Source organism: Gordonia sp. B8661-1, from assembly GCF_059427765.1.
The window spans coordinates 1-57,671 of record NZ_JCAHRL010000012.1; the positions used below are offsets into that span (position 1 = coordinate 1).

Annotated in this window: 52 protein-coding genes (1 of these 52 running past the window's edge); 38 read left to right on the forward strand and 14 right to left on the reverse strand. The window is 67.4% G+C overall.

Annotation, left to right across the window (positions count from 1 at the left end; genetic code table 11):
• Positions 1-238 precede the first annotated feature (238 nt).
• Together AC4JJG_RS19435 and AC4JJG_RS19440 are read right to left on the reverse strand one after the other, a co-directional pair.
• Positions 239-1,099 (reverse strand): thioesterase family protein, encoded by an 861-nt coding sequence (locus tag AC4JJG_RS19435; protein ID WP_495400615.1) that lies wholly within the window; start codon positions 1,097-1,099, stop codon positions 239-241.
• Between the two features lie 68 nt (positions 1,100-1,167).
• A complete protein-coding gene (locus AC4JJG_RS19440) occupies positions 1,168-2,055 on the reverse strand; it encodes a RecB family exonuclease (protein WP_495400614.1) in 888 nt (295 codons plus the stop codon).
• 73 nt (positions 2,056-2,128) lie between these two features.
• On the opposite strand from AC4JJG_RS19440, the gene AC4JJG_RS19445 reads away from it, so the two are divergent.
• Positions 2,129-2,962, forward strand: coding sequence for a tRNA (adenine-N1)-methyltransferase (locus tag AC4JJG_RS19445; RefSeq protein ID WP_495400613.1), 834 nt, complete (start codon positions 2,129-2,131; stop codon positions 2,960-2,962).
• A gap of 208 nt (positions 2,963-3,170) precedes the next feature.
• The gene (arc, locus tag AC4JJG_RS19450) at positions 3,171-4,922 is read left to right on the forward strand and encodes a proteasome ATPase (RefSeq protein WP_495400612.1); all 1,752 of its coding nucleotides are present in this window, start codon (positions 3,171-3,173) and stop codon (positions 4,920-4,922) included.
• Between the two features lie 183 nt (positions 4,923-5,105).
• Here the strand turns inward: arc and glgP are convergent, their stop codons facing one another.
• Entirely contained in the window at positions 5,106-7,739 is a 2,634-nt protein-coding gene (gene glgP / locus AC4JJG_RS19455; RefSeq protein ID WP_495400611.1) for an alpha-glucan family phosphorylase, read from the reverse strand.
• A gap of 113 nt (positions 7,740-7,852) precedes the next feature.
• Here glgP and dop point away from each other — a divergent pair, with 113 nt between their 5' ends.
• The 11 genes from dop to AC4JJG_RS19510 all read left to right on the forward strand — a co-directional run bounded on the left by dop (position 7,853) and on the right by AC4JJG_RS19510 (position 20,033).
• The gene (gene dop / locus AC4JJG_RS19460; RefSeq protein ID WP_495400610.1) at positions 7,853-9,352 is read left to right on the forward strand and encodes a depupylase/deamidase Dop; all 1,500 of its coding nucleotides are present in this window, start codon (positions 7,853-7,855) and stop codon (positions 9,350-9,352) included.
• A gap of 160 nt (positions 9,353-9,512) precedes the next feature.
• Positions 9,513-9,704: a ubiquitin-like protein Pup gene (locus AC4JJG_RS19465; protein WP_495400609.1), complete on the forward strand. Its 192-nt coding sequence runs from the start codon at positions 9,513-9,515 to the stop codon at positions 9,702-9,704.
• Positions 9,701-10,576 (forward strand): proteasome subunit beta, encoded by an 876-nt coding sequence (gene prcB / locus AC4JJG_RS19470; protein WP_495400608.1) that lies wholly within the window; start codon positions 9,701-9,703, stop codon positions 10,574-10,576. The genes AC4JJG_RS19465 and prcB overlap by 4 nt, the downstream gene beginning before the upstream one ends.
• A complete protein-coding gene (prcA, locus tag AC4JJG_RS19475; protein WP_495400607.1) occupies positions 10,573-11,439 on the forward strand; it encodes a proteasome subunit alpha in 867 nt (288 codons plus the stop codon). The genes prcB and prcA overlap by 4 nt, the downstream gene beginning before the upstream one ends.
• A 10-nt stretch (positions 11,440-11,449) precedes the next feature.
• On the forward strand, positions 11,450-12,808 hold the full coding sequence (pafA, locus tag AC4JJG_RS19480) for a Pup--protein ligase (RefSeq protein WP_495400606.1): 1,359 nt from the start codon (positions 11,450-11,452) through the stop codon (positions 12,806-12,808).
• A gap of 17 nt (positions 12,809-12,825) precedes the next feature.
• On the forward strand, positions 12,826-13,824 hold the full coding sequence (locus AC4JJG_RS19485; RefSeq protein WP_495400605.1) for a helix-turn-helix transcriptional regulator: 999 nt from the start codon (positions 12,826-12,828) through the stop codon (positions 13,822-13,824).
• Positions 13,821-14,792, forward strand: coding sequence for a helix-turn-helix transcriptional regulator (locus AC4JJG_RS19490; protein ID WP_495400604.1), 972 nt, complete (start codon positions 13,821-13,823; stop codon positions 14,790-14,792). The genes AC4JJG_RS19485 and AC4JJG_RS19490 overlap by 4 nt, the downstream gene beginning before the upstream one ends.
• 65 nt (positions 14,793-14,857) lie before the next feature.
• Positions 14,858-15,121 (forward strand): Sec-independent protein translocase subunit TatA, encoded by a 264-nt coding sequence (gene tatA, locus AC4JJG_RS19495; protein WP_495400603.1) that lies wholly within the window; start codon positions 14,858-14,860, stop codon positions 15,119-15,121.
• 116 nt (positions 15,122-15,237) lie between these two features.
• On the forward strand, positions 15,238-16,149 hold the full coding sequence (gene tatC, locus AC4JJG_RS19500; RefSeq protein WP_495401012.1) for a twin-arginine translocase subunit TatC: 912 nt from the start codon (positions 15,238-15,240) through the stop codon (positions 16,147-16,149).
• 42 nt (positions 16,150-16,191) lie between these two features.
• The gene (locus AC4JJG_RS19505) at positions 16,192-18,972 is read left to right on the forward strand and encodes a DEAD/DEAH box helicase (protein WP_495400602.1); all 2,781 of its coding nucleotides are present in this window, start codon (positions 16,192-16,194) and stop codon (positions 18,970-18,972) included.
• A 191-nt stretch (positions 18,973-19,163) separates the two neighbouring features.
• The gene (locus AC4JJG_RS19510) at positions 19,164-20,033 is read left to right on the forward strand and encodes a DUF4333 domain-containing protein (RefSeq protein ID WP_495400601.1); all 870 of its coding nucleotides are present in this window, start codon (positions 19,164-19,166) and stop codon (positions 20,031-20,033) included.
• A gap of 51 nt (positions 20,034-20,084) precedes the next feature.
• Here AC4JJG_RS19510 and AC4JJG_RS19515 read toward each other — a convergent pair whose 3' ends face one another.
• Positions 20,085-21,038: a 5'-3' exonuclease gene (locus AC4JJG_RS19515; protein ID WP_495401011.1), complete on the reverse strand. Its 954-nt coding sequence runs from the start codon at positions 21,036-21,038 to the stop codon at positions 20,085-20,087.
• 85 nt (positions 21,039-21,123) lie between these two features.
• Here AC4JJG_RS19515 and AC4JJG_RS19520 point away from each other — a divergent pair, with 85 nt between their 5' ends.
• A complete protein-coding gene (locus AC4JJG_RS19520) occupies positions 21,124-22,275 on the forward strand; it encodes a M24 family metallopeptidase (protein WP_495400600.1) in 1,152 nt (383 codons plus the stop codon).
• A 13-nt stretch (positions 22,276-22,288) separates the two neighbouring features.
• Here AC4JJG_RS19520 and AC4JJG_RS19525 read toward each other — a convergent pair whose 3' ends face one another.
• A complete protein-coding gene (locus tag AC4JJG_RS19525) occupies positions 22,289-22,702 on the reverse strand; it encodes a pyridoxamine 5'-phosphate oxidase family protein (protein ID WP_495400599.1) in 414 nt (137 codons plus the stop codon).
• Positions 22,703-22,739: 37 nt separating this feature from the next.
• On the opposite strand from AC4JJG_RS19525, the gene dprE2 reads away from it, so the two are divergent.
• From dprE2 to AC4JJG_RS19545, 4 genes are read left to right on the forward strand one after another with little or no spacing between them, the layout of a single operon-like run.
• Positions 22,740-23,519 (forward strand): decaprenylphospho-beta-D-erythro-pentofuranosid-2-ulose 2-reductase, encoded by a 780-nt coding sequence (dprE2, locus tag AC4JJG_RS19530; RefSeq protein WP_495400598.1) that lies wholly within the window; start codon positions 22,740-22,742, stop codon positions 23,517-23,519.
• Positions 23,516-24,727, forward strand: coding sequence for a precorrin-6y C5,15-methyltransferase (decarboxylating) subunit CbiE (cbiE, locus tag AC4JJG_RS19535; protein ID WP_495400597.1), 1,212 nt, complete (start codon positions 23,516-23,518; stop codon positions 24,725-24,727). The genes dprE2 and cbiE overlap by 4 nt, the downstream gene beginning before the upstream one ends.
• Positions 24,724-25,491 (forward strand): precorrin-4 C(11)-methyltransferase, encoded by a 768-nt coding sequence (gene cobM / locus AC4JJG_RS19540; protein WP_495400596.1) that lies wholly within the window; start codon positions 24,724-24,726, stop codon positions 25,489-25,491. The genes cbiE and cobM overlap by 4 nt, the downstream gene beginning before the upstream one ends.
• Positions 25,484-26,230 carry a cobalt-precorrin-6A reductase gene (locus tag AC4JJG_RS19545; RefSeq protein WP_495400595.1) on the forward strand — a complete coding sequence of 249 codons (747 nt, stop codon included), beginning with the start codon at positions 25,484-25,486 and terminating at the stop codon, positions 26,228-26,230. The genes cobM and AC4JJG_RS19545 overlap by 8 nt, the downstream gene beginning before the upstream one ends.
• 255 nt (positions 26,231-26,485) lie before the next feature.
• On the opposite strand, the gene AC4JJG_RS19550 is transcribed toward AC4JJG_RS19545, so the two are convergent.
• From AC4JJG_RS19550 to cobG, 3 genes are read right to left on the reverse strand one after another with little or no spacing between them, the layout of a single operon-like run.
• Complete coding sequence (locus AC4JJG_RS19550; protein WP_495400594.1) at positions 26,486-27,976, reverse strand: precorrin-2 C(20)-methyltransferase; 1,491 nt, start codon at positions 27,974-27,976, stop codon at positions 26,486-26,488.
• Positions 27,973-28,596 carry a precorrin-8X methylmutase gene (locus tag AC4JJG_RS19555; RefSeq protein WP_495400593.1) on the reverse strand — a complete coding sequence of 208 codons (624 nt, stop codon included), beginning with the start codon at positions 28,594-28,596 and terminating at the stop codon, positions 27,973-27,975. The genes AC4JJG_RS19550 and AC4JJG_RS19555 overlap by 4 nt, the downstream gene beginning before the upstream one ends.
• 38 nt (positions 28,597-28,634) lie before the next feature.
• Positions 28,635-29,822, reverse strand: a complete 1,188-nt coding sequence (gene cobG / locus AC4JJG_RS19560; RefSeq protein ID WP_495400592.1) for a precorrin-3B synthase — start codon at positions 29,820-29,822, stop codon at positions 28,635-28,637.
• A 233-nt stretch (positions 29,823-30,055) separates the two neighbouring features.
• Here cobG and cobN point away from each other — a divergent pair, with 233 nt between their 5' ends.
• From cobN to AC4JJG_RS19585, 5 genes are all read left to right on the forward strand, one after another.
• Positions 30,056-33,694 (forward strand): cobaltochelatase subunit CobN, encoded by a 3,639-nt coding sequence (gene cobN, locus AC4JJG_RS19565; RefSeq protein WP_495400591.1) that lies wholly within the window; start codon positions 30,056-30,058, stop codon positions 33,692-33,694.
• Positions 33,695-33,786: 92 nt separating this feature from the next.
• Complete coding sequence (locus AC4JJG_RS19570) at positions 33,787-34,320, forward strand: FxsA family protein (protein WP_495400590.1); 534 nt, start codon at positions 33,787-33,789, stop codon at positions 34,318-34,320.
• 35 nt (positions 34,321-34,355) lie between these two features.
• Positions 34,356-35,990: an amidohydrolase gene (locus AC4JJG_RS19575; RefSeq protein ID WP_495400589.1), complete on the forward strand. Its 1,635-nt coding sequence runs from the start codon at positions 34,356-34,358 to the stop codon at positions 35,988-35,990.
• A 62-nt stretch (positions 35,991-36,052) separates the two neighbouring features.
• Positions 36,053-37,588, forward strand: coding sequence for an apolipoprotein N-acyltransferase (lnt, locus tag AC4JJG_RS19580; RefSeq protein WP_495401010.1), 1,536 nt, complete (start codon positions 36,053-36,055; stop codon positions 37,586-37,588).
• Complete coding sequence (locus AC4JJG_RS19585; RefSeq protein WP_495400588.1) at positions 37,581-38,387, forward strand: polyprenol monophosphomannose synthase; 807 nt, start codon at positions 37,581-37,583, stop codon at positions 38,385-38,387. The genes lnt and AC4JJG_RS19585 overlap by 8 nt, the downstream gene beginning before the upstream one ends.
• A 282-nt stretch (positions 38,388-38,669) precedes the next feature.
• On the opposite strand, the gene AC4JJG_RS19590 is transcribed toward AC4JJG_RS19585, so the two are convergent.
• On the reverse strand, positions 38,670-39,014 hold the full coding sequence (locus AC4JJG_RS19590; protein WP_495400587.1) for an RNA polymerase-binding protein RbpA: 345 nt from the start codon (positions 39,012-39,014) through the stop codon (positions 38,670-38,672).
• A 151-nt stretch (positions 39,015-39,165) separates the two neighbouring features.
• Here AC4JJG_RS19590 and AC4JJG_RS19595 point away from each other — a divergent pair, with 151 nt between their 5' ends.
• Both AC4JJG_RS19595 and AC4JJG_RS19600 read left to right on the forward strand, forming a co-directional pair.
• Positions 39,166-39,447: a hypothetical protein gene (locus AC4JJG_RS19595; protein ID WP_495401009.1), complete on the forward strand. Its 282-nt coding sequence runs from the start codon at positions 39,166-39,168 to the stop codon at positions 39,445-39,447.
• Entirely contained in the window at positions 39,444-40,541 is a 1,098-nt protein-coding gene (locus tag AC4JJG_RS19600) for a DUF475 domain-containing protein (protein ID WP_495400586.1), read from the forward strand. The genes AC4JJG_RS19595 and AC4JJG_RS19600 overlap by 4 nt, the downstream gene beginning before the upstream one ends.
• Positions 40,542-40,546: 5 nt before the next feature.
• On the opposite strand, the gene AC4JJG_RS19605 is transcribed toward AC4JJG_RS19600, so the two are convergent.
• Positions 40,547-41,206, reverse strand: a complete 660-nt coding sequence (locus tag AC4JJG_RS19605; RefSeq protein WP_495400585.1) for a hypothetical protein — start codon at positions 41,204-41,206, stop codon at positions 40,547-40,549.
• Positions 41,207-41,530: 324 nt separating this feature from the next.
• Between AC4JJG_RS19605 and AC4JJG_RS19610 the strand changes: the two genes are divergently transcribed.
• The 4 genes from AC4JJG_RS19610 (at position 41,531) to AC4JJG_RS19625 (ending at position 44,532) form a co-directional block, all read left to right on the forward strand.
• A complete protein-coding gene (locus tag AC4JJG_RS19610) occupies positions 41,531-41,752 on the forward strand; it encodes a DUF3263 domain-containing protein (protein WP_495400584.1) in 222 nt (73 codons plus the stop codon).
• Positions 41,753-41,815: 63 nt separating this feature from the next.
• Positions 41,816-42,100: a hypothetical protein gene (locus tag AC4JJG_RS19615; RefSeq protein WP_495400583.1), complete on the forward strand. Its 285-nt coding sequence runs from the start codon at positions 41,816-41,818 to the stop codon at positions 42,098-42,100.
• The gene (locus AC4JJG_RS19620; protein WP_495400582.1) at positions 42,097-42,792 is read left to right on the forward strand and encodes a VOC family protein; all 696 of its coding nucleotides are present in this window, start codon (positions 42,097-42,099) and stop codon (positions 42,790-42,792) included. The genes AC4JJG_RS19615 and AC4JJG_RS19620 overlap by 4 nt, the downstream gene beginning before the upstream one ends.
• Before the next feature lie 78 nt (positions 42,793-42,870).
• On the forward strand, positions 42,871-44,532 hold the full coding sequence (locus AC4JJG_RS19625) for an NAD(P)/FAD-dependent oxidoreductase (RefSeq protein ID WP_495400581.1): 1,662 nt from the start codon (positions 42,871-42,873) through the stop codon (positions 44,530-44,532).
• Between the two features lie 6 nt (positions 44,533-44,538).
• On the opposite strand, the gene AC4JJG_RS19630 is transcribed toward AC4JJG_RS19625, so the two are convergent.
• Together AC4JJG_RS19630 and AC4JJG_RS19635 are read right to left on the reverse strand one after the other, a co-directional pair.
• A complete protein-coding gene (locus AC4JJG_RS19630; RefSeq protein ID WP_495400580.1) occupies positions 44,539-45,570 on the reverse strand; it encodes an LLM class F420-dependent oxidoreductase in 1,032 nt (343 codons plus the stop codon).
• Between the two features lie 92 nt (positions 45,571-45,662).
• Positions 45,663-46,778: an NAD(P)/FAD-dependent oxidoreductase gene (locus AC4JJG_RS19635; RefSeq protein ID WP_495401008.1), complete on the reverse strand. Its 1,116-nt coding sequence runs from the start codon at positions 46,776-46,778 to the stop codon at positions 45,663-45,665.
• An 87-nt stretch (positions 46,779-46,865) separates the two neighbouring features.
• Between AC4JJG_RS19635 and AC4JJG_RS19640 the strand changes: the two genes are divergently transcribed.
• The 7 genes from AC4JJG_RS19640 to AC4JJG_RS19670 all read left to right on the forward strand — a co-directional run bounded on the left by AC4JJG_RS19640 (position 46,866) and on the right by AC4JJG_RS19670 (position 54,112).
• On the forward strand, positions 46,866-47,207 hold the full coding sequence (locus AC4JJG_RS19640) for a nitroreductase/quinone reductase family protein (protein WP_495400579.1): 342 nt from the start codon (positions 46,866-46,868) through the stop codon (positions 47,205-47,207).
• Between the two features lie 7 nt (positions 47,208-47,214).
• A complete protein-coding gene (locus AC4JJG_RS19645) occupies positions 47,215-47,634 on the forward strand; it encodes a helix-turn-helix transcriptional regulator (protein ID WP_495401007.1) in 420 nt (139 codons plus the stop codon).
• Between the two features lie 28 nt (positions 47,635-47,662).
• Positions 47,663-48,073 carry a VOC family protein gene (locus AC4JJG_RS19650; RefSeq protein ID WP_495400578.1) on the forward strand — a complete coding sequence of 137 codons (411 nt, stop codon included), beginning with the start codon at positions 47,663-47,665 and terminating at the stop codon, positions 48,071-48,073.
• A 69-nt stretch (positions 48,074-48,142) separates the two neighbouring features.
• A complete protein-coding gene (locus tag AC4JJG_RS19655) occupies positions 48,143-50,521 on the forward strand; it encodes an ATP-binding cassette domain-containing protein (RefSeq protein ID WP_495400577.1) in 2,379 nt (792 codons plus the stop codon).
• A 134-nt stretch (positions 50,522-50,655) separates the two neighbouring features.
• Positions 50,656-52,104 carry a cytochrome P450 gene (locus AC4JJG_RS19660; RefSeq protein ID WP_495400576.1) on the forward strand — a complete coding sequence of 483 codons (1,449 nt, stop codon included), beginning with the start codon at positions 50,656-50,658 and terminating at the stop codon, positions 52,102-52,104.
• Positions 52,105-52,310: 206 nt separating this feature from the next.
• Complete coding sequence (locus AC4JJG_RS19665) at positions 52,311-53,504, forward strand: SfnB family sulfur acquisition oxidoreductase (RefSeq protein ID WP_495400575.1); 1,194 nt, start codon at positions 52,311-52,313, stop codon at positions 53,502-53,504.
• A gap of 116 nt (positions 53,505-53,620) precedes the next feature.
• Positions 53,621-54,112: a nuclear transport factor 2 family protein gene (locus AC4JJG_RS19670; protein WP_495400574.1), complete on the forward strand. Its 492-nt coding sequence runs from the start codon at positions 53,621-53,623 to the stop codon at positions 54,110-54,112.
• Between the two features lie 14 nt (positions 54,113-54,126).
• Here AC4JJG_RS19670 and AC4JJG_RS19675 read toward each other — a convergent pair whose 3' ends face one another.
• On the reverse strand, positions 54,127-55,197 hold the full coding sequence (locus AC4JJG_RS19675; protein WP_495400573.1) for a DUF6670 family protein: 1,071 nt from the start codon (positions 55,195-55,197) through the stop codon (positions 54,127-54,129).
• An 8-nt stretch (positions 55,198-55,205) separates the two neighbouring features.
• A complete protein-coding gene (locus AC4JJG_RS19680) occupies positions 55,206-55,670 on the reverse strand; it encodes a carboxymuconolactone decarboxylase family protein (RefSeq protein ID WP_495400572.1) in 465 nt (154 codons plus the stop codon).
• A gap of 96 nt (positions 55,671-55,766) precedes the next feature.
• On the opposite strand from AC4JJG_RS19680, the gene AC4JJG_RS19685 reads away from it, so the two are divergent.
• Both AC4JJG_RS19685 and AC4JJG_RS19690 read left to right on the forward strand, forming a co-directional pair.
• Positions 55,767-57,458, forward strand: a complete 1,692-nt coding sequence (locus AC4JJG_RS19685) for an AMP-binding protein (RefSeq protein ID WP_495400571.1) — start codon at positions 55,767-55,769, stop codon at positions 57,456-57,458.
• 55 nt (positions 57,459-57,513) lie between these two features.
• Positions 57,514-57,671, forward strand: partial view of a hypothetical protein gene (locus AC4JJG_RS19690; RefSeq protein ID WP_495400570.1) — the start only. The gene runs 376 nt beyond the window's last position; the window shows 158 of its 534 coding nt (coding positions 1-158); the start codon lies at positions 57,514-57,516; its stop codon lies off the right edge, out of view.

Sequence of the window (57,671 nt, forward strand, 5' to 3'; positions counted from 1 at the left end):
GGTTCGTGCGTCTGTCGTCCGTTGGTGGAGTGGCCGCGCAATTGGTTCCACGGGTTCGGGTGTCTGTTGTTCGTTGGTGGAGTGGCCGCGCAATTGGTTCCACGGGTTCGGGTGTCTGTCGTCCGTTGGTCGGGTGGCGGCGCAATTGGTTTCACGGTTTCGCGCGTCTGTTGTTCGTTGGTCGAGTAGCGGCGCGCGAGCGCAGCGAGCCCGTCGCGTATCGAGACCAGGCAGGCAATCAGCGGGCCACGAGCATCACGGTCTGTGCGGAGCGGCCGACGAACCCGGTCAGGTCGTACAGGTCGGCGAAGGTCGCGCCGTAGCCGTCGGGTCCGACGCTCATCGTGGAGTCGATACCCGTCCATCCGCCGACGGGGTTGCGGGTCAGGTGGACAGTCGTGTCGGTGTTCATCCAGGACCATTCCTCGGGATGCAACCGGGTGCCGAGTCCGTTCGCCACGTCGACGACGGTGAAGAATGCCTCGAGATCGGTGGTGGGCTCACCCTCGACCAGGGGGATGGCCGGCCGTATCCACATCGCGCTCGTGTCGCCGGTTCGGCCGGGTACCGACGCGGTCTCCGTGGTGCCGATGAATCCCACTGTGCCCCAATCGACCCCGGAGTCATCGAGACCTGCGATCCCGATCTTCGGAGTGAGCTCGGCAGGAGTCGGCACGAGCGGGTCACGGACCGGCGCCTCGATCGTGCGCGTATCCCCGGTGTGCAGGCGCCAGGCGACCGACCGCAGTGCGGCGCGGAAGGAACCGTCCGGCTGCTGCACCTCCAATTCGGCTGCGACAAGGCTGATCTGGCGACCGGGCCGGATGACGCGGGCGGAGAGCCGGTTCACGCCGAGCCCGACCGCACCGAGGATCTCAGTGGTCACCCGGGTGAAGCGCATCGACGGCTGCGGGTCGCACCGCTGCAGCGATCGCACCGACAGTCCGGTGGGCGGCCCACCGTGCTGCATGGTCGCCGCCCACACGCTCAGAGTCGCATCGGTCGGCTGGAAGTACTCGTAGGGAGTGCCGTCAGAAGCGGCCGCGGGCCGGCCGGCGGCGTCGTCGGCGCTGACGGGAACGTAGTAGCAGCTCTCCATACCGTCACCCTATGCGCACCGTCATAGTGCACACGGCCGGGGTGTTCACATGCCCGGCGGGTCCGTCGTCAGGCGATGAAACCTTCGGGCGGACCCGGATACGGCGGAATCTCACCGCCGAATTCCGGGCAGCGCGAACGGTGTTCGCACATCGAGCACAGTCGTGAACGCCTCGGACGGAAATCGCCACTCGCCACCGCGGCCCGGATGGCCGTCCAGATGGCCTTCAGAGTGCGTGCGAAGCGTTCGAGTTCGTCCCGGTCGGGTGCGTAAGTGAGTTGTTGCCCATCCGACAGGTACATCAGTTGCAGCCGACTCGGCACCACGCCCCGGATACGCAGGATCGCGAGGGCATAGAACTTCATCTGGAACAGCGCCTTGGACTCGAATCCCTCGCCCGGTGCGCGCCCGGTCTTGTAATCCACCACCCGCACCTCGCCGGTCGGTGCGATGTCGATGCGGTCGATGAAGCCACGCATCAGAACGTCGTCCACATCGATCTCGACGCGCTCCTCGCAGGCCGCCGCCTCGAAGGCGGTCGGGTTCTCCATCGTGTAGTAGGTGGCGATCAGCTTGTGAGCCTCGGCCACGAAGCGGTCCGTCTGTGCCTCGCCGATCACGTCGTCGAGACGCGGATCGGCCTCGCGGAGTGCCGCCCACGCGCCTTCGACGAGGAGTTCCGCCGACTCGCGCGTGCGGAGCTCGGCCGGCATGTCGAACAGGTTCTCAAGGGCGGCGTGCACCACGGTGCCGCGCGTCTGTGCCGGGGTCGGGGTCTCGGGGAAGCGGTCGATAGCGCGATACCGGTAGAGGAGCGGGCACTGTTTGAAGTCGGCCGCACGTGACGGTGACAGGGCCAGCGGACGTCGCACGAGTCCGCCGTCCGCCTCGCCGGAGGCGTCGGTCCCGGCGTGTGGCCGGGCTTGCGGTGCCCCGGCGTCGATCGTCGTACTCATGTTTGGCAGGGTAGGTCGCGACCATGACAGGTTCGGGTTTCGACACCCGGACCAGCGGAAGGACCTCTGCCAGATGCCGACGACCGGCCCCTTTGTCCCGGGCGACCGAGTGCAACTCACCGACGCCAAGGGGCGCAAGTTCACGGTGCTCCTGGAGGAGGGGAAACTCTTCCACACACACCGCGGCGCCATCGCCCACGACGATCTGATCGGTGCGCCCGAGGGCAGTGTCGTCTCCGCGACGAGCGGCACCCAGTATCTGGCGTTGCGTCCGCTGCTCGTCGACTACGTTCTGTCGATGCCGCGCGGGGCGCAGGTCATCTACCCGAAGGACGCCGCGCAGATCGTCACCGAGGGTGACGTCTTCCCGGGTGCCCGTGTCCTGGAGGCCGGTGCCGGTTCGGGCGCACTGACCTGCTCGCTGCTGCGTGCGGTCGGCCCTCAGGGCAGCGTCACCTCCTACGAGATCCGCGACGACCATGCCGAACACGCGGTGCGCAACGTCGAGACCTTCTTCGGCGGCCGCCCGGACAATTGGCACCTCGTCGTCGACGACCTCGTCAATCTCGCCGACGACCAGGGCCCGTTCGATCGCGTGATCCTCGACATGCTGGCCCCCTGGGAGACCCTCGACGTCGTTCGTGCGGCACTCGCCCCCGGCGGTGTGCTGGTGATCTACGTCGCGACGGTGACGCAGCTGTCGCGGGTGATGGAAGCCCTCCGGGAGCAGGAATGCTGGACCGAGCCACGTGCCTGGGAATCGCTCGTGCGGGAGTGGAGCGCCGTCGGCCTCGCAGTCAGGCCGGAACACAAGATGCAAGGTCACACCGCCTTTCTGATCACCACGCGACGCCTCGCCGACGGCGTGACGACACTCCGGCCGCAGCGTCGGCCGACACGCGGCTGACCTGCTTCTCGGTCCGCGGTGACCGAATCACCCCGCGTTAATCGTTTCCCGGCGCCGAACCCGCCGAATACGCTGTGCGGACGCAGAATTAACAGGCCGTCAACACGGCGTGTGGTGGCGTACGGGGCGATCCGGTGTGCACACCGGTAGCGTGGAGACAGGGCGCGAGCACGTCGCACGGCGTGTCCGCCGGGGAGAGGAGTCAGAAATGACCGAACCTGACCACCGCGATAACGGAAACGGCACCGATCGGACATCGCCGGAGACTGCTTCGGCCGGGTCCGAGGAGCGGCGGCCGACCTACGGCCGGACCAGCAGTGCGGCCGAACTCCAGGAACGCGTGGAGAACCTCACCGCCCGCAACACCAAACTTCTCGACACCCTCAAGGAAGCGCGCCAGCAGCTGGTCGCCCTGCGCGAGGAGGTCGACCGTCTCGGACAGCCGCCCAGCGGCTACGGCGTGCTTCTCGAGATCTATCCCGACGCCACCGTCGACGTGTTCACCTCGGGCCGCAAGATGCGGCTCACCTGCTCGCCGAACATCGACACCGAAGCGCTGCGCAAGGGCCAGACGCTCCGGCTGAACGAGGCGCTCACCATCGTCGAGGCCTGCGATTTCGATTCCGTCGGCGAGATCTCCACCCTGCGCGAAATCCTCGGCGACGGACACCGGGCACTGGTCGTCGGTCACGCCGACGAGGAGCGCGTGGTGTGGCTGGCCGAGCCGCTGCTCGGAGAGGTCGAGGGCGAGGAGGGCAACCGCCGCAAACTGCGGCCGGGCGACTCGCTGCTCATCGACACCAAGGCGGGCTTCGCTTTCGAGCGGGTGCCCAAGGCCGAGGTCGAAGACCTTGTGCTGGAAGAGGTTCCCGATGTCGGGTACGAGGACATCGGTGGCCTCGGCCGGCAGATCGAGCAGATCCGCGACGCCGTCGAACTGCCCTTCCTGCACAAGGACCTGTTCCGCGACTACTCGCTGCGCCCGCCGAAGGGCGTGCTGCTCTACGGTCCGCCCGGGTGCGGTAAGACCCTCATCGCCAAGGCCGTCGCGAACTCCCTCGCGAAGAAGATCGCCGAGGTGCGTGGCGACGACGCCAAGGAGGCGAAGTCGTACTTCCTGAACATCAAGGGTCCGGAGCTGCTCAACAAGTTCGTCGGTGAGACCGAGCGGCATATCCGCCTGATCTTCCAGCGCGCGCGGGAAAAGGCCTCCGAGGGCACACCCGTCATCGTGTTCTTCGACGAGATGGATTCGATCTTCCGCACCCGCGGGTCCGGCGTCTCCTCCGATGTGGAGACGACGGTCGTGCCGCAGTTGCTCAGCGAGATCGACGGTGTCGAGGGGCTCGAGAACGTCATCGTGATCGGTGCATCCAACCGCGAGGACATGATTGATCCGGCGATCCTGCGTCCCGGCCGTCTCGACGTGAAGATCAAAATCGAGCGGCCCGACGCCGAATCCGCTCAGGACATCTTCTCCAAGTACCTCACCGAGGAGTTGCCGATCCACGCCGACGATCTCGCCGAATTCTCCGGCGACCGCGGGGCGTGCGTGAAGGCGATGATCGAACGGGTCGTGGACCGGATGTACGCGGAGTCCGAGGACAACCGCTTCCTGGAGGTCACCTACGCCAACGGCGACAAGGAGATCATGTACTTCAAGGACTTCAACTCGGGCGCGATGATCCAGAACGTCGTCGACCGGTCGAAGAAGTACGCGATCAAGTCGCAATTGGACACCGGACAGTCGGGACTGCGGGTGCAGCACCTCTTCGATTCCATCCTCGATGAGTTCTCCGAGAACGAAGATCTGCCCAACACCACGAATCCCGATGACTGGGCGCGGATCTCGGGCAAGAAGGGCGAGCGGATCGTGTACATCCGCACACTCGTCACCGGCAAGAACGCCGGCGCGAGCCGCGCGATCGACACCGAGACGAACACCGGCCAGTACCTCTGAGGACCCCTGGGGTCTCGATACGCCCTCGCCTGGCGGCTCGTGCTACTCGACCGGCGGGTTTCGTCGCCCGACGGCTCGTGCTACTCGATCGGCGAAGTCCGTCGCCTGGCGGCTCGTCCGTCGCTGGTTGAGTAGCGGCGAGCGAGCGCAGCGAGCCCGGCGCGTATCGAAACCCCGGAAATCTCAGGTGCTGGCGCCCGGGACCACCACGTTCTCCGCGGTGCCCGGCCCCGCATCCTCGGCGGTGGCAATCGGATAGCGGACCAGGCCGAGTTCGGCGTCGTCGGACAACTGGGGATGCCTCGGCAACACCCGCGCGGTGTATCCGTAGCGGCCGGATCGCGCGGGGGTCACGACAGCGGTGAACAACGTCCGACCGGACTGATCGAGATCCGTTGAGGGCGTCATGTCGGTGATCGCCGGCTCCGAGATATCGCCCCCGGGACCGACCGGGCCGATCAGCGCCTGGACGCGCACCTGATCCGGACTCAGTTCGCCGAGGGCGACATGTGCGGTCAATGTCAGGCCGACGACGTCGTGGGTTTCGGCCACGCCGGTCGGGGTGGCCTCGTCGATTCCCGCGACCTGCACCGACGACCAGCTCCGATCGAGGATGTGCCGGTACCCGGCGAGATCCCGGGCGGGTGCGAAGTCCTCGGTCACGATGGACGCGTACTGCGTCGCGGCCGGTCCGTAGAGCGCGGTCGTGTACTCGGTGACCATCCGCGACGCCTGGACCTTGGGTCCGAGGCCGGTCAGCGTGTGCCGCACCATCTCGACCCAGCGGTCGGGGGTGCCGGTGGCGGAGCGCTGATGGAAGAGCGGGATCACGGTCTCCTCGAGCAGCGTGTACAGCGCCTCCGCTTCCAGGTCGTCGCGGCGCTGTTCGTCGGTGATGCCCTCGGCCGAGGGGATGGCCCAGCCGTTCTCGCCGTCGGCCATCTCGTCCCACCAGCCGTCGAGGATCGACAGGTTGAGCCCGCCGTTCATCGCCGACTTCATGCCGGACGTTCCGCACGCCTCCATGGGGCGTACCGGATTGTTCAGCCACACATCGCATCCCGCGTAGATCGCCCGGGCCATCGAGATGTCGTAGTCGGGCAGGAAGACGATGTGCTTGCGCAATTCGGGATCGTCGGTGAATGCGACGACCTGCTGGATGAGTGCCTTGCCGCCGTCGTCGGCCGGATGCGCCTTGCCCGCGATGACCAGCTGTACGGGTCGGTCGGGGTCGGTGAGGATACGGCGCAGACGTTCCGGATCCCGCAGCATGAGGGTGAGCCGCTTGTAGGTCGCGGCCCGGCGCGCGAACCCGATCGTGAGTGCCTGCGGGTCGAAGATCTCTGCGGTCCAGGCCAATTCGGCATCGGCGAATCCGCGTTCGCGCCCGCTCGCATGAGCACGACGACGCACATCCTCCACGAGGCGGGCCCGCAGCGATGACCGGATCGCCCACAGATCGTCGGCGGCCAACCCGGCGACGGCCTCCGTCTCGTCCTCGGCGCCCGCCAGATCCTGCCAGCTCCGCGCGGTCCAGGTCGGACCGTGGACGCCGTTGGTGACGGCGCCGATCGGCACCTCGTCGGCATCGAACCCCGGCCAGAGGTCGGCGAACATCTCGCGACTCACCGCCCCGTGCAGCTGCGACACACCGTTGCTGCGCTGGCCGAGCCGAAAACCCATGTGCGCCATGTTGAAGACACCGGGGTCGGCCTCGTCGCCGAGATCGAGGACGGTGGACGCGGATAGTCCGGGCAGCAGCCGCGACGCCCCGTTCTCGTCGGCGTCGAGGTAGTAACGGACCAGGTCGAGGGGGAAGCGGTCGATGCCGGCGGGCACCGGCGTGTGGGTCGTGAAGATGGTCGACGCGCGCACCACGGCCTCGGCGGTGTCGAAATCGAGTCCGTCGTCGGCGACGAACTCCCGGATCCGTTCGGTGCCGAGGAATCCCGCGTGGCCCTCATTCATGTGGAATACGGTCGGCGCGGTGTGCCCGGTGAGCCGGACGTACTCACGGACGGCGCGGACACCGCCGATGCCCAGCAGGATCTCCTGCTTGATCCGGTGGTCCTGGTCGCCGCCGTAGAGTCGATCGGTGACACCGCGCAACTCCTCGTCGTTGGCCGGGACGTCGGTGTCGAGCAGCAGGAGCGGGATGCGGCCCACGGTCGCCACCCACACCTGTGCGGTCAGCGCCCGGCCGCCCGGCATCGAGATCGTGATCCGGACGGGGTTCTCGCCGTCGCACAGCAGACGCAGGGGCATCGACGTCGGGTCGTTGACGGGGTAGCGCTCGACCTGCCAGCCGTCATGGGTGAGGCTCTGTCGGAAGTAGCCGGACCGGTAGAACAGACCGACACCGATCAGCGGCAACCCGAGGTCGGATGCGGCCTTGAGATGGTCGCCCGCGAGAATCCCGAGACCGCCCGAGTAGATGGGCAACACCTCGGAGATGCCGAACTCCATGGAGAAGTACGCGATCGCGGGTGGCGCGACCTGCCCCGCGCCGAGCGACGGTGCGTAGGTGCTCTCGTACCATCGCGGATTCCCGATGTACCGATCCAGATCCGCCCGGGCGGCCGCGAGGCGATCCAGGAATCGCGGATCGTCGGCGAGACCGGTGATCCGGGCGGGATCCACCTCGGACAGCAGGCGGAGCGGATCGCCCGTCGCACGCCACAGCTCCGGGTCGATCGCCGCGAACACGTCCTGTGTCGGTTCGTGCCAGACCCAGTGCAGATTGTTCGCGAGCACGGTGAGATCGGACAGTTCGGCGGGCAGGGGCACGCGAACGGTGAACCGGCGGAAGGCTTTCACGGCGTAGACGCTACCGAGGCCGATCGCGGTGTGCGACCGTGGCAGGTGGCGATCGAGTTAATTCTCCCGGTGGCGGTGACCGGGCGGGGACAGGCGACATCTACCCTCGTCGTATGCAGCGAATCATCGGGACCGAGGTGGAGTACGGCATCTCCGCGCCGGGGGATCCGACCGCGAATCCGATCATGACGTCGACCCAGGCCGTGCTCGCGTACGCCGCGGCAGCCGGTGTTCCGCGTGCGAAGCGGACACGCTGGGACTACGAGGTCGAATCGCCGCTGCGTGATGCTCGCGGATTCGATCTGAGCCGCAGTTCGGGTCCGGCACCGATCATCGACGCCGACGAGATCGGCGCCGCCAACATGATCCTCACCAACGGTGCCCGCCTGTACGTCGATCACGCGCATCCGGAGTACTCGGCTCCCGAGGTCATCGACCCGATGGATGCGGTGATCTGGGACAAGGCGGGGGAGCGCGTGATGGAGCAGGCCGCCCGGTACGTGGCGAGCGTGCCCGGGGCCCCGAAGCTCCAGTTGTACAAGAACAACATCGACGGCAAGGGCGCCTCGTACGGTACCCACGAGAACTATCTGATGAACCGCGAGACGCCGTTCGCCGCGGTGATCGCCGGTCTGACCCCGTTCTTCGCGTCGCGGCAGGTGATCTGTGGTTCCGGCCGTGTCGGTATCGGTCAGTCGGGCGACGAGGCCGGCTATCAGCTCTCGCAGCGCGCCGACTACATCGAGGTCGAGGTCGGTCTCGAGACGACCCTGAAGCGCGGCATCATCAACACCCGCGACGAACCCCACGCCGACCCGGAGCGGTACCGGCGGCTGCACGTCATCATCGGTGACGCGAACCTGGCCGAGACGTCGACTTACCTGAAGGTCGGTACCACGGCGCTGGTCCTGGATCTGATCGAGGCAGGCGTCGACCTGTCGGACCTCGAACTGGCCCGCCCGGTGCATGCGGTCCACGCCATCAGCCACGATCCCACCCTGGCGACTGCCGTCGCGCTCGCCGACGGCCGGGAGATGACCGGTCTGGCGTTGCAGCGCGAATACCTTGACCGGTGCCGGAAATTCCACGACGCCCATCACTCCGATGACGAGCGTGCCGCACATGTTCTGGAGACTTGGGCCGACATCCTGGACAAGCTCGAGCGCGATCCCATGGAATGCGCCGACCTTCTCGACTGGCCGGCGAAACTCCGGCTGCTGGAAGGCTTCCGGCAGCGCGAGGGTCTCGGCTGGTCGGCGCCGCGCCTCCAGCTGATCGATCTCCAGTACTCCGATGTGCGACTCGACAAGGGGCTCTACAACCGTCTGGTCGCGCGCGGGTCGATGCGGCGTCTCACCGACGAGGCGACGGTCATGCGAGCCATCCACGAGCCGCCGGAGAACACACGCGCCTACTTCCGGGGCGAATGCCTGCGTCGGTTCGGCGCCGATGTGGCGGCGGCGAGCTGGGATTCGGTGATCTTCGATCTCGGCGGCGACTCCCTGGTCCGCATCCCGACGCTCGAACCGCTGCGGGGCAGCCGGGCCCACGTCGGAGAGCTCCTCGACTCCGTGGATTCGGCGGCTGAGCTCGTCGACCAGTTGACGACCTGACGCGCCGACGTCACCCATTGCGGTTCCACCCCGCCGCGCGCCCGCACCGGTAGTGTGGGAACACACGGTTCCCGGTCGAACCGGCCCCGGTCCGGGTCGGTCCACGGGAACGATCCCAGCGGCGTCGTGTCGGCGTCCGGGTATCCGAAGGAGGCAGCAGATGGCGCAGGAACAGAGCAAGCGCGGGGGCGGCGGCGACGAGGGCGACGTCGGTGCGGACGGTGCCGCGGGCCAGGAACGTCGCGAGAAGCTTGCCGAGGACACCGACGACCTGCTGGACGAGATCGACGACGTCCTGGAAGAGAACGCCGAGGACTTCGTGCGCGCCTATGTGCAGAAGGGCGGCCAGTGAGCGATCGACTCGATTCACTGCACCAGCTCATTCGTTCGGATCGTCGGGGTGCCTCCATGGGGGCCGATATCTCGTCGTTCACCGAGTTCCTGAGGAACCATGCGCCTGAGCAACTGCCGGCCTACCGGGCGGAGCGGCTGATGATGCCTGCCGGTGCCGCGGACGACATCCCGCACGGCACCACGATCGTCGCGGTGTCGTATCCGGGCGGCGTGGTGCTCGCCGGCGACCGGCGTGCCACCGCGGGCAATCTCATCGCGACGCGCGACGTGCAGAAGGTCTACATCACCGACGAGTACTCCGCCGCCGGCATCGCCGGTACCGCGGGCATCGCGATCGAGATGGTCCGCCTCTTCGCGGTCGAGCTCGAGCACTACGAGAAGATCGAGGGTGTCCCGCTGACGCTGGACGGCAAGGTGAGTCGCCTGGCCGCGATGGTCCGGGGGAACCTGGGCGCGGCGCTGCAGGGGCTGGCCGCCGTGCCGATCCTCGTCGGCTACGACATCGATCATGACGACCCGACCGAACGGGGACGCATCTTCTCCTTCGACGTGGCCGGCGACCGGCACGAGGAACTCGGTGGCTACCAGGCCATCGGATCGGGCTCGGTGTTCGCCAAGTCGTCGCTGAAGAAGCTGTTCCGCTACGACCTCGACGCCCCCTCCGCGTTGTCCGTCGCGGTGGAGGCGCTCTACGACGCGGCCGACGACGACTCCGCGACCGGCGGCCCGGATCTGGTGCGCAAGATCTTCCCGACCGCGGTCATCGTGTCCGCGGAGGGTGCGCGCGAGGTGGAGCCGTCCGAGATCGAGCAGGCGGCCCGCACCATCCTGGACCGCCGCGCGACCGAACATGAGGGAGGTCCGCGATGACGTTCCCGTATTACGCCAGTGCCGAACAGATCATGCGCGATCGTTCGGAGTTGGCGCGCAAGGGTATTGCCCGCGGACGCAGCGTGATCATCCTGACCTATGTCGACGGGGTGCTGTTCGTTGCGGAGAATCCGTCGAACACCCTGCACAAGGTGAGCGAGATCTACGATCGGATCGGCTTCGCCGCGGTCGGCAAGTACAACGAGTTCGAGAGCCTGCGCAAGGCGGGCATCCAGCTCTGCGACATGCGCGGCTACAGCTACGACCGCGCCGACGTCAACGGGTTGTCGCTGGCCAATGCCTACGCCAACACGCTGGGTGCGGTGTTCACCGAGCAGCCGAAACCCTACGAGGTCGAACTGTGTGTGGCGGAGGTGTCCAAGCCGGGCAAGCCGAAGCCGTCGCAGCTCTATCGCATCTCCTACGACGGCTCGATCGCCGACGAGACCCGGTTCGCCGTGATGGGTGGCGCCACCGACGCCATCACCGCGGCGATGCGGGAGAAGTACGAGCCCGACCTCGATCTGGAATCCGCGTTGGCCCTTGCGGTCTCGGCGTTGGCGACGCCGGCCGAGGGTGCATCCGGTTCGGGCGGTTCCGGTGCCGCGGGCGGTCCGGCGCAGGCCCGGGACCTGACCGCGTCGGACCTCGAGGTGGCCATCCTGGACCGCAACCGTCCGCGCCGGGCGTTCCGGCGGATTCGGGCGGCCACGGTCGACGAGCTGCTGACGGCCGCGAAGGCCGGTGAGACGGTGGAATTGCCGAAGGGCGACGACGACAAGGATTTCCCGGTCGCCGTCGAGGACGCAGGCAAGGACGAGGCCGGCGGTTCGGCGACCATCACCACCAACGATCCCGAGTAGGGTTATCCGCGTGCAGCGTCGAATCATGGGAATTGAGACCGAGTTCGGTGTCACGTGCACCTTTCACGGTCATCGTCGGCTGAGTCCCGACGAGGTCGCCCGGTACCTCTTCCGCCGGGTCGTGTCGTGGGGCCGGTCGTCGAATGTGTTCCTGCAGAACGGCGCACGCCTGTACCTCGATGTCGGGTCGCATCCCGAGTACGCGACGGCCGAATGCGACAGCCTGGTCCAGCTGATCAACCACGATCGTGCGGGGGAGCTGGTCCTCGAGGATCTGCTCGTCGACGCCGAACAACGGTTGGCCGACGAGGGCATCGGCGGTGACATCTACCTGTTCAAGAACAACACGGATTCGGCAGGCAACTCCTACGGTTGTCACGAGAATTATCTGGTCGTCCGAGCCGGCGAGTTCTCGCGGATCTCCGATGTCCTGCTGCCGTTCCTGGTGACCCGGCAGCTGATCTGCGGCGCGGGCAAGGTCCTGCAGACACCGAAGGCCGCGACGTTCTGCCTGTCCCAGCGTGCCGAACACATCTGGGAGGGTGTGTCGTCCGCGACGACCCGCTCCCGTCCGATCATCAACACCCGGGACGAACCACACGCCGATGCCGAAAAGTTCCGGCGGCTGCACGTCATCGTCGGCGACTCGAACATGTCCGAGATGACAACGATGCTGAAGGTCGGTTCGGCGACCCTCGTCCTGGAGATGATCGAGGCCGGTGTCTCCTTCCGGGACTTCGCCCTCGACAACCCGATCCGCGCGATCCGCGAGGTCAGTCACGACCCGACCGGACGCAGGCTCGTACGGCTGGCCGGTGGCAGGCAGGCAAGTGCGCTCGACATCCAGCGTGAGTATCACGCGCGGGCGGTGGAGCACATGGCCAATCGCGCGCCGGATCCGGAGATGGACAAGGTCGTCGACCTGTGGGGCCGGGTCCTCGACGCGGTGGAGAGCGACGACTTCTCCGCGGTGGACACCGAGATCGACTGGGTGATCAAGCGAAAGCTGTTCCAGCGCTACCAGAATCGCTATTCGATGGACCTCGCGGACCCGAAGATCGCGCAACTCGATCTGGCCTTCCACGACATCAAGCGGGGCCGCGGGGTGTTCGACCTGCTGACGCGCAAGGGGCTGGTCGCGCGTGCCACGACCGACGAGGCGATCGCCCGGGCCGTGACCGAGCCACCGCAGACCACGCGGGCGAAGCTCCGTGGCGACTTCATCTCCGCGGCGCAGAAGGCGGGCCGGGACTTCACCGTGGACTGGGTGCACCTCAAGCTGAACGATCAGGCGCAACGCACCGTGCTGTGCAAGGACCCGTTCCGCAACGTCGACGAGCGCGTCGATCGCCTCATCGCCTCCATGTGACCCTTAAGCTGGTCGGTGTGGCAATCCAGAAGGCCGAACGGCTCCTCAACCTGGTGATCTGCCTGCTGTCGACCCGCCAGTACGTCACCGCCGAGTACATCCGGAAGCACGTCGCGGGCTACAACGACGACGGGCAGACCGACGAGGCGTTCAATCGGATGTTCGAACGCGACAAGAACGAGTTGCGCGACCTCGGAATCCCGCTCGTGACCGGCCGCGACCGTCTCTCGGCCGGCCACGAGGGCTACCGGATCAACCGCGACAGCTACGAGCTCCCCGATATCACTCTCGACAGCGAGGAGGCCGCCGCCGTGGCGATCGCCGCAGCACTCTGGGATGCCCCGGAGATCGCGGCCATCGCCCAGAACGCGGTGCTGAAGCTGCGCGCCGCGGGTATCGACGTCCGTGCCGACGATCAGCTCGAGTTCTCGGCGACGACCTCCGCGCGAACCCTCGGCTCCGAATCGACGCTGGCGTCGTTGCTCTCCGCGATCGGTGCCGCGCAGGCGGTGACGTTCAGCTACCGCCCGGGCGCCGCGTCGGGTGCCGCGATCCGCACCCTCGAGCCGTGGGGCGTCGTGACCCATCGCGGTCGCTGGTATGTCGTCGGGCACGACCGCGACCGTGACGACATCCGGACCTTCCGGACGTCACGTATCTCGGAGGTGAAGCCGGTCGGTGCCCCCGGTGCGGTCACCGTGCCCGAGGACACCGATCTGAAGCAGATCGTCGAATCGTCGGTGGAGTCGCAGGTGGGCACCGACGGCCGGATCGCCCGGATCTGGGTGGCCACCGATCGCGCGATCGGCTTGCGCCGCTTGGCTTCCGGCACGCGACCGGAAACCCTGTCGGGCGATCCGGGAGACGTGGTGGAGATCCGGATACGGTCCCTGCACACACTCGCGCGGATGGTGCTGTCCGCCGGACCGGATGCCGTCGTCCTCGAACCTCCCGAACTGCGCGACCTCGTCGTCGCGTCCCTGGATCGGCTCGCCGCCGGGGAGTCGCTCCGATGAGCGCCCGTCCCGATCGGTTCAGCCGGCTGCTCGCGATGGTGCCGTATTTCGCGGCGCGCAGCGGAATCGCGATGGAGCAGGCGGCCCGCGACCTCGGCATCACCGAGCGACAGCTCACCAAAGATCTGGAGTTGCTGTTCGTCTGCGGTCTTCCCGGACACTTCCCGGACGATCTGATCGACGTGCAGTTCGAGCACGGTCACGTGGAGGTCGGGTTCACCGCGGGCATGGACCGTCCGCTCCGGCTGACGAGCACCGAGGCGAGCACCATGCTCGTGGCACTGCAGGCGCTGCTGGATCTGCCCGGCACCGTCGACCGTGGTGCCGCACGGCGGGCGATGGCGAAGATCGAGGCCGCGGTCGGCTCCGGTGGTGTGGCGATGCACGGTGGCCCTACTGCCTGGTCCGGTGACGACACCGATTCGGCGACAGTGAGCACGATCCGCGAGGCGGTGCGGTCGTCGCGTGCCCTGTCGATCCGCTACTACACGCCCGGACGTGACCGGGTCTCCGAGCGGATCGTCGATCCGGTCCGGCTGCAGACCATGGACAATCACACCTACCTCGACGCGTGGTGCCGCCAGGCGGAGGGGATGCGGCTGTTCCGCCTCGATCGTGTCGAGCATGCCGAGTTGCTGGACGAACCGTCCTCGCCGCCTCCGCCGGAGGCCGATCGCGGGCCGTCGGGCATCCTGTCCGGCGACGACCAGGGACTCCCGTCGGCCGAGATCGAGATCGATCCCGAGGAGTTGTGGATCCTCGACTACTACCTGATCGAGCCACTCGAATCGCTGGAGGACAGGCCGGACCCGTCCGTCCCGGTCCTGGCCCGTCTGGCCTACGGCTCCGAGGACTGGCTCACCCGATTCCTGCTCGGCTTCGGTGGACGCGTGCGTCTGCGGTCCGACGGGCACATCGGGGAACGGCTCCGCGAGACCGCGAGCGCAGCTCGCGACAGGTATCGCTGACAGATCCGGTGACCACGACCGGGCTCGGGTAGCATTGGGCACGTCGCCGATCGGAGGGTTGAATCATGGGTGCGTTGTCGTGGTGGCACTGGCTGATCGTTCTGCTGGTGGTCATCGTGTTGTTCGGCTCGAAGAAGCTCCCGGACGCCGCGCGCGGCCTGGGGCAGTCGCTGCGCATCTTCAAGTCGGAGGTCAAGGAGATGCAGAAGGACGACGCACCCGCGTCGGCCGAGCCCGCTCCCGGACTTGCACCGCGTGAGCTTTCCCCCGGTGCGGATGCCGCGCCGACGAAGCCACGCACGCAGGACGACACCCACAAGTCTGCGTAGAGGTGTCGCGCAGCCACATGTCGCGGAGCCACTGAGTGCGCGTACCTGTCAGATCGCTGAAGCTCTCGTCCCTGAACCCTCGATACCGCAAACGCAAGGTCAATCCCGACGGCCGCATGTCGCTGGTCGAGCACCTGCAGGAACTGCGGACCCGCGTGATCATCTCCGCGGTCGCGATCGTCGTCACCACGATTTTCGGGTTCATCTGGTACACCCACGGCATTCTCGGCATCGAGTCACTCGGCGAACTGCTCCGGGGGCCCTACTGTGACCTGCCGCCGGAGTCGCGTGCTGCGCTGACACCCGACGGTTCCTGCCGTCTGCTCGCGACGGGTCCGTTCGATCAATTCATGCTGCGCCTCAAGGTGGCGCTGACGGCCGGAGTGGTCCTGGCGTGCCCGGTCTGGCTGTATCAGGTCTGGCAGTTCATCACTCCGGGCCTGCACAACAACGAGCGGCGGTACGCCGTCGGATTCGTCTCCGCCGCAGCGGTGTTGTTCGTCTCCGGCGCCGTGCTCGCCTACCTGGTCGTCGCCAAGGCCTTCCACTTCCTGTTGACCGTAGGCAACGACGTGCAGGTGACGGCGCTCGCCGGTGATCAGTACTTCGGCTTCATGCTGCACCTGCTGGTCATCTTCGGCGTGAGTTTCGAACTGCCGTTGCTGATCGTCGCCCTGAACGCGATCGGGGTGCTGACCTACGAGAAGTTGAAGGCGTGGCGACGGGGGCTGATCTTCGCCCTGTTCGTGTTCGCCGCCATCGTCACTCCGGGGCAGGACCCATTCACGATGCTCGCCCTGGCGTGTGCGCTGACGGTGCTGATGGAGCTGGCGATCCAGTTTGCCCGGTTCAACGACCGCCGGCGGAAGCGGGTGGCACCGGATTGGGCGGGCCTGTCCGACGACGAGGCCAGTACGCTGCCCGAGCCGAGTCCACGCCCGGTGGCCTCGACGATTGCACCGACGACATCCGCACCGACGATCAGAACGTCCACCCGCTCCGCGGAGACGTTCGACGACGTTCTCTAGAAGGGGCGCCCGGCTACCCACGATGACCTTCGGATACCCACGATGACCGGCCTCGAGGCCTTCGCGTCTCGCCTGGACTTCGACCTGGACGACTTCCAGCGCCGTGCCTGTGTCGCCCTCGAGGACGGCCATGGCGTCCTGGTCTGTGCCCCCACGGGAGCGGGCAAGACGATCGTCGGCGAGTTCGCGGTGCACGAGGCGCTGGAAGCGGGCACCAAGTGCTTCTACACGACACCGATCAAGGCTCTGAGCAATCAGAAGTACGCGGACCTGGTCGCCATTCACGGGGAGGAGTCGGTGGGGCTGCTCACCGGTGACAACTCGATCAACCCGGATGCCCCCGTCGTGGTCATGACCACCGAAGTCCTCCGTAACATGCTCTACGCGAATTCTCCTGCGCTGCAATCTCTCTCACATGTGGTGATGGACGAGGTGCACTACCTCGCCGACCGCTTCCGCGGGGCCGTGTGGGAGGAGGTCATCCTTCACCTGGATCCTTCCGTCCGCGTGGTCAGCCTCTCGGCGACGGTCAGCAACGCGGAAGAATTCGGCGACTGGATTCAGGAGGTTCGCGGCGACACCACGGTGATCGTCGACGAGCACCGCCCTGTGCCGCTCAGCCAGCACATGCTCGTCGGCTCGCGCATGTTCGACCTGTTCGACCCCCACGCATCCACAGGTAAACGGCCACCGGTGAATCCCGAGCTGAAGCGCTACATCCGGCATCGCATGCTGGTCGAGGACGATCGGTCCCGCGACCGCGACCGCGGTCGTCGCCGTGGAGGGGGCGGGCGCTCGCGGGGCGGGCGACCGGTATCCCGCCCGGACCTCGTCGCGCGACTGGACCGTGAAGGTCTGCTCCCGGCGATCGGGTTCATCTTCTCCCGTGTCGGCTGTGATGCCGCACTCGCGCAATGCCTGCGGTCGCCGATCAGCCTGCTCGGACCGGAGGAGGTCGCACGGGTCGACGCCGTCGTCGACAAGCACCTGGCAGATCTGTCGCCGGCGGACGAGGAGATCCTGGGTGTGCCCGAATGGCGTGCCGGTCTGCGACGCGGTTTCGCGGCCCATCACGCCGGGATGTTGCCGACCTTCCGGCAGGCGGTCGAGGAACTGTTCACGCAGGGTCTGGTCAAGGTCGTTTTCGCCACCGAGACACTCGCACTGGGCATCAACATGCCCGCACGCACGGTCGTTCTGGAACGCCTGGTCAAGTACAACGGCGAGGCGCACGTCGAGCTCACCCCGGGTGAATACACACAGCTGACCGGCCGGGCCGGGCGCCGCGGTATCGACGTCGAAGGTCATGCCGTGGTGGTGTGGACGCCCGAGGTCGTCCCGGAACAGGTGGCCGGGCTGGCCGGCGCCCGCACCTTCCCGCTCCGGAGTTCGTTCCACCCCGAATACAACATGGCGGTCAATCTCATCGATCGTCTCGGCCTCGAGGGCTCACGCGAACTGCTGAACCGCTCGTTCGCACAGTTCCAGGCGGACCGCTCGGTCGTCGGTCAGGCGCGAAAGGTCGACGACGCGCGCCGCCGACTGCGCAAGCTCGACGTGGAGCTGGCCGCGGCGGCCGCCAAGCGGGACGTCGAACCCGGCGGACCGGTGTCCGCCGACCTGGGGGAGCAGGCATCCGAGGATCCCTACGCCGGGTTCCTCGGATACATGCAGTTGCGCGAGGACATCCGGCAGCGCGAGCGTGATCTCAAGTTCGCGCGCCGCGCCGAACACACCAGGTCCACCGTCGCAGACCTCGCCGCGCTCAAGCGCGGCCACGTGATCGCGTTGCCCACGGGACGGCACCGGGGTCTCGCAGTGGTGCTGGAACCGGCAACCCAGGCCGCCGACCCGAAACCGATGGTGCTCACCGAGGATGCCTGGTGCGGGCGGATCGGCGTGCGGGACTTCGTCAATCCGCCCGAGGTGCTCGGCAACATGCGGTTGCCGAAAAACGCCGATCGCCGGACCGGCCGCGGGCGACGCGATCTCGCATCGGCGTTGCGCTCCACCGGGATCGAGGCGCCGCGTGGCAGGCAGAAGAAGCGTGCCGCGGCCGCCGACGACCAGGATCTGCACCGGTTGCGATCCGAGCTGAGAGCCCACCCGGCTCATCGGCTCGACTCGTCCGACGAATTGTTCCGCCTCGCCGAACGGCGCAACAAGATCGTCCGGGAGATCGTCGCCGCGGAACGGGTGATCAGTGAGCGGACCTCGACGCTGGGCGTGATGTTCGACCGGATCGTCGGTGTGCTCAGCGAATTGGGTTACGTCGAGTTCAACGGTGGGCACGCCACGGTCACGCCGACGGGGCATCTGCTGAGCCGCATCTACAGCGAGAGCGATCTGGTGGTCACCGAGTGCATCCGGGCCGGGGTCTGGGACGGCCTCGCGCCGAACGAACTCGCCGCCGTCGTCGCGTCGATGGTCTACGAGTCCCGTCGCGACAGCTATTCCGGCGCCGACGCGATGCCCGGCAACGCCGCCTTGCGGACCGCCATGGCGCGGACCGTCGAGGTCTGGCGTGAGGTCGCCGCGATCGAGGGGCGCCATCGCGTGTCGCCGACCCGCGAGCCCGACACCGGGTTCTCGGTGGCGGTCTCCCTGTGGGCCTCGGGCCGGTCGCTGGCCGAATCGCTGGCCGCGGCAGGGGAGAGCGGGCAATTGCTGTCGCCGGGTGACTTCGTCCGCTGGAATCGTCAGGTGATCGATCTGCTCGAGCAGATACGGCTCGGAGTCGGACCCGACGCGCCACTGGCGGGTGCGGCGCGCGCGGCGGTGTCGAAGATCCGGCGCGGTGTGGTGGCCGCGGAACTGGGCTGAAACCCGACGTCACGCGGTTCCGACGATCGGCCGACAACGCACTCATGTGAATGAATGTGCTAGGACCGTGAGGTACCCTCGTGCACGCGGTCGGGACAATTCCGGTGGACGCCACGGTGATCCATCGACGTCACCGATCATCATGTCGAGGCAGTCCGGGGGCATGCCGCCGGATAGGAGCGGGAGAGATCATGAGCGGACCGCAGGATCCGACGCAGGGCGGCGACGCGCCGCAGCCCAGCGGTGAAGGGCAGACGCCCGATGTGGATGCCGGCAAGACCGAAGTGGTGCGGCTTCCCGAATCGCCCGGCGGCGATCCCGGCGCGGGCGATCCGACCACCGTGGTGCCCACCACGGGCGGTTATCCGGCCGGCGGGTACCCGCAGGCGCCGGGCCAGCAGGGACCTCCCCAGTACGGACAGTCCGGGTACGGGACCGTGGGTCAGCCCGGTGGATTCGGCGGCGGCTTCGCAGGGCAGCAGGAGAATCCGGCCGGTCCCGGCGGACAGCCACAGTACGGCGCCCAGCCCGGATACGGGGGCCAGCAGTTCGGCCAACAGCCATTCGGCGGTCAGCAATACGGTCAGCAGCCCGGGTACGGCCAGCAGCCCGGCTTCGGGCAGCAGCAGCCTGGCTTCGGGCAGGGCCAGCAGGCCTTCGGCGGTCAGCAGTACGGCCAATTCGGCGGCGGCGGTGACCAATTCGCCGCGATGGCGAACAACAGCTCCGGCGGTAAGGGATCGCTCCGCAACCTGCTGATCATCGGCGCGGTCGTGGCCGCCCTGATCACGATCATCGTGCTCATCACCGCTTTCGTGGCGCCCGGATGGGCACCCAAGAAGCTGTCGCAGGACGCCGTGCAGAAGGGCGTCGCGCAGATTCTCACCAAGGACTACCAGGCCAGTGACGTCAAGGACGTCAAGTGCCCGTCCGGAGAGCGCGTCAAGGCCGGTCACACCTTCAATTGCACCGCCACGGTCGGCGGCCAGCAGCAGTCGGTGAAGGTCACGGTCCTCGACGGCGACGGTCGCTACGAGGTGTCACGCCCCATCAGCAAGTAGTTCGTCGGCCCGGAATGCCGTGTGACGCACCGCGTCACACGGCATTCGTCATCAGAGCTGCCAGTCAAGTGCTGTGGCGAGACGCGTCACCGACGACCCGATCCCGAGTTCGGTCACCAATTCCGCGAGCGCTTCCGGATCGGCCGGTGCCGAGGGAAGTCGATCGTCGTCGTGGCTGTCGATGGTGTCCGCGTCGGTGCGGACCGCCACGACGGTCCGGGCGGCGTCGAGATAGTCGGTCGCCGCGAGTAATGCTTTGCGGCTCCGCGTCGGCAGGGCCGACGAGTCGTCGCGCGCGGCCTCCTCGACTGCGTCGAGATCGCCGTACTCGGTGATGAGTTTCGCGGCCGTCTTGTCGCCGATGCCGGCGACACCGGGCAGCCCGTCGGACGGGTCGCCCCGCAGCATCGACATCTCGGCATAGGCGACACCGGCACGTTTCTCGGGGACACCGTATTTCGCCGCGACCTCGGCCGGTCCCATCATTTCGGCCTTCGACAATCCGCGGCCCACGTACAGGACGCGCACCTCGACGGGATCGTCGGCGACGACCTGCAGCAGATCGCGGTCACCGCTGACCACGATGACCGGATCCTTCGCCTCCTCGTGGGCCAGGGTGCCGATCACGTCGTCGGCCTCGCATCCGACGGCTCCCGATGTCGCGATACCCGCGGCACGCAGAACGTCGAGGATCATGTCGACCTGCGGGGTCAGGGTGTCGGGTACCTCTTCGACGTCGACGCCGGATGTTTCGTCCCCGGTGTGCGGTGCCTCCTCGGCCACCCGGTGCGCCTTGTACGACGGGATCAGTTCGGTCCGGAAATCGGGACGCCAGTCCAGATCGAGGCAGACGACGAGCCGGGTCGGGTGCTCCCGGGTGACAAGCGATGCGATGGTGTCGAGGAAACCGCGGACGGCGTTCACCGGCCGCCCGTCCGGAGCGGTCATCTTCTCCGGGAGTGCGAAAAAGGAACGGAACCAGAGACTCGCCCCGTCGAGGAGCATCAGCGACCCAGACATGCCGACAACTCTGTCACCCGCACCGTTCCCGCGCCACATCCGGCGGAGGTCCGGCGCGTAGGCTGCCGGTATGTCCGGAGCAGACACCCCCACCGCAGCCGATGCCGGGCGCTCGGAGCGCTTTTCCTCGGAGGTCTACCGCGACCGGCTTGAGCGCGCCCGCGAGCTCACCGCGAATGCCGGGCTCGACGCGCTGATCGTGTCGACGGGACCGGATCTGCGGTATCTGACCGGTTCCCGCGCCAACACGTTCGAACGCCTCACCGCGCTCGTGGTTCCGGCCTCCGCTCCCGCGAGACTCGTCGTCGCGCGACTCGAACGGGCATCGCTGCGTGACTCCGCCGTCGGTGACCTCGACGTGACCGTGGTGGATTGGACGGACGGGGAGGATCCGTATGCGCTCGCGCTCGACGGTCTGCCCGCAGGGGCCCGGATAGCGCTCTCCGACACCATGCCGGCGCTGCATGTCATCCCGTTTGCCGCCCGCACCGGTGCCACACCGGAACTCGCCACCGAGGTCCTGCGGGAACTGCGGATGATCAAGGATGACGCCGAGATCGAGGCGTTGCGGCGCGCGGGTGCGGCCATCGACCGGGTGCACGCCCGGATGGGTGAATGGCTACGTCCGGGACGCACCGAGAGCGAGGTGGCCGACGACATCCGCGAGGCCATCGTCGCCGAGGGACATACCGGCGCCGAGTTCATCATCGTCGGTTCCGGACCGCATGGCGCCGATCCACACCATGAGTTCTCGGATCGCGTCATCGAGCCCGACGACATCGTGGTCATCGACATCGGCGGTCCGGTCGAACCCGGCTACAACTCCGACTCGACCCGCACGTACTGCTTCGGTGCACCCTCGCCGGAGATCGCGGACGCGTATGCCGCGCTGGAGGCGGCGCAGGCCGCGTCGGTGGCCGCGGTACGTCCCGGCGTCACCGCGGACAGCGTCGATGCCGCGGGCCGTGACCTGCTGCGCGGCCAGGGGCTGGCCGACCACTTCATTCATCGCACCGGCCACGGCATCGGGTTGTCGGTGCACGAGGAGCCCTACATCGTGGCGGGCAACGACATCGAGTTGCGGCCCGGGATGGCCTTCAGCATCGAGCCCGGCGTCTACTTCGACGGGCGGTGGGGTGCGCGTATCGAGGACATCGTCGTCGTCACCGATGACGGCTGTGAGCCGTTGAACCGCCGCCCGCACGGGCTGACCGTCCTCTGACGGACCGGAGTCCTCAGTCGAACAGGCTCGCCGAGCCGAGCACGCGGTCCACGGCGATCTCGATGACGACGCGACGCGGATTCTCCTTCGGCTCCCGGTAGCGCGCCGCATAGCGACGCTCCGCCTCCGCGACGCGCTCGGGTTCGCGACGAACCGTTGCCGGTCCCTCCAGTGTCAGCCACCGCGGCCCGTCGATCTGTGTGACCGCAGCTCGTCCACCGGTGGCCGCGAGACGCTCCACGTTGCGGACCTTCTGACTTCCGTCGAAGGTGATGACCCGGGCGATCCCGGCCTCCGGGTCCCAGGTGACACCGACGGCCACCGAGTGCGGGCTCCCGTCCGCCCGCACGGTCGACAAGCTGGCCAGGTGTCGTTCGGTGAGGAATTCGGTGGCGTTCGGTCCGAGGTCGCGCGGGGTACGGGTCATGCTCTCCACGCTAGCGAGGTGATGGGATACTGCTCGCATGGGCCAACGCACGTCGTCCGAACCGGCAACCGGTTCGATCCTGGTGTTCGGCGGCCGCAGTGAGATCGGCGTCAAACTCGCGGAACGTCTGGCGCGGGGCCGGACCGTCGTGCTGGCGGCTCGGCGCCCCGACGACCTGAAGGATGAGCGGCGGGCGTTGCTCGACGCCGGTGCCGCGCGTGTCGAGACCGTGGCTTTCGATGCCGATGACACCGCGGCCCATCCGGCTCTGGTGGAGTCGCTGGTTGCCGACCACGGCCCGGTCGAGGCCGCCATCGTGGCCTTCGGCATCCTCGGTGATCAGAAACGTGCGGAAACCGATGTGTCCCATGCACTCCAGATCGCCCACACCGACTACCTCGCCCAGATCAGTGTCATCACCCTGCTGGCGCACGCGCTCCGCCGCCAGGGATCGGGCACGATCGTCGTCTTCTCCTCCGTGGCCGGTATCCGGGTGCGCAAGGCCAACTACGTGTATGCCTCCACCAAGGCCGGTCTCGACGGATTCGCGAGCGGATTGTCGGATGCCTTGCACGGCAGCGGGGTTCGGGTGCTGCTCGTCCGCCCCGGTTTCGTCATCGGGGAGATGACCAAGGAATTGATGGCATCCGGTACGAAACCCGCACCGCTGTCGCGCAACGCCGATCAGGTCGCCGATGCCGTCGCGCGAGCGTACCGGCGTGGCCGGACCGACATCTACGTGCCGTGGGCGCTGCGGCCTTTCTTCCTGGGCATGCGGATGATTCCGCGGCCGATCTGGCGGCGGCTGTCCCGATGAGTCACGGTGACACCCTGGCCGGAACCTTTGTGGTCGTCGGTATCGGAGCGGACGGCTGGGATGGACTCGGCCTGCGTGCCCGCGACGAATTATCGGGCGCGACAACCATTTATGGCTCCAGTCGGCAGTTGTCGCTACTGCCCGCCTCGGCGGGGGAGAAGCGGGCGTGGACGTCTCCGATGTCCGAGCACCTCCAGCGTGTCCTCGCCGACGATCATCCGGGTGAGGTACACATCCTGGCGAGCGGTGACCCGATGTTCCACGGCGTGGGCACGAGCATCGTGCGTGCCGTCGGCGCCGAACGGGTGCGGGTGGTGCCCGCGGTCTCCAGTGCGTCGCTGGCCTGTGCGCGGCTGGGGTGGGATCTCGCCGGCGTCACCGTCGTGAGCCTGCTCCGCCGTGATGTGAACGCCATCCTCGACGCCGTCTCCGACGGGCGGGAACTGCTGGTGCTCAGCCGGGATGCGTCCTCGCCGGCCGACATCGCCGGAACGCTGACCGATCACGGCTTCGGCTGGTCGTCGATGACCGTTCTCGAGCAACTCGGCGGGGACCGCGAACGTGTTGTCCGGGGCGTCGCCCACGCGTGGGACGTTCCCGCCGGCGACCCGCTGAACATCGTGGCGGTGACCTGCGTCGGTCCGGTCCGCAGCCGGACACCGGGGCGCCCGGACACCGACTACGCCAACGACGGTCAGCTGACCAAACAGCCATATCGTGCGCTGACCGTGTCCGCGCTCCGGCCCGGCCATCGGGAACTGTTGTGGGACATCGGCTCCGGTTCGGGCAGTGTCGCCATCGAGTGGCTGCGCGCGGAGCCGACGGCCCGGGTGGTGGCATTCGAACGGGAGCCCGACCGTGCGGCCCGCATCATGGCCAATGCGGCGGCACACGGCGTGGCCGATCGGATCACCGTGGCCGGTGCGGTGCCGGAGGCGTGGACGACGGTCCCCGATCCGGACACTGTATTCATCGGCGGCGGGGCCGACGACGACGTGCTGACCGGAGTCTGGAACGTGCTGCCTTCCGGTGGGAGGTTGGTCGTGAACGCGGTGACGATCGAGAATCAGACGCTGCTGACGCACTGGTACGCCCGGCACGGCGGCACGTTGCGCCGCATCACCATCGAGACGGCAGCTGCCCTCGGATCGATGACGGCATGGCGGCCCGCACTGCCCATCGTCCAGTGGGTGGTGGACAAACCGTGACCGTCTACGTCATCGGAGCCGGCCCGGGCGCCCCGGATCTCATCACCGTGCGGGGCGCGGACGTGCTGTCGCGCTGCCGGACCTGCCTGTATGCGGGTTCGCTGGTGCCCGCCGAGATGCTTGCCCGGTGCCCTGACGATGCGGTCCTCATCGATACCGCGCGCATGCCACTCGAAACGATCATCGACCACATCGTCGCGGCAGACGCCGCGGGACACGACGTGGCGCGACTGCATTCCGGCGATCCCTCGCTGTACTCGGCGATGACCGAACAACGTCGCGAACTCGCCCGGTACGGCATCGACGTCGAGGTGGTGCCCGGTGTCCCGGCGTTCGCCGCGGCCGCCGCGGCGCTCGGGACCGAGCTGACAGTGCCCGGAGTCGGACAGAGCCTGCTGATCACTCGGGTGTCGACGCTGTCGACGGATATGCCCGACGGCGAGGATCTCGCCGAGCTGGCGGCCACCGGTGTGACCCTGGCGCTGCATCTGGCCGCGCACCGCACCGAGCAGATCGTCGAGGCCTTGACGCCGCACTACGGTGCGGATTGTCCCACCGCGACGGTGGCCTTCGCGAGCCGGGCGGATCAGCGCGTGGTGCGCTGCGCTCTGTCCGAACTCCCGGTGGCGTTGGCGGACAACGAGATCCGGAAGACCGCGGTGATCTTCGTGGGCCAGGTGCTCGATGTGACGGCGCATCCGGACGTCACCGACAGCTATCTGTACTCGCGTGCCCGAATGTCCAAGCTGCGCACCGATGGCTGACGTGAGCGGGCGGATCCTGATCCTGGGCGGCACCGGAGAAGCGCGCACCCTCGCGGAGCGGTTGGTCGACGACCACGAGATCATCAGTTCCCTTGCCGGTCGCGTGCAGAATCCGCAGCTGCCCGCCGGACCGGTGCGAGTCGGCGGATTCGGCGGCGTCGAGGGACTGCGGGACTGGCTGCGCGGAAACGCTATCCGCGGGATTGTCGATGCCACACACCCGTTCGCCGCCGGCATCACCCGGAACGCCGCCACCGTCGCATCGGACCTCGGGGTACCTCTGCTGCGACTACGCCGGGCCGAGTGGATTCCTTCCGAGAGCGACACGTGGACGCGCGTGCCGGATATGCGCGCTGCCGCCGCTGTCGTCGCAGAGCGCGGAGGACGCGTCTTCCTCACGACCGGACGCCAGGACGTCGGTGTCTTCGCGGGTATCGACTCGGCGTGGTTCCTGATCCGGGTGGTCGATCCGCCCGCCGGTGCGATGCCACCGCATCATGAGGTGCTCCGTTCCCGCGGCCCGTACGACCTCGACGGAGAGCGACAGTTGTTGCGCGACAATCGGATCGACCTGCTGGTCACGAAGAACAGCGGTGGTGACCTGACGCGGGCGAAACTGATCGCGTCCGCCGAACTCGGCGTCGGTGTCGTCATGGTCGACAGGCCCGCGGAACCGGCCGCCGGTGTCACCGTGTCAAGCGTCGACGCGGCGGTCGACTGGGTGCGTCGGCTGCGGTGAAAGTGTGTGGTCTCGATACGCGTCGGGCTCGCTGCGCTCGCTCGTCGCTACTCGACCAGCGTTGCTGATTTCCGCTGATCGAGTGGGGCGAGGCCGTACGGACCAGCCTGCTTGCGCTGATCGAGTGGGGCGAGGCCGTACGGACCGGCCGGCTTGCGCTGATCGAGTAGGGCGACGCCCTTCGGACCCCGGCCGGCCAGCTTGCGCTGATCGAGTAGGGCGAGGCGCCAGCCGAGACCGTATCGAGATCCCGTACTACTCCGAATGCCGGCGTGGCGTATAGACGATGTCGCCGCCCGAACGGGGCACGGCTTTCGTCGCCGACGACCCGATGATGAGCAGGGTGCGCATGTCCACCGTTGCCGGATCGAGTGCGGATACCGTTGTGGTGTGTAGTGTCTCGGTCGGGCCGCCGACATCACGCCCGACGATCACCACCCGATCGGGGGAGACGTTCTCCAGCAACAACTCCCGCAGCGCGGCCACTTGCCAGTTACGGCTCGCCGACCCCGGGTTGTAGATCGCCACGACGAGATCGGCGGCGACCGCCTGCCGGATCCGCTCGACGATCACCTCCCACGGCTTGAGCCGGTCGGACAATGAGATGACCGCGAAATCGTGTCCGAGGGGAGCGCCGGTCGCCGCGGCGACGGCGCTGGCCGCGGTGACGCCCGGAGCGACCCGAACCGGCACATCGTGCCAGCGGTCCTCGGCCGCTACCTCGGCGACCGCACTGGCCATGGCGAAGACACCGGGATCGCCGGAGGACACCACGGCCACTCGCGCGCCGCGGGCCGCGAGATCGAGGGCGAATTCGGCACGTTCGGACTCCACCCGGTTGTCGCTGGCGTGGACGCGCTGTCCGGGACGGGGCGTCACCCGAGCGAGGTAGGTGGTGTAGCCAACCAGGTCGGTGGCGCGTGCGAGTTCGGTCTGCACCTCGGGCGTCGTCTGGTCCGCCGCGCCGGGCCCCAGTCCGACGACGACGACCCCGCCTCCGGAGGAAGGGGAGTCGTGGTGCGGATTGTTCCGGGCGCCGGGCACCACGATCATCGAGAAATAGGGCACCTCATCGGGATTCACGTCCGTCGCCGGCATCACGCGCTGCGCGGTCGTCGACGCGCGTTCCACGTAGAAGGCCTCATCCAAGCGGCCCGCGGTGGCCAGTGCGTCCCGGACCCGGGTGAAGGTCCGTCCCAGCTTCATGACCGCGATCGCGTCGGCCGCGCGGAACCGGGCGACGAGTTCGGGCTCGGGAAGTGTGCCGGGTACGACCGTGAGTGTTTCGTCGGCCTCGACCAGCGGGATGCCCACGGCCGCACTGGATGCGCTCACGGAGGTGACACCGGGAATGATCTCCGTGTCGAATTCGTCCACGAGGCGTTTGTGCATGTGCATGTAGGAGCTGAAGAACAGCGGGTCGCCCTCGGCGAGCAACACCACGTCGCGACCTGCGCGCAGGTGATCGGCGAGCACTGCGGCGCTTTCGGTGTAGAAATCGGCAAGCGCCCCGGCATAACCGCCCGGATGATCGGTGGTCTCCGTGGTCACCGGATACATCAGGCGTTCTTCGAGCTGGCCGTCGCGCAGATAGGGTTCGGCCACCGATCGCGCGATGCTGTTCCCGTGTCGCGCACAGTGATACGCGATGACGTCGGCGGCGCCGATCACACGGGCGGCCTTGACCGTCACCAGCTCGCTGTCACCGGGGCCCAGGCCGACACCCCACAGCTTTCCGGCAGTCATTCGGCGGCACTCGCCAACGCGTTGACGGCGGCCGCGGTGATGGCGGATCCGCCGCGGCGGCCACGCACGGTGATGAACTCCAGATCATCCCGTTCGGCCAGTGCCGCACAGGATTCCGCGGCGCCGACGAAGCCGACGGGAGCGCCGACGATCGCGGCGGGACGCGGGGCACCGTCGTCGATCATGTCGAGCAGCGCGAACAACGCCGTCGGCGCGTTCCCGATGGCGACGACCGCGCCGTCCAGCGAGTCACGCCAATATTCCAGGGCGGCAGCGGTTCTGGTGGTCCCCATGGACTCGGCAAGCTCTGCGAGGCCCGGTTCGCCGAGGTGACAGCGCACGGCGTTGTCGGCGGGCAGCCGTTTCCGCGTGATGCCGGACGCCACCATGCTGGCGTCACAGAGGATGGGGGCGCCGGCGGTGAGCGCGGCGCGCGCCGCGGTGACGACGCCCGGCGTCGCGACCACATCGCGGGTCAGATCGGTCTGGCCGCAGGCGTGGATCATGCGCACCACGACGCCCGACACATCACCGGCGAATGCCGACAGGTCGGACTCCGCACGAATGGTCGCGAAGGACTGTCGATAGATCGCGGCGCCGTCCCGCAGATAGTCACTCATGGTGCGGTCAGCCTATCGACCTGAGTGAAACGACCCTGCTACCGGGCGCGGGTCCGATAGCCGCCGCCGTCGGTGGCCTGCACGCTGAGGTGGGACACGGGTGGAGTGCCACAGGATCGTTCGCAGCCCACCCAGTGTTCGCGTTCGGTGACCGGGCCGCCGTCCCGCACACGATCGGCGAGGTCCGCCCGCACATCGGCGTGGGACTTCGCACATGCGGGAGCACCCACACAGGCGCTGACCCGTGCCCACGGCGAGGCCGCGTCGAAGATCAGCCCCATCGGGGCCAGCACCCGGACGACCGTTTCCGCCACGCCCTCATCGAGGTCGGCGAGCAGGATCTCCCGGTCGGGCGTGAGGATGATCGGGGCACCGACCGCGGCCAGGAATTGTGCGAGCCGGGCCGGAACGCGCCCGTATTCGACGACACCGCCGAGGAGGACCTTCCCGTCGTCCTGATCGAACCAGCCGACGATCGGGTCACCGGGAGTGGGCGGACGGACGTCGGCGCCCGGTGAACCACCGAGCGCGGGCGGTAATTCGCCGCCGAGCCGCCTGCGGAGTTCCGCCTGCCGATCGATGTCGAGATCGGCCAGTCGCCACGCGCCGTCGGCGAGATCGAGGAAACGGTGCGCGCCGAGGAGCAGCGCGCCGGCGATCCCGGCGGAGCCGGAAGCGCTGCCCACCGGAACTCCGCCGAGCAGGATGTCGGCGGCGGGTCCGTTCTCGCTATGCGACCGGACGATGGCGGAGACGTCGGGGCCGCGCGCGACGATGTCCCCGCGACCGTCGTCCACACCGAAGAGGAAGCGACCGGACAGACCGGTGGCACGGTCGTCGGAACGGAGCAGGCCGTCGAGCTGTGACGCGGCGGGCCGGATGTCACCGAGCCCGCCGATCCGCCCACTCAGCGGACTGACCTCGATGTTGCGGACCTTGTCGTGGTCGCTGCCGGGCGCCAGTCCGGCATCCGCCACCGCCGAGGCGACGGCGTCGGTGTCGGAAATTCCCCGTAGCTGCAGGTTGCCGCGTGCGGTGATCTCCAGGAATCCGTCGGCGTGGTCGTCGGCGATCTGCGCCATCGCCTCGAGTTGGGCGGGGCTGATCAGACCGCCGGGCACCCGGATCCGGGCGACGGCACCGTCGGCGGCCGCATGTGTACTGAACACACCCGGGCAACGGTCCGCCTCGCCACGCGGCGTACCGGACGATTCCTGCGAGCTCACATCGTCCAGGTTACGACGCGTTCGCCGCGGTCCGTGGCCCGTGGGGCGCCCACAGCCCGGCCGCACATGGTCCGTAGGCTGAACGCTGGCGAGAGTGGCAGAAGCCGGTGCGAATCCGGCGCGGTCGCGCCACTGTGAACAGCGGTCCCGATGACATCGGCCGCCGTGAGTCAGACCTGACCTCTCGCCACGAACCGTGACGACCCTGGGCGCGAAACCCGGCGAGGAGAACCATGATCCTGTTGCTGTCGACCTCCGACACCGATCTGCTGACCGCGTCGGCAAGCGCCCCCCACGGCGGTGAGTTCACCGGCGCCAATCCCTCGCGCATCCTCGTCGAGGACATCCCGTCGCTCGCGGCGGATGCGGACATCGTCGTGGTGCGCATCCTCGGCGGCGTCCGTGCATGGGAGGACGGACTGTCCGCGGTCACCGCGCTCGACGTGCCGGTGGTGGTGTGTTCCGGTGAGCAGCAGCCCGATCCGGACCTGATGGCGGTGTCCACGGTGCCGATGGGCGTCGCGGCCGAGGCCCACAATTATCTGGCCGCAGGCGGCGTCGACAACCTGGTGAACCTGCACAACTTTCTGTCCGACACGATCCTGCTGACCGGCCTCGGCTTCGCGCCACCCGCCCAGACTCCGGCGTGGGGTGTTCTCGATCGAACCCCGGCCCATACGGTTCCGGACTCGGCACCGACGATCGGTGTGCTCTATTACCGCGCACAGCATCTCGCCGGCAACACCCGCTACGTCGACGCCCTCTGCGCCGCCGTCGAGGAGAAGGGGGCGCGCGCCCTTCCGGTGTTCTGTGCGTCGTTACGGACCGCCCCCGATGACCTCATCGAGCTTCTCGGCACCGTGGACGCACTCGTCGTGACCGTGTTGGCCGCGGGTGGCACGACACCGGCGACAGCCTCCGCCGGAGGGGACGACGAGGCCTGGAACATCGAACGTCTCGCCGCGCTCGACATCCCGATCCTGCAGGGGCTGTGCCTCACGGGATCCCGCGCGGACTGGGCCGCGACGGACGACGGATTGTCGCCGCTGGACGTCGCAACGCAGGTGGCGGTGCCGGAGTTCGACGGCCGCATCATCACCGTCCCGTTCTCGTTCAAGGAGTTCGACGACCAGGGGCTGCCCTGGTATCAGCCGGATCCCGAGCGCTGCGCACGGGTGGCGGGCATCGCGGTGGCACATGCGCGCCTCCGTCACATCGCACCGCCGGAACGTCGTGTGGCACTGATGCTGTCGGCCTATCCGACCAAGCACGCCCGGATCGGCAACGCGGTCGGTCTCGACACCCCGCGCAGTCTGCTGCGCCTCCTGCAGGCCATGCGCGCGGCGGGGCACGACATCGGTCCGGAATCCGGCGAGGCCGCCATCCCCGGACTGGCGGACGAGGATTCGGATGCGTTGATCCATGCGATCATCGACGTCGGGGGACAGGATCCGGACTGGCTGACCGAGGACACGTTGGCCGCCAACCCGATTCGCGTGCCGGCCGACGAGTACCGCCGATGGTTCGCCACGCTGCCCGACGATCTGCGCACCTCCGTCGAGGAGCACTGGGGCGCGGCTCCCGGCGAGTTGTTCGTCGACACCTCGGTCAACCCGGACGGTGACATCGTCATCGCGGCACTGCGTTTCGGGAACATCGCGATCATGGTGCAACCACCCCGCGGATTCGGCGAGAATCCGGTGGCGATCTATCACGACCCGGATCTGCCGCCGTCGCATCATTACCTCGCGTCCTATCGCTGGCTCGCCGGGCGCGGCGCCGGGGACGCCGACATCGACGGTTTCGGTGCCGACGCGATCGTGCACATCGGCAAACACGGCAACCTCGAATGGCTGCCGGGCAAGACCCTCGGCATGTCCGCGGATTGCGGAACCGATGCGGCACTCGGCGATGTCCCGCTCATCTACCCGTTCCTGGTCAATGATCCGGGCGAGGGCACCCAGGCCAAGCGGCGCGCCCACGCGGTGCTCGTCGATCATCTGATCCCACCGATGGCGCGCGCCGAATCGTACGGCGACATCGCGCGTCTCGAACAACTGCTGGACGAACACGCCAACATCTCCGCGCTGGACCCGGCGAAGCTGCCCGCCATCCGCCAGCAGATCTGGACGCTGCTGACCGCGGCGAAGATGGACCGCGACCTGGGGCTGGCGGAGCGGCCGGACGAAGAGGTCTTCGACGACATGCTCCTGCACGTCGACGGCTGGCTGTGCGAGATCAAGGACGTCCAGATCCGGGACGGTCTGCATGTGCTCGGTGAGCCGCCGACCGGTGACAGCGAGGTCGATCTGGTGCTCGCGATGCTGCGGGCCCGCCAGTTGTGGGGCGGCACGTCGTCGCTGCCCGGGCTCCGGGAGGCGCTGGGCCTTACCGAGGACGGCTCCGCTGCACGTGAGGCCGTCGACGAGACCGAACAGCTGGCGCGTGAGCTCGTCGCCGCGTGCGCGGAGGGGGACTGGTCTTCGGAGGCGGTCGCCGCCGCGGCGGACGGACACCCGGAGGCCGTCGCCGATGTCCTGCGCTTCGCCGCCGACGAGGTGGTTCCGCGACTGCGGCAGACCGACCGGGAGATCGACCAGGTGCTTCACGCACTCGGCGGCGGTTTCATCGAATCCGGCCCGAGCGGTTCGCCGCTGCGTGGCCTGATCAACGTGCTGCCCACCGGACGCAACTTCTACTCGGTCGACCCGAAGGCGGTGCCGTCGAAGCTTGCGTGGGAAACCGGTCGCGCCCTTGCCGATTCGCTGATCGACCGGTATCGCGGAGACCACGATGACTATCCGAAGTCCGTCGGTCTGTCGGTGTGGGGGACCAGCGCCATGCGTACCTCCGGCGACGACATCGCCGAGGTGCTGGCACTGCTCGGCGTCCAACCGGTCTGGGACGAGGCGTCCCGACGTGTCGTCGACCTCGAACTGATCGACCTCACCGAACTCGGCAGGCCGCGTATCGACGTGACCGTCCGTATCTCCGGCTTCTTCCGCGACGCCTTCCCGCATGTGGTGACGATGCTCGACGACGCCGTGGCGCTCGCCGCCCGGGCCGACGAACCCGACGACCAGAACTTCGTGGCCGCGCACTACCGGTCGGCGGTGGCCGAACACGGCGACGACCGTCGCGCCGCGACCCGCATCTTCGGCTCCAAACCCGGCACCTACGGTGCGGGTCTGCTGCAGCTGATCGACTCGCGCGAATGGCGGGGCGACGCCGACCTCGCGCAGGTCTACACCGAGTGGGGCGGTTACGCCTACGGCCGGGAACTGGCCGGCGTGCCCGCCGTGGACGACATGCGCGCGGCGTACCGGCGGATCGCGGTCGCCGCGAAGAACACCGACACGCGTGAGCACGACATCGCCGACTCCGACGACTATTTCCAGTACCACGGCGGCATGGTCGCCACCGTGCGCGCGCTCACCGGCCGTGATCCCGAGGCCTATATCGGTGATTCGACACGACCGGATTCGGTGCGCACCCGCACCCTGCACGAGGAGACCAGCCGTGTCTTCCGTGCCCGTGTCGTCAATCCCCGCTGGATCTCGGCGATGCAGCGCCACGGCTACAAGGGGGCCTTCGAGATGGCGGCCACCGTCGACTATCTCTTCGGCTACGACGCCACCACCGGCGTCGTCGACGACTGGATGTACGAGAAGCTCACCGAGTCCTACGTCCTGGACGAACAGAATCAGCAGTTCATGCAGGAGTCCAACCCCTGGGCGCTGCACGGCATCGCCGAGCGGCTTCTCGAGGCCACCGAACGCGGCCTGTGGTCGGCGCCGCCCGCGGACATGCTGGATGACTTGCGGCAGGTCTATCTCGCGGCGGAAGGCGACATCGAGGCGCGCGGCGAGTAGATCCACTCCTCCGGGAGAGAAATCGGGTCCCCGTTCGTTACGCCGGTAAGTGGCCGGATGATCACCCTTCCCGGCCGGAAAGGCGGATTCCGATGCGACTGCTCTTCGTGCTCGCGTACCTGGTGATCGAGATCGGCGCGTTCGTGGCCATGACCCGGTTCCTCGGCTTCGGCTGGGCCGTGCTCATCACCCTGGGTGCCGCCGTCCTCGGTTTCGTCCTGCTGCAGCGCCGGGGTCGACGTCTCGTCGACGATCTTCGCCGCGCGTCCCGCAATGAGGTCGATGCGCGGGCACCCCTGACCGACACCGCATTGCTGGCCGCGTCGACGGTCCTGATGGTGATTCCCGGTGTGGTCTCCACCCTCGCGGGACTGATCCTGCTGGCCGCGCCCGTTCGTCGCGCATTGCGTCCGGTGATCGCCGCCGCGGGTGCACGCCACATCATCACCACCCTTGATCGCGCCGGAGTTCGGGGCCGAGGTGTCCACGGCCGCGGCACGGTGATCGACGGTTCGATCGTGAACCCCGACGGCACCGTCAGCACCGCGCATGGTGCGGCGCAGAGCGGAGACGTGATGGAGGGCACCATTGTGCAGGGTGATCACACGCTGCCCCGGGGGCACTGAGCCGACGCGCCGCCGGTAGGGGACACTGAACAGTCGTGACCACTGAACTCTTGCTCGGCGGTGCCGTGTACTCCGCCGAGGCCCCCGACGCGACTGCGATGGCGGTCACCGACGGCACCGTCGTCTGGGTGGGCAGCGACGACGTCGGACGTGCTCTGCATCCCGATGCCGAGATCACCGACCTGGACGGACGTTTCGTCGCCCCGGGGTTCGTCGATTCCCATGTGCACCTCACTTCGACCGGACTCGCTCTCCGGGGACTCACCCTGGACGACGTCACCGGACGTCGCGCGTGCCTCGACCGCATTCGGATTTATGCGGACGGACACAGCGGCGCGGCCGACGACGATCTCATCTGGGGTCTCGGCTGGGACGAGTCGGCCTGGCAGGGCGTGGATCCCGACGACCGGCGCAGCCCGACCACGGCCGACATCGATGAGGTCGTCGGCAATCGTCCGGTGTACCTGGCCCGCATCGACGAACACTCGGCCGTCGCGTCCACCGCGCTGCGGCGCATGATCCCGGACCTGGAATCCGCGATCGGCTTCCACCCGGACGAGCCTCTCGTCGCCGACGCTCATCATCTGGTGCGTGCGGCCGCCCGGCGGTTGCTGAGTGCGGGACAGCGGATGCGCGCACAGCGCTATGCGCTCGACCGTGCCGCGGCGCACGGGATCGTCGCGGTGCACGAGAACGGCGGGCCCGACATCAGCGGCCTCGACGACTTCCACGCCATCGCCGCACTCGATCACCCCGTCGAGATCCGCCGGTACTGGGGCGCGGCAGCGGCCGACGCCGAGGATGCGCGGCAGATCCTGGCCACCTCGGGCGCCCACGGGCTGGCGGGTGACCTGTTCATCGACGGTGCCCTCGGCTCCCACACCGCGTGGCTGTCGTCGCCGTATCGCGACGATCCGGCACACAGCGGTATCTGCTATCTCGACCGTGACGGAGTCCTCGACCATCTCCGTGCCTGCACCGAGATCGGCGTGCAGGCCGGTTTCCACGTCATCGGCGACGCCGCCACCGCCGAGGTCGTCGACGTGCTCACCGAACTCTCGGCCGAGCTGGGCACACCAGCGCTGGCTCGATGCACGCATCGCCTGGAGCATGCCGAGATGGTGACACCGGAGCAGGCCGAGATCCTCGGCCGGTGCGGGGTCATCGCGAGCATGCAGCCCGCATTCGACGCCGCCTGGGGCGGTCCGGGTGATCTGTACGACCAGCGACTCGGCGCCGACCGTGCGGCCGGTCTCAACAACTTCGCCGCACTCGCGCGCAACGGGATGGTGCTGTCCTTCTCCTCGGACGCCCCTGTCACCGCCATGGACCCGTGGGCGAGCATCCGCGCCGCCGTCCATCACCATCAGCCACGGAACGCGATCTCGGCTCGCGGCGCCTTCTCGGCAAGCACCCGGGGCGGCTGGCGGGCCGGCGGTGTCAACGACGGACTGACCGGCACGCTGTCGCCGGGAGCGCCCGCCAGCTACGCGATCTGGGAGGCCGACGACCTGGTGGTCGCCGGTTCCCATGCGAGTGTGCAGCGCTGGTCGACGGATCCGCGCTCACGGGTGCCCGCCCTGCCCGACGTCTCGCCCGGCGCGAGCCTGCCGGTGTGCGTCCGCACCGTGCACCGTGGGCGGATTCTGTTCGACAGGGACGCGGGGTGAGGCTGCGGATCGAGCGGCCGTGGCTGCTGCGCACCGTCGGTGCCGCGGTCGCCGGCGTGGCGATGTGGGGAGCGTTCCCGCCACGGAACCTGTGGTTCCTCGCGGTGATCTCCCTCGGTCTGCTGGCTCTGGTCCTCGGAGTGGACAGGCCACGCGCACGGACCGGTGCATGGCTGGGCTTCGTCTTCGGCCTCGCGTTCTTCGTCCCGCTGCTGCCGTGGATCGGCGTCTACGTCGGACCGCTGCCGTGGCTGGCGCTGGCCGCTGCCCTCGCCGGCTACCTTGCGGTCTTCGGTGTCATCGCGACACTCACCATGCGTCTGCCGGTGCCACCGATCTGGTTCACGGTCTCGTGGCTTCTCGTCGAAGCCGCGCGATCCTCGTTCCCGTTCGGCGGATTTCCTTGGGGGAGAGCGGCATTCAGTCAGGTCGACGGACCGCTGCTGCCCTTGGCCTCGGTGCTGGGAGCGCCCGGACTGTCGGGCGCGGTCGCACTGTTCGGCGCATCCATCGCCTGGCTCGGGCAGATCGCCGTCCGCGCGCTCATGGACCGCGATCACCACAATCCCGGCGTGGCACGGGCGGCCGCGATCGCGGTCGTTCTCGCACTGCTCGGCCCCATCGCCGGAATCGCGCTGACCCCCGACACCGTGGATCGGAACGTCGCCGGATCGTCGGCGCGTGTCTCGGCGGTACAGGGCAACGTGCCCCGGCTCGGACTCGACTTCAACGCACAACGCCGCGCCGTGCTCGACAACCATGTGCGCGAGACGCACGCCCTGGCCGCCGCCGTACGAGATCAGGGCGTCGAGCAGCCCGATTTCGTCGCGTGGCCGGAGAACGCCTCCGACATCTCACCGCTGACCAACGAGGACGCGGCCCGGGAGATCACCGATGCCTCCATCGCCGTCGGCGCCCCGATCCTCGTGGGCACCCTCGTTCAGAATCCCGACGGCCGGCCGACCAACACGGTCCTGGTCTGGGACGGCGACCGGGGACCGGTCGGCCGGTACGACAAACACATCATCCAGCCGTTCGGCGAATATCTGCCCTGGCGCGGGTTCTTCCGGATGTTCTCGTCCTACGCGGACATGGCGGGCAACTTCCGACCCGGCAGCGGTCCGACGACGGTCACGGTCCCGGGCAGGTCCGGCCGGGTCGACGTCGGGGTCTCGACGTGCTGGGAGGTCGCCTTCGACCGATCGGCACGTCATGCGGTTCGCGACGGTGCCCAGATCCTCTACGTACCGACCAACAACGCGACGTTCGGACGCACGCAAATGACATATCAGCAGTTGGCCATGTCACAGGTGCGCGCCGTCGAACATGGTCGCGCGGTGGTGGTCGCGGCGACCAGCGGTGTGAGTGCGATCGTCGAACCCGACGGGATGATCGCAGCTCAGAGCGGTTTTTTCACTCCCGACGTGTTATCGGCCCGCCTTCCTCTGCATCAGGAGGAGACGATTGCGACCCGCATCGGCGACTGGCCGCAGACCGTGGCGATGGTGATCGCGGTGATCGGGCTTTTGGTTGCATTCGCTCGGCATACTAGATTCTCACGGGAGCAGCGAACGAAGGAGTTCGGAGGCAGTGGTTAGTCCGGCATCGGGACCGCAGGGCGGCACATCGGGCGACGACCAGGCGGTCGTCGGTCCGCGTGGTGAGCGCGCACTTGTGGTGATCCCCACCTTCAATGAACGGGATAACCTCCCGTTGATCGTCGAGCGTCTCCAGGCGGCACTGCCCGGCGTTCATGTCCTCGTCGTGGACGATTCGAGCCCGGACGGGACCGGAGATGTCGCCGACGATCTGGCCTCGGGCGACGGGCAGGGACGTATCCACGTTCTGCACCGCACCGAGAAGGACGGGCTCGGCAAGGCGTATCTCGCGGGATTCGCATGGGGACTCGCACGTGACTACGCGGTCATCATCGAAATGGATGCCGACGGCAGCCACGCACCGGAGCAGTTGCATCGACTCCTCGACGCGGTGAACGCGGGCGCCGACCTGGCCATCGGTTCCCGGTACGTGCCGGGCGGCCAATTGGTGAATTGGCCGAAGCGGCGCGAGGTCCTGTCGCGCGGCGCCAACACCTACGCCCGGCTCGCCCTGGGCGCCAAGGTGCACGACATCACCGCCGGCTATCGCGCCTATCGACGGTCCGTCCTCGAGAAGATCGATCTGCCGAGTGTGGAGTCGGCAGGCTACTGCTTCCAGATCGATCTGGCCTGGCGCACCGTGCGGGCCGGCTTCGACGTGCGCGAAGTACCGATCACCTTCACCGAACGCGAGATCGGTGAGTCGAAGATGAGCGGCGGCGTGATGACCGAGGCATTCCTCATGGTCGCCCGCTGGGGCCTGCAGAGCCGCCTGGAGAAACTCGGCATCCGCCGCTGAGAACCACGGTCTCGATACGCGGCGTGCTCGCTTCGCTCGCTCGTCGCTACTCGACCAGCGGCACATCGACACTTGGGCCTCAGATGCTGATCGAGTAGGTCGCGAGGCGCCGACCGGCGAGGGTGTCCTTCGACGCTGATCGAGTAGGGGCGAGGCGCTGACCAGCGGGTGTCCTTCGACGCTGATCGAGTAGGGGCGAGGCGCCAGCCGAGCGCCGTATCGAGATCTCATACGAAAACGGCCGGGCGATCACTCGCCCGGCCGTTCACTGGTATCGGTCGCTCAGCTGCTGACGCCCTTGCGGCGCTGCTTGAGCAGATCCAGTCGCTCGTTGAGCAGCACTTCCAGTTCGTCCTCACTGCGCCGTTCGAGGAGCATGTCCCAGTGGGTGCGCGGGGGCTTCACCTTCTTCTCCTCGGGCTCCGCGCCCTCGAGGATGGTGCCCTCCATGCCGTTCTTGCACGGCCACTTCGACGGCACCTCGGCGTCGTCGGCGAAGGGGACGTCGAAGATCTCGCCGTTGTCGGTGCGGTACTGGACAATACGTCGCGGCGCAAGGTCGTGATCGCGATCGGTTTCGTAGCTCACCGCACCGAGGCGGCTACCCCGAAGTACTCGATCTGCCATTCCTGAATTCCTCTCACCATGTCGTCTGCGGGGACCATTCTACGCGTTGTCGCAGGCCGGGTCGCACCACACGACCGGAACATCGTCCGGGTACGGTCGTAGCGTGAACGACCGACGCCGCCCCTATGCCTGCGCCTGGTGTGGACGCAGCATGGTCGACTCCGAACTCGGTCGACGGCGCAAATACTGTAAGCAGTCGTGCCGGCAACGCGCCTATGAGCAAAGAGCGCTCACCGAGGGTACTTCTATTCCCGCCGACGCCGTGATCCTGTCCGCGGCCGAGGCCGATGCGTTCGGTGATCGCCTGTTCGCCCTGCGCTGCGCGGCCGAGGACCTGGTGACCGCCGTCGGCGAGAAGGCCGACTCGGGCACCATCGACTCCCTGGGGTCAGAACTACTCGTACTAGCGAAAGAGGCGGAGCGGCTTCGATGATCGTCAGGACCTTTGGGCTGTCCATGGTGGTGACAGTCCTGTCACTCGTTGCCGCCTTCCTGTACATGGGGTGGACCGGCCTCGCGCTGTGCGCCATCCTGGGCGTACTGGAGATCTCGCTGTCCTTCGACAACGCGGTGATCAACGCCAGCATCCTGCAGCGGATGAGCCTGTTCTGGCAGCGGATGTTCCTGACCGTGGGTGTGTTGATCGCGGTCTTCGGCATGCGGTTGATCTTCCCGCTGGCGATCGTGTGGGTCACCGCGGGGCTGGACCCGGTGAAGGCCCTGCGTCTGGCGATGAATCCGCCGGCCAACGGTGCCGAGGAGTTCCCGGACGGCTCACCGAGTTACGAGACCCTGTTGAACGAGGCACATCCGCAGATCGCGGCATTCGGCGGCATGTTCCTGCTGCTGCTGTTCCTGAATTTCGTGTTGTCCCGGCATGACGTGACGTGGCTGTCCTGGGTGGAGCGGCCCCTGGCGAAACTCGGCCGTCTCGACCAGCTCTCCGTGGTCCTTGCCGCGGGCACCCTGGTGCTGGTCGCCGAGTTCCTGGTGGACGGCGATTCGCGGGCCACGATCCTGATCGCCGGGCTCCTCGGCATGATCACCTACATCGTCGTCGACGGCCTGGGTGCCCTGTTCCTGAGCCGACAGGAGGACGAGGGGAGTCCGGACGGCATCCACCCCGAGGGGCCGAACCCGGCCACCGTCGCCGTGGGCAAGGCGGGCTTCTTCCTCTTCGTCTACCTCGAGGTGCTCGACGCCTCGTTCTCCTTCGACGGTGTCATCGGTGCCTTCGCCATCACGCCCGACCCGATCATCATCGCCCTGGGTCTCGGTTTCATCGGCGCGATGTTCGTCCGGTCGATCACCATCTACCTGGTCCGGCAGGGCACCCTCGGCCAGTACCGGTACCTCGAACACGGCGCGCACTGGGCCATCGGCGCGCTCGCGGTGATGCTGCTGCTCAGCGTGCGCATCCATCTGCCCGAGGTGGTCACCGGCCTGGTCGGCATCGCCTTCATCAGCGCCGCACTGGCCAGCAGCATCTGGGCGAACCGGCGCGACCGTCAACGGGAAGCGGTATAGCCCGATCAGTCGTCGCGATCGGCGAGGAGTGCCCGGTCCTCGGCCACACGTCTCTCGGATTCGTGGAGCTTTCGCCCGCGCCTGCGGTAGCCCCAGATGAAGTAGCTGACCGCGATCGCGAGTAGTGCGCCGATGATCGCGCCCCACAGGCTGGAGGCGCGGAAGGCGGGACCCTGGACGTCGAAGATCCGCTCACCCGCGTGAGCGCTGTTGTTGGTGCCGAGTACCACCGACAGTGTCAACAGATTGGGGATGGCGAGGATGACGGCCGCGACGACGCAGAAGATCGTCGGCACGTTGCGCAGCCGTCCGCGCCCCACGGCCGCGAAGACCAGGAGGAGCAAGGGCGCGAAGGTGCACACGAAGCCGATGACCAGTCCGGTGCCGACGCCGCGGCTGAACGATCGGTCCACCCGCTGACCGATTTGATCGGCCCACCAGCGGGGCAGGAATGCGGCCAGCAAGAAGTACGCGATCACCAACAGCGCCAGGACGATCAGCGAGATGATGACGGTGCGTGCGAACGAATTGACTCGGGCGCCGACGGTCGGACGTGTCGCCCTACCGGTCTCGCCGACATCGCTGATCTCGCCATGCCTGCCCGGCACCTCGTCGGCCGCCGTTCGATGGGTTCGATCCCGTTCCGGATGTATGTCGTCATTCATGAACGAAGTTTAGGCATGAGTGGCCCCGGATTGTCGATGATGGAATTCGCCGGACGCCCGTACGTCCCGCCGTCGAAAAATCGATGACTATTGTGCAACGCGAGGCAAAACCGGCCTACGAGTCGGGGCAGCGGTGTACAACGGAGACAGCACCATCAGCGCGAACGTCGAATCGTATGCCGCCGGCGACGGAATCACCTGCGACACAGCAGTGTTGAGTCCGTGTCGGAGCGGCGTCACGCGGGGGTTCGACGTCGTCGCGCACGGGGCCACGGCGGCGGAACGACAATCACAATCACGAACATTGTGTGGGGGAGTACACGTATGGATACCCGGCAGCAGGAGATGCTGGAATTCGAGACCGAGTGGTACCCGCTCGGAGGCGGATCGTCGAGCACGATCGTGGAACGTTTCGGCCTGACCGACCGCGACTTCTTCGCCGAAGTCGATCGCATCGTCAACGACAACCCGCCGGAGACCATGAGCGTGTCGGAACTACGTCGTCTGCGGGGTGTGGTCCGCCGCCGTCTGTGGATGGCCGGCTGATCGCACCCGCGCATCAGCGCCACGGGACCGTCGACCCGGGCGCGTGGCCACTAGACTTGGCGCGTGCCGTTCTCCGACGATGATCTCGATGCGTTCTATCGCGACATCGAATCACGCACGGCCGCTTCCCCCGAACGCCGGCCGATGCGCCGGAAGGTGCCTGCCGCATCAGCACGAGAGGTGTGTCCGACACCGATGAAACAGTCCTATGCCGCCGAGTCGCTCGCCCGCGACGCCATCGACGCCGCGAGCCGGTCGGCCGGGGTCCACAACCGCCGCACCGCCCGGCTGCGCACGTATCACTGCGTATGCGGTGCGTGGCACCTGACCAGTTCCCCGGCGCGATGACCAGCGCACCGGAGGCGGCGTCCACGGGCACGGCACTGATGCTGTCCACCGACGATCCCGATGCCACGTCGGCCGCGTACACACGGCTGCTGGGCGAACCGACGGACGACGTCGTCAGCGTCCGGAACGGTTCGGTGTCATGGCGGCGATCATCCGATCCACATCGGGTTGCGTTCGGGCACAGCATGTTCGGCGTCGATGATCTCGCGGGTGCGCAGCGTCTGCTGTCGCGGCGGGGCCTAGCGCCGACGGAACCCGTCGGCGCGATCGACACGGTACGCACCGACGAACGTGTCGGCCACGACATCGTCTCGCTCGACCATCTGGTCGTCACCGCCCCGACCCGCGACCGGGCGCTGAGCCTGTTCGGCGCGACGCTGGGCTTCGATTTCCGGCTCGACCGGGAGCTCGGTGGCGGCGCACGGCAACTGTTCTTCCGTGCCGGGAGCGGGACGAGCGCGGTGGTGCTCGAGGTGGTGACCGGGCTCGATCCCGACAGCCTCGGCACGGATCTGCCTGCCTGCGCGCTCTGGGGCGTCGCGTGGCGATCCACCGATCTCGAGTCGACACATCGGAGATTGTCCGAATTGTCCACTCCCGTCAGCGAAGTACGTGACGGCGTGAAGACCGGCACGCGGATCTTCACCGTCCGCGACCGGGCGCTGGCGACCCGTACAGTGGTGAGCGCTTGAGCGGAGCCGAAAGGATGTCGACATGACCGAAGAACCGGTGACGGCGCGACACACGGGTTCGATCCCGCCGGTCATGGGGTGGTGTCGGCAACACACGGCGACACACTGCTGTCCGAGTTCGAACGGTATCGCCGTGACTACGAGGTGTCCTGTGCGACATCGGCGATCGAGGCCATCGCGGTGCTGAGCCGTCTGCGCAACGAAGGCCGCGCGGTGGCGATGATCGTGCTTGATTCCGAACTCCCGGACATGAATCCACTGGAAGCGCTCGGGACATTCCGGACGATCGTGCCGACCGCGCGACGTGTCGTGGCCATCCCCTGGGAGGTGTTCGGCGAGCGCAGCGTGGCGCTGCGACCCGCCCTGCAGAAGGGGAAGTTCGACACCTTCGTCAGCATCCCGCGTGGACCCCGCGACGAAGAGTTCCATTACGCCATCGTCGAATTGCTCTCCGACTGGGGAGCGACGGTCGCCGCCCCGGAGGTCGAGATCCTTCGCCTCATCACGCCGGAACTGAACGCGGTCACGATGGAACTCCGGGACATCTTCGATCGGATGGGCATGCCCTACCGAACGTTTGCGCCGGAGTCGGACGAAGGCCGTGCGGCGATCGAGGCCTACGACGGCGAACCACGATTCCCGCTTCTGCAGAATCTGCGCGACCCGGGCAAGCCGGTGATGGCGCCGCGGTCGGCGCGTGAGGTGACGGTGATGTTGTACGGCCGTCCCGATGACATCGCGGTCGATGCGGTGGTCGATCTCGTCGTGGTCGGCGCCGGCCCCGCAGGCCTGGCGGCGGCCGTGTACGGAGCATCGGAAGGCTTGTCGACCGTGGTGCTGGAGTCCGAGGCGATCGGCGGCCAGGCGGGCACGAGTTCGATGATCCGCAACTATCTCGGATTCCCGCGGGGCATCTCGGGTATGCGACTCGCACAGCGGGCCCGCACACAGGCGGTTCGTTTCGGGGCACGGTTCTTCACCGGCTGGCCGGTCACCGGGATCACCGGTGGCTCCGACGGTGATCCGTTCCGGGTCGTCACCGACGGTGGCGCGGTCCACGCACGGTCGGTCGTGGTCAGTTCCGGCGTCGCCTACCGGAGGCTGGGAGTGGCCGCGTTGGAGGATCTGGTCGGTCTCGGAGTGCACTACGGCGCCGCCATGAGCGCGGCCCGCGAGATGGAGGGCCAGGACGTGGTCGTCGTCGGGGGCGGCAATTCGGCCGGGCAGGCCGCCATCCACCTGGCCCGATTCGCCAAATCGGTGACCATCGTCGTGCGACGTCCGGATCTCTCGGCGACGATGTCGCAGTATCTGATCGGCGAGATCACCTACCACCCGCGCATTCGGGTCCGCGGGTCCGCCGAAGTCGTCGACGGTGGCGGCACCGGGCGATTGGAGTGGCTGACCCTGCGCGACCGGGTGACCGGCGACGAAACGCGGTATCCCGCCGGTGGGCTGTTCCTGCTCCTCGGCGCGCAACCACATTGCGATTGGCTACCCGACGACGTCGCCCGCGACGAGACCGGATTCGTCCTCACGGGACGCGATGTGCCCCGGGACCGGTGGATCCTCGATGTGCCACCGACCGACCTGGAGACCAGCGTGCCCGGTCTGTTCGCCGCCGGTGACATCCGCGGCGGATCGATGAAGCGGGTGGCCGCCGCGAGTGGCGAGGGTGCCAGCGCCGTCCCGCTCGTCCACCGGTGGCTCGCGGAATCGACGGCCGCTCCCGCGGACTGACGAGGGTCAGACCAGCGAGGCCAACTGTTCGACCTCGGCGACGCTGCCGGGGGAGACCAGCATGGTGGTGACACCCGCGCGTTCCCACACACCGATCTGTTCGCGAACATGGTCGATGTCGCCGACGATCGCCGAGTCCTCGACGACCTCGTCCGGGATGACCTGTGCTGCTTCGTCTTTGCGGTTGTTCCGGAACCGTGCGGTGACCTCGTCGACGACGTCGCCGTACCCCATGCGGCGGTACACCTCGGCGTGGAAGTTGGTGTCCTCACTGCCCATGCCGCCCATGTAGAGGGCGAGGAAAGGTTTGATGGCCGCGAACGTGGCCGCACGGTCGTCGGTGATCACGATCTGGGCGGTCGCGCAGATCTCGAAGTCCTCTCGGCTACGACGTGCACCCGGACGTGCGAAGCCCTCGTCGAGCCAGGAGTTGTACATGTCGGCGAGCCGCGGGGTGTAGAACAGCGGCAGCCAACCATCGGCGATCTCCGCGGCCAGCGCGATGTTCTTCGGGCCTTCCGCGCCCAGCATGACAGGGATGTCGGACCGCAGGGGATGGACGATCGGCTTGAGGGGTTTGCCGAGACCCGACGCGCCGGGCCCGTCATAGGGCAGCGGATAATGTGGTCCGGCATTGATGACCGGCTCCTCGCGCGCCCAGACCTTGCGCATGATGTCGACGTACTCCCGGGTCCGCGCAAGGGGTTTCGCGAACTTCTGCCCGTACCAACCTTCGACGACCTGGGGTCCGGAGACGCCGAGCCCGACGATCATCCGGCCGCCGGACAGATGATCGAGAGTGAGGGCGGCCATCGCACAGGCCGTCGGGGTGCGCGCGGACATCTGCAGCACGGAGGTCCCCAGCCGAAGCCGCTCGGTCTTCGCACCCCACCACGCGAGCGGCGTATAGGCATCCGAACCCCAGGCCTCGGCGGTGAAGATGGCGTCGAAGCCGGTGCGCTCCGCCGCGGCCACGAGCACGCCGTGATTGGTGGGCGGCTGTGCCGCCCAGTAGCCCAGCTGCAGACCGAGTTTCATCGTGCTCCTGTCGTGGTGGCGGAATCGCCTGGACACAGTCCGGATGTGCCGCAGGCAGCTATGTCACTCACCCTAGCCCTGTCGGTGGTGCCTTAGACCAGAAGTTCGACGACCATGTCGGCCAACGCAAGGCACGAGGTCAGCCCGGGGGATTCGATGCCGAAGAGCTGAACCACGCCCGGAATGCCATGCTCCCGGGGGCCGATCACGGCGAAGTCCGCAGCGGGTTCACCGGGACCGCTGAGCTTGGGGCGCACGCCCGCGTAGGCCGGCGCCAGGGAATCGTCCGGAAGGCCGGGCCAGTACCGTCGGACCGCGTCGGAGAACGACTGTGCGCGTGATGGATTCACTTGATAGTCGAGTTCACCGACGGACTCATCGTCGGCCAGCCATTGAACGTCGGGCCCGAAGCGGGCGGCGCCGTCGAGATCGAGGGTGAGATGAACCCCGAGTCCGCCGTCGACCGGTACCGGATAGATCAGATGGCGGAACGGGGCCGAGCCCCGGGCGAGCGTGAAGTAGTTGCCCTGGGCAAGATGCCGCGGCGGTATCCGGTTCTTCGGGTAACCGTCGAGAGACGCGGCGACATCCCACGCGGACAGCCCGGCACAGTTCACCAGTCGGCGGCAACGAACGGCACCGCCATCGCCGAATTCCACCACCGATTCGCGGTGGCCGACCCGGCCGCCGGCGACCGCGGTGCGCAAAACCACGTCGCCGCCGCTCCGCTCCAGATCACGCCGGAACGAGCGCATCAGTGCGTGGCTGTCGACGATCCCGGTGGACGGGGAGAGGAGTGCGCCGACCGCCTGGAGGTCGGGTTCCAGATCATGCAGTCGGCCCGCACCGACGTCCTGCAGGTCGTCGACGCCGTTCGCCTCGGCATGAGCACGGATTCGGCCGAGGGCACCCAGCTGGTCGTCGGTGGTGGCGACGATCAGTTTGCCGATGCGGCGGTGGGGAATCGCGTTCTCGGCGCAATACCGGTACAGCAGTTCTCGACCACGAACGCAGGCGATCGCCTTCCGGCTGCCCTCCGGGTAATAGATCCCGGCGTGGATGACCTCCGAATTCCGCGAACTGGTCGCGGTGCCGATCGCGTCGGCGGCCTCGACGACCATCACCTCGTGCCCGGCCAGCGCGATCGCCCGGCCCACGGCAAGTCCGACCACCCCGGCGCCGATGACCACGGTGTCCACCATGTCCAGATGTCCGTTGCTGTCGTCCGAATCGGGCACGGGATCGAGCGTATCCAGCCTGTGGCGTCGCGGACGGCAGTGGGGCACGATCGGAGCATGAACCTCTTTCAGCGCACTGCGGCAGTGTTCAATCGCGGAGTCATCCCGTTGCTGGGCGTGCCCGGCATCGGCCCACTGCTGGGACGCTCGACGACGGTGCTCACCTATCGCGGCCGACGATCGGGCACCGAGTTCCGTCTGCCGGTGAGCTACCGCAGGAAGGGCGACGACATCCTGGTCGCTGTGGCACTGCCGGACAAGAAGAACTGGTGGCGCAACTTCACCGGCGACGGAGGACCGATCGCCCTGACGCTCGACGGTCGTACGCGGACCGGTCATGCGGTGGCCAAGCAGAACGACAAGGGCGACGTCGGGGTCCGCATCACCCTCGACGCGTGACGGCCGGATCGTGGCGACCACACCCGAGCAGCGCCTCGCGGAACTGACGCTGCTCCGGAAGGTCCGCGATCGCATGGACCGCGAGTACGCGCAGCCGCTGGACGTCGCCGAGCTCGCCCGCGGCGTGCACATGTCCGCGGGCCATCTCAGCCGACGGTTCCGCGCGGCATACGGCGAGTCGCCCTACAGCTACCTGATGACCCGGCGGGTGGAACGCGCGATGGCACTGCTCCAGCGTGGCGACATGAGTGTCACCGACGTCTGTTTCGCCGTCGGATGCTCGTCGCTGGGTACCTTCAGCACCCGTTTCACGGAGTTGCTCGGTGTGTCGCCCAGTGTGTTCCGCGAGCAGGGACCCGCGACCGAGGGCATTCCGCCCTGTCTGGCGAAGGTGGTCGCGAGACCGATCAGGAATCGAGAAGCGTAGCCGCTCCCTCGGTTCTAGCGTGATGGGCATGAACATCACCATTCACTACGCATTCCTTCCACACACCGACGCCGAGGCGGCACTCGGCTTCTACCGCGACACACTCGGATTCGAACTCCGGCAGGACGTCGGCTACAACGGCATGCGGTGGCTGACCGTGGGGCCGCCGAATCAGCCGGAGACCGCCATCGTGCTGCATCCGCCGGCCACCGACCCCGGCATCACCGAGGCCGAACGGCAGACGATTTCCGAGCTGATCGCCAAGGGCGTCTACACCGCCATCACGCTGGCCACCGACGACCTCGACGGGCTCTTCGAACGCGTGCAGGCCAGTGGCGCCGATGTGCTCCAGGAGCCGGCCGATCAGCCATACGGTGTGCGCGACTGCGCATTCCGTGATCCGGCCGGCAACCTGGTTCGCATCAATCAGCGCACCTGACGCGGTCGTAGTGCGACACCGATATCCCGTACACCGCCGATCGGCACCCCACCATGGAGAATCAACGGCATGGCCCGCACGACGACCGCAACCAACGCCCACCTCGCCGACAGTCATGACCTCATCCGGGTCACCGGAGCACGTGTCAACAACCTGAAGGACATCTCCGTCGAGATCCCGAAGCGCAGACTCACCGTGTTCACCGGGGTGTCGGGCTCCGGTAAGAGTTCCCTGGTTTTCGGTACCGTGGCGGCCGAATCCCAGCGTCTGATCAACGAAACCTATCCGGCCTTCGTCCAGGGCTTCATGCCGTCGCTGGCCCGCCCGGACGTCGACGTGCTCGAAGGACTGACGACCGCGATCATCGTCGATCAGGAACGGATGGGTGCCAATCCACGGTCGACGGTGGGCACGGCCACCGATGCGAACGCCATGCTCCGCATCCTGTTCAGCCGTCTCGCCACTCCGCACATCGGCTCGCCGCAGGCGTATTCGTTCAATGTCGCGTCGGTGAGCGGAGCCGGTGCGGTCACCCTCAACAAGGGTGGCCGCGAGGTCAAGGAGCGTCGCGAGTTCTCGGTGACCGGAGGCATGTGCCCACGCTGTGAGGGCACCGGGAAGGTCAGCGACTTCAATCTCGCTGCGCTCTATGACGATTCGAAATCGCTCAACGAGGGTGCCATCACCATCCCCGGATACAGCATGGACGGTTGGTACGGGCGCATCTTCCGGGGTAGCGGGCTCTTCGACCCGGACAAGCCGATCAAGAAGTTCACCAAGAAGCAGCTGAACGATCTGCTGTACAAGGAACCGACCAAGATCAAGGTCGAGGGCATCAACCTGACCTACAACGGGCTGATACCGCAGATCCAGAAGTCGTTCCTGTCCAAGGAACTCGACGGTATGCAGCCGCATATCCGGGCGTTCGTCGAGCGCGCGGTGGTGTTCGGCACCTGCCCCGACTGCGACGGAACCCGCCTCACCGAAGCGGCCCGATCGTCGACCATCGACGGCGTCAGCATCGCCGACGTATGCGCGATGCAGATCAGTGACCTGGCGACCTGGGTTCACGCCCTCGACGATCCGAGTGTCGGACCGCTGCTCGAGACGCTCGCCGATACGCTCGATTCCTTCGTCGACATCGGGCTCGGTTATCTGAGTCTGGATCGGTCCTCCGGAACCCTGTCCGGCGGAGAAGCGCAGCGCACCAGGATGATTCGGCATCTCGGGTCCTCGCTGACCGACGTCACCTATGTCTTCGACGAACCGACCATCGGCCTGCATCCCCACGACATCGAGCGGATGAACAACCTTCTGATCCAGCTGCGGGACAAGGGAAACACCGTTCTCGTCGTGGAGCACAAGCCGGAGGCGATCGCGATCGCGGATCACGTCGTCGACATCGGCCCGGGCGCGGGTAGCGACGGCGGAGAGGTGGTCTTCGAGGGCACTGTCGACGGCCTGCGCGCGAGTGGCACGCTGACGGGGACACACCTCGACGACCGCGCTCACGTCAAGGACGAGGTGCGGCAGGGCGACGGCGCGCTGGAGATCCGGGGCGCCGATACGAACAATCTGCGCAACATCGACGTCGACATCCCCCTCGGGGTACTGACGGTCGTCACCGGAGTCGCCGGTTCCGGAAAGAGTTCGCTCATCAGCGGTTCGGTCTCCGATCTCGACGGCGTCGTCGCGATCGATCAGGGAGCGATCCGCGGCTCCCGGCGCAGCAATCCGGCTACCTACACCGGGTTACTCGATCCGATCCGGAAGGCTTTCGCCAAGGCCAACGGCGTCAAGCCGGGACTGTTCAGTGCGAACTCCGAAGGCGCCTGCCCGAACTGCAACGGGGCCGGCGTCGTCTACTCGGATCTGGCGATGATGGCAGGCGTGGCCGCCCCCTGTGAGGTCTGTGAGGGCAAGCGATTCCAGGCGGACGTTCTCGACTATCACTTCGGCGGCAAGGACATCAGCGAGGTGCTCGGCATGTCGGCGGCCGAGGCGGAGACCTTCTTCGCCGACGGAGACGGCAAACTACCTGCCGCACATAAGATCCTGGCCCGACTGGTGGACGTCGGGCTGGGGTACATCCGGATCGGACAGCCGCTCACCACGTTGTCCGGCGGCGAGCGGCAGCGCCTCAAGCTGGCCACCCACATGGGCGACAAGGGCGACATCTACATCCTCGACGAGCCGACGACCGGTCTGCATCTCGCCGACGTCGAACAGTTGCTGGCTCTGCTGGACCGACTGGTCGACTCCGGAAAGTCGGTGATCGTGATCGAGCATCACCAGGCGGTCATGGCACACGCGGATTGGATCATCGACCTCGGTCCCGGCGCAGGTCACGACGGCGGCCGGATCGTCTTCGAGGGAACGCCTGCCGAACTCGTCGCCGACGCGAGCACCCTCACCGGACGCCACCTCGCCGATTACGTGTCAGGGTGAGCGTGTCGCCGATCCGTGACAACGACTGGTGACATTGAGCACTTGTACCCGTAGACTCCCTCAATGGTACGAAACTACAATTTCGTTCCAAGGCAGCGGACGGGGGTCCGCGATGACGTGAGAACGGATGTGCAATGACGCCGACCGACCTGCTTTCACCCACCGCGAAGAGGAAGATCCAGGCTCAGATCGGGGCGCTCACGGAGCGCTATCCGGCCAAGTCGCGGCCGCTCGCGGAACCACCGGCCGGATCCGACCTCAAGCCGGTGATGGGCGACCCGGGCGTGCCGTATCTCGGTCACACGCTCGGCATGTTGGCCGATCCGCTGGCCATCACGATGGAACGTTTCGAGCGCTACGGGCCGGTGTCCTGGTCCGGGTCGCTCGGCATGGAGTTGGTGACGGTGGTCGGTCCCGAGGCCCTCGAGTCGGTCTGGATGAACCGTGACAAGGCCTTCTCCAGTGAAGAGGGCTGGGAGCCGATGATCGGCCCGTTCTTCCGTCGCGGCGTGATGCTCCTCGACTTCGAGGAGCACATGTCACATCGACGCATCCTCCAGCAGGCCTTCTCCCAGAAGAGGCTCGACGGGTACCTCGACCTGATGACTCCCAGTTTCGAACGCGCACTGGACAGTTGGGACGTGGGCAACGGCTTCGCGATGTACACCAACACCAAGGACATGTTGCTGTCGCTGGCGAGCGAGGTCTTCATGGGTGCCCAGATCGGCCCCGAGGCGCATGAACTCGAGGAGGCCTTCGAAGCCGCGGTGCGAGGCGGTCAGGCGATCATCCGATCCGACGTCGGCAACTTCACGTGGGCGCGCGGGCTTCGCGGCCGCGAGCGACTGCAGGCTTACTTCCGCTCCGAGATCGCCGCACGGCGCGCCGGCGAGGGTGACGACCTGTTCAGTGTTCTGTGTCAGTCGGAGAGCGAGGACGGCGAGACCTTCACCGACGAAGACATCGTCAACCACATGATCTTCGCGATGATGGCCGCTCACGACACCAGCACCATCGCACTCTCGATGATGACGCACTTCCTGGGCCGGGACCTGACGTGGCAGAACCGTCTGCGCGAGGAGTCCCTTGCTCTCGGCAAGAAGGCCATCGCCTACGAGGACCTGGACAAACTGCCCGGCCTCGACCTCGCCTTCAAGGAGACGCTGCGCATCAACGCCCCGGTCGGCATGCTGTTCCGCAAGTCGATCAAGGACACCGAGATCGCGGGCCATTTCATTCCGAAGGGCACCCTGGTCGCAATCCACCCGTGGGCGACGATGCTTCGCGAGGAGTGGTGGCCCAACCCCACGAAGTGGGATCCCGAGCGCTTCTCGGCGGACCGTCGCGAGGACAAGGTGCACCGTTTCGCGTGGGCGCCGTTCGGCGGCGGCGCGCACAAGTGCATCGGCCTGTACTTCGGCGGCATGGAGGTCAAGGCGATCATGCATCAGATGCTGCAGCGGTTCGAGTGGACGGTGCCGAGTGACTATCAGCTGAACCTGGCCTACGGCACCGGGCCGACCCCCGCGGACGGTCTGCCCATCGATATCCGTCGGCGTGCCGAGGTCTCGGCCGGGAGCTGACTCCGACTTTCGGTCACCGGGCGCGAAAAGCGCCCGTCCGGCGGATCCCGCTTCGTGCCAGAGGAAATGCGGGACCGCCGGAGTGTCGGCGGCCGGATGTCACCACCATGGTGATCGTCGACGGCCTATAGTGCACATCTGACGGCCGGTGGTGACATGACCGAAGGCCGCCCGATGGTCACGAGTGCGCGGAAGAGGTTGGTCCGATGGGGAATTCGACGACGGTACCGATCCTTTCCGAGGCGGAGGCCGTGACCCGCGCCGCCGAACTGGGCGCGGAATTCGCCAAGGGGGCGGCCGAGCGTGACGCCACCCGGACCAGGCCGCACGAGCAGATCGCGCAACTGGCCGCCAGTGGGCTCCTCGCCATCACGGTGCCCGCTCACCTCGGCGGTGCCGATCTGCCGGCGTCCACCGTCGCCGAGGTCTTCCGATTGATCTCGTACGGCGATCCCAATATCGGTCAGATCCCGCATAGCCATTTCGTCTTCGTCAACCAGTTACGCCTCCAGGGCAGCAGTGAGCAGCAGGCGCGGATTCTGCCGGAACTGCTGCGCGGCAAGACGATCGGGAACGCCCAGTCCGAACGCGGCACCAAACATGTGCGCGACTTCCGTACCACCCTGCATCGCAATGGGGATTCCTGGTTACTCAGTGGCACCAAGTTCTATTGCACGGGAGCACTGTTCGCGGATTGGATCCCGACGCTCGCGCACCTGGGGCCGGATGGTCCGATGCATGTGGCGTGGGTCGCCCGTGACGCCGACGGACTGAGCCTCAGTGATGACTGGGATGCGTTGGGGCAGCGGACCACTGCGAGCGGCACCGTGGAACTGACCGATGTGCGCATCACCGACGACCTCATCACCGACTACTCCGCGACATTCGACGGCCCCACCACCTATGGTTCCTACGCGCAGTTGCTGCACGCGGCCATCGATGCCGGTATCGCGCGCGCCGCGCTGGACGACGCCGCTCAGTTCGTCACGACGAAGAGCAGACCGCACCCGGACGCCAAGGTCGACCGTGCCGCCGATGATCCGCTGGTCGTCCACGCGTTCGGCGAGATGGAACTGGCGGTTCGTTCGGCCGAAGCCCTCCTCGCGGAGGCAGGGCGTGCGGTGGACGCGGCCAATGCCGATCTGAACGCACAGACTGCCGGAGCCGCCGCGCTCGCGGTGGCCGCCGCCCGTGCCGCGACCACCGCCACCTCGGTCGACGTGTCCAGCAGACTCTTCGAGGTGTCCGGGACCCGCGCGGCGGTCGGAGCCGAATCGCTCGACCGGCATTGGCGGAACGCGCGCACGCACACTCTCCACGATCCCGCCGCGTGGAAGGTGCAGCATCTGGGGCGCTGGGCCGTCGAGGGAGTACTGCCGCCGCACACCGGCCAGCTCTGACACGAGGCGTCCGGCGACGGCGTGCCCACAGACCGGGACCGGACCTTGTCCACCCGCTGGTCGGTTGCCTACGGTGACCCGATCGACACGCACGCCGCCGACCCTTCGGGAGCATCATGAGCGACACCACGCCGGACCGTATTGCGATCGAAGAGGTCAAGTACCGATACCTTCGCGCACTCGACACCAAGCGGTGGGATGACTTCGCCGACACACTGACCGAGGACGTCGTCGTCGACTACGGTTCCGACGGCCACGGTGGGCGACTGCGCTACGACACCCGTGACGACGTCGTCGCCTACATGCGAAAGAACCTGGGCCCCACCGTGTTCTCCGAACATCACGTGGGCCACCCCGAGATCGAGATCAGCGGCGACGAGGCCACCGCGGTGTGGTACCTGCAGGACCGGGTTCTGGTGCCGGAGTTCGACTTCCTGCTCTTCGGTGCCGCCATCTACCGGGACCGCTACCGCCGCACTCCGGAGGGGTGGAAGATCTGCGAGACCGGCTATCACCGGACCTATGAGGCCACCGTGTCGCTGAAGGGCGCGAATCTCTCCGTCAAACGTGGTCCTGCCCTGGCCACGGAGGACGGCACGGACAACTGACGCGCTGCCCTCGATCACCCGCTTCTGCGGTCGATGTATTCGATGTAGCCACGTCCCCGGATGTCTCGGCCCTGCCACGTGGCGGAATGTGCGAATCCGCTGACAAATCCACTGCCCAGGCCATAGGTGAACGGGCTGTCCATGGTCGCGGTCAGATCCAGCCAGGTATCGCCGGAGTCGGTGCGGACGATGAAACGGGTGGCGGAGGGGAGAGGCATCGGTATGCCGTACGGAGTCGGTTCGGCATGATCGCGAAGACCCACGATCTCGAATGTCACGTCGGCGAAGCGGGTCGACAGACCGGACCGGGTTCGGAACTGGGCGGTCGTCATGAACTTCTCGCCACCGATTGCGAAGTGGCTCAGCAGGATCTGACTGTCCTCGTCCAGATTCACGATCTGATAGACGAAATGGTCGAGCGGTGCTTTCAGCACTCTCGGCAGAGGTGCCGTCCGGAGCACGTACGGGCTGGGGCAGGCGCCGTACTCGAAGGAGCACAGTCCGCCGACCTCGATCGCTCCGTTTTCGGGGTCGGTGACGGTGCCGTGGTAGTCGGCAAGAAGTCCGAGGTGGCGGTAGAAGGGATTCCGGAAGAACCAGGTGACGGTGTCCGACACGGCCAACCTGAGGTCGATGGAGGTGGCGCCGATCGCGGTGGTCAGACGGTACTCGGGGTAGCCGCCCATCAGCGTGAGGTCGTCGCCGAAGCGGATCAGTGATCCGTCCGGCGTCGATTCGAAATCCGTTCCGACAGCGTAGTTTCCGAAGAGATGAGGATGGGTTGCCGCGGTTCCGGTCACCACCGACGCATTCCGGCGCGGCGGGGCCGCAAGTGCGTGGTCGGTGTCGAAGGCCACCGAACCGGTCGCGCCGATGAGTGACATGACGGAGAAGTACCGATGCGGTTCCGGCAGGTCCGGAATCATCACGCCGTAGTGCGTCCATCCGTATCGGCGTGACGTGACCCGGGGCCGAAGAAGATCGGGTTCGTCGAACGGAGTGCCATCGGAGGCGGCCGCGGTGTCGACGAGCGGCAGCAACGCCCCGAGTGTGCGACGGATGGCGCCGCTGAGATGCCGGTGCACGCGCTCGGCTACGGGCGCGGATGCACGTTGTAGCGGCTGAGAATGGAGACCCGATTGAATGCGTTGATCGTCGTCGCGACCCAGATCAGTACCGAGGTCTGCTCAGTGTCGAGGATGTCGGTGGCCCGGTCGTATGCGGCGTCGGCCGCGTGGTGTCCGGGGAGGCGGGTGACGAGTTCGGCGATCTCCAGTGCGGCCTGGGTGATGTCGTCGTACAGGTTGGGCGCTTCGCGCCAGGCCGGCAGCACCGCGATCTGCTGTTCGGTGACGCCGGCCGTGAGCGCCGACTCATTGTGCAGCGACAGGCAGAACGCGCAGCCGTTGATCTGCGACGCCCGCAGGTTCACCAGCTCGACGACCGACCGGGGCAGACCGACCTCGTCCGCGGCCTTTGCGACCTCGGCGGACACTCCGACCAGCGATTTATAGATCGCCGGAGAAGCCTTGTCGATCCGGACGCGTTCGGCTGCCATGGCCTCAGCGTACGGGACCAGCCGGCGCGTTCCGATCCGCGGCGGCACCCTCTTTCGGGGGTGGCGACGTAGTTGTGTGATCCGGATCATAGCTATATGGGCACCAACTCAGAGCGCTACCGAGCAGGCCGTAATCAGCTCATCGAGCTGATCGGCGACTACGACACCGCCGTCCGCGAATTCCGGTGGCCGGAGATCACCGGGCAGTTCAACTGGGCCATCGACTGGTTCGACGCATTCGCTCGCGGCAACGACGGGCGGGCCTTGTGGATCACCGAACAGGACGGCTCCGAGACCATCGTGACCTTCGACGAGATGGTGGATCGCTCCGATCGCGTCGCGACCTGGCTCCGCGGGTTCGGAATCGGCAAGGGCGACAGGGTGATCCTGATGCTCGGGAACCAGGTCGAGTTGTGGGAGGCCATGCTGGGGGTCCTCAAACTCGGGGCCGTCGTCATGCCGACCACCGCGGCACTCGGCCCCGAAGACCTGCGCGACCGTATCGATCGCGGTGGTGCCCGGGCTGTCATCACCAATGCCGTCGACACCCCGAAATTCGACGGTCTGGACGGTGACTATCTGCGCATCGCGGTCGGTGAGGGCGTGCCGGGCTGGCAGCGGTATGCGGATTCCGCGTCCGTAGAATCGGCGGGACCGTTCACCACGGACACCGAGGTCGGCGATCCGATGCTGATCTACTTCACGTCGGGTACGACGAGCAAGCCCAAGCTCGTGGAGCATTCCCAGATCAGTTATGCCGTCGGTCATTTCACGACCATGGCGTGGATCGGGCTGCGTCCGGGCGACGTGCATCTGGCCATCAGTTCGCCCGGCTGGGCCAAACATGCCTGGAGTTGTTTCTTCGCGCCGTGGATCGCCGAGTCGACGATCTTCGTCTACAACTACAGCCGATTCGATGCGGCCGCCCTTCTCGAGCAGCTACGCCGGGCCGAGGTCAACACGTTCTGCGCACCACCGACGGTGTGGCGCATGCTGATACAGGCAGACCTAGGGGAGCGTCCGCCGGGGCTTCGCGAACTCCTCGGGGCGGGCGAGCCCCTGAACCCCGACGTGATCCGTCAGGTCGAGGAGGCCTGGGGTCTGACGATCCGGGATGGTTTCGGTCAGACCGAGACCACTCTGCAGATCGGCAATACGCCGGGGCAGCCGGTGAAGGGCGGATCGATGGGCCGGCCGATGCCGGGCGTCCCGGTGACCCTGGTGGATCCGGTCACCGGACAGGAGGCCGACGAGGGGGAGATCTGCCTCGACCTCTCGGCGCACCCGATGAATCTGATGACCGGATATCTGGGCGATCCGGTACGCAACGAGCAGGTGACAGCCGGCGGCTATTACCACACCGGTGATGTGGCACAACGTGATCCGGATGGTTACATCACCTATGTGGGCCGCACCGATGACGTGTTCAAGTCGTCGGACTACAAGGTGTCGCCGTTCGAACTGGAAAGCGTGTTGATCGAACACCCGGCAGTGGTGGAGGCCGCCGTCGTGCCTCAGCCCGACGAAACACGCCTCGCCGTACCGAAGGCATACGTCGCGCTCGCCGACGGATGGCCCGCCGACGCGGAGACCGCTCGTGCCATCCTCGAATACTCACGCGATCATCTGGCCCCGTACCTGAAGGTCCGCCGAGTGGAGTTCTTCGAGCTGCCCAAGACGATCTCCGGCAAGATCCGGCGCGTCGAACTGCAGCGGCGCGAGGCGGACGCGCACGACGCCGGCGCCCCGATCGCCACGGAATACCGCTACGAGGACGTGATTCCCTGACCCCGGCCGGTGGCCGGACTGTCTCCTACGTGGTGTCGTAGGTAGACTGTCATGCGTGAGCACGCGCCTGGAACTCCTGGTCAGGCTGCGTGCTGCCGGAATCTCCGCATTCTCCGGCGCGGCAGCGCTGGCCGGCCACGGAGCCGGAGGCGGTGCCACCGCCGTCGCGCCGAAGACCCTGATTGTGCTGTTGGCCATGTGCGCGGTGCCTGC

Bases quoted from the DNA above. Each gene is read 5' to 3' on its own strand.
- arc (WP_495400612.1), top strand. From the start codon at position 3,171: ATGACCGAACCTGACCACCGCGATAACGGAAACGGCACCGATCGGACA.
- cobN (WP_495400591.1), top strand. From the start codon at position 30,056: ATGATCCTGTTGCTGTCGACCTCCGACACCGATCTGCTGACCGCGTCG.
- AC4JJG_RS19490 (WP_495400604.1), top strand. From the start codon at position 13,821: ATGAGCGCCCGTCCCGATCGGTTCAGCCGGCTGCTCGCGATGGTGCCG.
- cbiE (WP_495400597.1), top strand. From the start codon at position 23,516: ATGAGTCACGGTGACACCCTGGCCGGAACCTTTGTGGTCGTCGGTATC.
- AC4JJG_RS19685 (WP_495400571.1), top strand. From the start codon at position 55,767: ATGGGCACCAACTCAGAGCGCTACCGAGCAGGCCGTAATCAGCTCATC.
- AC4JJG_RS19630 (WP_495400580.1), bottom strand. From the start codon at position 45,570: ATGAAACTCGGTCTGCAGCTGGGCTACTGGGCGGCACAGCCGCCCACC.
- dprE2 (WP_495400598.1), top strand. From the start codon at position 22,740: ATGGGCCAACGCACGTCGTCCGAACCGGCAACCGGTTCGATCCTGGTG.
- AC4JJG_RS19655 (WP_495400577.1), top strand. From the start codon at position 48,143: ATGGCCCGCACGACGACCGCAACCAACGCCCACCTCGCCGACAGTCAT.
- AC4JJG_RS19605 (WP_495400585.1), bottom strand. From the start codon at position 41,206: ATGAATGACGACATACATCCGGAACGGGATCGAACCCATCGAACGGCG.
- AC4JJG_RS19510 (WP_495400601.1), top strand. From the start codon at position 19,164: ATGAGCGGACCGCAGGATCCGACGCAGGGCGGCGACGCGCCGCAGCCC.
- AC4JJG_RS19520 (WP_495400600.1), top strand. From the start codon at position 21,124: ATGTCCGGAGCAGACACCCCCACCGCAGCCGATGCCGGGCGCTCGGAG.
- AC4JJG_RS19640 (WP_495400579.1), top strand. From the start codon at position 46,866: ATGAACCTCTTTCAGCGCACTGCGGCAGTGTTCAATCGCGGAGTCATC.
- AC4JJG_RS19505 (WP_495400602.1), top strand. From the start codon at position 16,192: ATGACCGGCCTCGAGGCCTTCGCGTCTCGCCTGGACTTCGACCTGGAC.
- AC4JJG_RS19445 (WP_495400613.1), top strand. From the start codon at position 2,129: ATGCCGACGACCGGCCCCTTTGTCCCGGGCGACCGAGTGCAACTCACC.
- AC4JJG_RS19665 (WP_495400575.1), top strand. From the start codon at position 52,311: ATGGGGAATTCGACGACGGTACCGATCCTTTCCGAGGCGGAGGCCGTG.
- AC4JJG_RS19435 (WP_495400615.1), bottom strand. From the start codon at position 1,099: ATGGAGAGCTGCTACTACGTTCCCGTCAGCGCCGACGACGCCGCCGGC.
- AC4JJG_RS19555 (WP_495400593.1), bottom strand. From the start codon at position 28,596: ATGAGTGACTATCTGCGGGACGGCGCCGCGATCTATCGACAGTCCTTC.
- AC4JJG_RS19550 (WP_495400594.1), bottom strand. From the start codon at position 27,976: ATGACTGCCGGAAAGCTGTGGGGTGTCGGCCTGGGCCCCGGTGACAGC.
- tatA (WP_495400603.1), top strand. From the start codon at position 14,858: ATGGGTGCGTTGTCGTGGTGGCACTGGCTGATCGTTCTGCTGGTGGTC.
- AC4JJG_RS19545 (WP_495400595.1), top strand. From the start codon at position 25,484: ATGGCTGACGTGAGCGGGCGGATCCTGATCCTGGGCGGCACCGGAGAA.
- AC4JJG_RS19515 (WP_495401011.1), bottom strand. From the start codon at position 21,038: ATGCTCCTCGACGGGGCGAGTCTCTGGTTCCGTTCCTTTTTCGCACTC.
- tatC (WP_495401012.1), top strand. From the start codon at position 15,238: ATGTCGCTGGTCGAGCACCTGCAGGAACTGCGGACCCGCGTGATCATC.
- AC4JJG_RS19680 (WP_495400572.1), bottom strand. From the start codon at position 55,670: ATGGCAGCCGAACGCGTCCGGATCGACAAGGCTTCTCCGGCGATCTAT.
- AC4JJG_RS19525 (WP_495400599.1), bottom strand. From the start codon at position 22,702: ATGACCCGTACCCCGCGCGACCTCGGACCGAACGCCACCGAATTCCTC.
- AC4JJG_RS19610 (WP_495400584.1), top strand. From the start codon at position 41,531: ATGGATACCCGGCAGCAGGAGATGCTGGAATTCGAGACCGAGTGGTAC.
- AC4JJG_RS19600 (WP_495400586.1), top strand. From the start codon at position 39,444: ATGATCGTCAGGACCTTTGGGCTGTCCATGGTGGTGACAGTCCTGTCA.
- AC4JJG_RS19650 (WP_495400578.1), top strand. From the start codon at position 47,663: ATGAACATCACCATTCACTACGCATTCCTTCCACACACCGACGCCGAG.
- AC4JJG_RS19620 (WP_495400582.1), top strand. From the start codon at position 42,097: ATGACCAGCGCACCGGAGGCGGCGTCCACGGGCACGGCACTGATGCTG.
- AC4JJG_RS19440 (WP_495400614.1), bottom strand. From the start codon at position 2,055: ATGAGTACGACGATCGACGCCGGGGCACCGCAAGCCCGGCCACACGCC.
- lnt (WP_495401010.1), top strand. From the start codon at position 36,053: ATGTGGGGAGCGTTCCCGCCACGGAACCTGTGGTTCCTCGCGGTGATC.
- prcA (WP_495400607.1), top strand. From the start codon at position 10,573: ATGACGTTCCCGTATTACGCCAGTGCCGAACAGATCATGCGCGATCGT.
- AC4JJG_RS19660 (WP_495400576.1), top strand. From the start codon at position 50,656: ATGACGCCGACCGACCTGCTTTCACCCACCGCGAAGAGGAAGATCCAG.
- dop (WP_495400610.1), top strand. From the start codon at position 7,853: ATGCAGCGAATCATCGGGACCGAGGTGGAGTACGGCATCTCCGCGCCG.
- AC4JJG_RS19590 (WP_495400587.1), bottom strand. From the start codon at position 39,014: ATGGCAGATCGAGTACTTCGGGGTAGCCGCCTCGGTGCGGTGAGCTAC.
- AC4JJG_RS19570 (WP_495400590.1), top strand. From the start codon at position 33,787: ATGCGACTGCTCTTCGTGCTCGCGTACCTGGTGATCGAGATCGGCGCG.
- AC4JJG_RS19465 (WP_495400609.1), top strand. From the start codon at position 9,513: ATGGCGCAGGAACAGAGCAAGCGCGGGGGCGGCGGCGACGAGGGCGAC.
- AC4JJG_RS19595 (WP_495401009.1), top strand. From the start codon at position 39,166: ATGGTCGACTCCGAACTCGGTCGACGGCGCAAATACTGTAAGCAGTCG.
- AC4JJG_RS19670 (WP_495400574.1), top strand. From the start codon at position 53,621: ATGAGCGACACCACGCCGGACCGTATTGCGATCGAAGAGGTCAAGTAC.